The sequence below is a fragment of the Acinetobacter sp. yr461 genome, assembly GCF_900110445.1.
In the GTDB taxonomy this organism is placed as follows: domain Bacteria; phylum Pseudomonadota; class Gammaproteobacteria; order Pseudomonadales; family Moraxellaceae; genus Acinetobacter; species Acinetobacter calcoaceticus.
On sequence record NZ_FODU01000020.1, the window covers coordinates 1 to 48414 of the forward strand.

At 38.2% G+C, this 48414-nt stretch carries 47 protein-coding genes and 1 rRNA gene; 23 read left to right on the plus strand and 25 right to left on the minus strand.

Annotation, left to right across the window (positions count from 1 at the left end):
• Positions 1-188: 188 nt before the first annotated feature.
• Positions 189-303, plus strand: a 5S ribosomal RNA gene (gene rrf, locus BMW38_RS17435).
• 177 nt (positions 304-480) lie between these two features.
• Positions 481-792, plus strand: coding sequence for an ankyrin repeat domain-containing protein (locus BMW38_RS17440; RefSeq protein WP_092710414.1), 312 nt, complete (start codon positions 481-483; stop codon positions 790-792).
• A gap of 46 nt (positions 793-838) precedes the next feature.
• On the opposite strand, the gene BMW38_RS17445 is transcribed toward BMW38_RS17440, so the two are convergent.
• The 5 genes from BMW38_RS17445 to ribF form a co-directional block, all read right to left on the minus strand.
• Positions 839-1381, minus strand: a complete 543-nt coding sequence (locus BMW38_RS17445; RefSeq protein ID WP_004640308.1) for an NADPH-dependent FMN reductase — start codon at positions 1379-1381, stop codon at positions 839-841.
• 136 nt (positions 1382-1517) lie between these two features.
• Complete coding sequence (locus tag BMW38_RS17450; RefSeq protein ID WP_092710417.1) at positions 1518-2000, minus strand: FKBP-type peptidyl-prolyl cis-trans isomerase; 483 nt, start codon at positions 1998-2000, stop codon at positions 1518-1520.
• A 1-nt stretch (position 2001) separates the two neighbouring features.
• The gene (gene lspA / locus BMW38_RS17455) at positions 2002-2532 is read right to left on the minus strand and encodes a signal peptidase II (protein ID WP_005037701.1); all 531 of its coding nucleotides are present in this window, start codon (positions 2530-2532) and stop codon (positions 2002-2004) included.
• Positions 2525-5362 (minus strand): isoleucine--tRNA ligase, encoded by a 2838-nt coding sequence (gene ileS / locus BMW38_RS17460; RefSeq protein WP_092710420.1) that lies wholly within the window; start codon positions 5360-5362, stop codon positions 2525-2527. Before ileS ends, lspA begins: the two co-directional genes overlap by 8 nt.
• 61 nt (positions 5363-5423) lie before the next feature.
• The gene (gene ribF, locus BMW38_RS17465) at positions 5424-6425 is read right to left on the minus strand and encodes a bifunctional riboflavin kinase/FAD synthetase (RefSeq protein ID WP_092710424.1); all 1002 of its coding nucleotides are present in this window, start codon (positions 6423-6425) and stop codon (positions 5424-5426) included.
• A gap of 208 nt (positions 6426-6633) precedes the next feature.
• On the opposite strand from ribF, the gene BMW38_RS17470 reads away from it, so the two are divergent.
• Positions 6634-7767, plus strand: a complete 1134-nt coding sequence (locus BMW38_RS17470) for a TDT family transporter (protein ID WP_092710428.1) — start codon at positions 6634-6636, stop codon at positions 7765-7767.
• 81 nt (positions 7768-7848) lie between these two features.
• On the plus strand, positions 7849-8415 hold the full coding sequence (locus BMW38_RS17475; RefSeq protein WP_004640319.1) for a 5'-methylthioadenosine/S-adenosylhomocysteine nucleosidase family protein: 567 nt from the start codon (positions 7849-7851) through the stop codon (positions 8413-8415).
• Between the two features lie 36 nt (positions 8416-8451).
• Here BMW38_RS17475 and BMW38_RS17480 read toward each other — a convergent pair whose 3' ends face one another.
• The 12 genes from BMW38_RS17480 to ubiG form a co-directional block, all read right to left on the minus strand.
• Positions 8452-9072 carry a TetR family transcriptional regulator C-terminal domain-containing protein gene (locus tag BMW38_RS17480; protein ID WP_003655809.1) on the minus strand — a complete coding sequence of 207 codons (621 nt, stop codon included), beginning with the start codon at positions 9070-9072 and terminating at the stop codon, positions 8452-8454.
• Positions 9073-9331: 259 nt separating this feature from the next.
• Positions 9332-10132, minus strand: a complete 801-nt coding sequence (locus tag BMW38_RS17485; RefSeq protein WP_092710432.1) for an ABC transporter ATP-binding protein — start codon at positions 10130-10132, stop codon at positions 9332-9334.
• A 13-nt stretch (positions 10133-10145) separates the two neighbouring features.
• Positions 10146-10943, minus strand: a complete 798-nt coding sequence (gene ssuC, locus BMW38_RS17490; protein ID WP_003655804.1) for an aliphatic sulfonate ABC transporter permease SsuC — start codon at positions 10941-10943, stop codon at positions 10146-10148.
• Positions 10940-12115 (minus strand): FMNH2-dependent alkanesulfonate monooxygenase, encoded by a 1176-nt coding sequence (gene ssuD, locus BMW38_RS17495; protein ID WP_092710437.1) that lies wholly within the window; start codon positions 12113-12115, stop codon positions 10940-10942. Before ssuD ends, ssuC begins: the two co-directional genes overlap by 4 nt.
• Positions 12116-12141: 26 nt before the next feature.
• Positions 12142-13125: a sulfonate ABC transporter substrate-binding protein gene (locus BMW38_RS17500; RefSeq protein WP_092710442.1), complete on the minus strand. Its 984-nt coding sequence runs from the start codon at positions 13123-13125 to the stop codon at positions 12142-12144.
• A 72-nt stretch (positions 13126-13197) separates the two neighbouring features.
• Positions 13198-14166: a sulfonate ABC transporter substrate-binding protein gene (locus tag BMW38_RS17505; RefSeq protein WP_092710446.1), complete on the minus strand. Its 969-nt coding sequence runs from the start codon at positions 14164-14166 to the stop codon at positions 13198-13200.
• Between the two features lie 334 nt (positions 14167-14500).
• Complete coding sequence (gene argA / locus BMW38_RS17510) at positions 14501-15856, minus strand: amino-acid N-acetyltransferase (protein WP_003655795.1); 1356 nt, start codon at positions 15854-15856, stop codon at positions 14501-14503.
• A 121-nt stretch (positions 15857-15977) separates the two neighbouring features.
• Complete coding sequence (locus BMW38_RS17515; protein WP_092710451.1) at positions 15978-16307, minus strand: RcnB family protein; 330 nt, start codon at positions 16305-16307, stop codon at positions 15978-15980.
• A 239-nt stretch (positions 16308-16546) separates the two neighbouring features.
• Positions 16547-16960 (minus strand): RcnB family protein, encoded by a 414-nt coding sequence (locus tag BMW38_RS17520; protein WP_004795500.1) that lies wholly within the window; start codon positions 16958-16960, stop codon positions 16547-16549.
• A gap of 217 nt (positions 16961-17177) precedes the next feature.
• Positions 17178-17924, minus strand: a complete 747-nt coding sequence (locus BMW38_RS17525) for a YciK family oxidoreductase (RefSeq protein WP_092710455.1) — start codon at positions 17922-17924, stop codon at positions 17178-17180.
• Between the two features lie 68 nt (positions 17925-17992).
• Entirely contained in the window at positions 17993-18694 is a 702-nt protein-coding gene (locus tag BMW38_RS17530) for an HAD family hydrolase (protein ID WP_092710459.1), read from the minus strand.
• Positions 18691-19404, minus strand: coding sequence for a bifunctional 2-polyprenyl-6-hydroxyphenol methylase/3-demethylubiquinol 3-O-methyltransferase UbiG (gene ubiG / locus BMW38_RS17535; RefSeq protein WP_003655787.1), 714 nt, complete (start codon positions 19402-19404; stop codon positions 18691-18693). Before ubiG ends, BMW38_RS17530 begins: the two co-directional genes overlap by 4 nt.
• Before the next feature lie 180 nt (positions 19405-19584).
• Between ubiG and BMW38_RS17540 the strand changes: the two genes are divergently transcribed.
• Positions 19585-20202 carry a thiol:disulfide interchange protein DsbA/DsbL gene (locus tag BMW38_RS17540; RefSeq protein ID WP_002120747.1) on the plus strand — a complete coding sequence of 206 codons (618 nt, stop codon included), beginning with the start codon at positions 19585-19587 and terminating at the stop codon, positions 20200-20202.
• A 108-nt stretch (positions 20203-20310) separates the two neighbouring features.
• Here BMW38_RS17540 and BMW38_RS17545 read toward each other — a convergent pair whose 3' ends face one another.
• Both BMW38_RS17545 and BMW38_RS17550 read right to left on the minus strand, forming a co-directional pair.
• Complete coding sequence (locus BMW38_RS17545) at positions 20311-20958, minus strand: TetR/AcrR family transcriptional regulator (RefSeq protein ID WP_005037677.1); 648 nt, start codon at positions 20956-20958, stop codon at positions 20311-20313.
• Between the two features lie 137 nt (positions 20959-21095).
• Positions 21096-21734: a TetR family transcriptional regulator gene (locus BMW38_RS17550; RefSeq protein WP_003655781.1), complete on the minus strand. Its 639-nt coding sequence runs from the start codon at positions 21732-21734 to the stop codon at positions 21096-21098.
• 173 nt (positions 21735-21907) lie between these two features.
• Here BMW38_RS17550 and BMW38_RS17555 point away from each other — a divergent pair, with 173 nt between their 5' ends.
• The 5 genes from BMW38_RS17555 (at position 21908) to BMW38_RS17580 (ending at position 28094) form a co-directional block, all read left to right on the plus strand.
• Positions 21908-22933: a ferredoxin reductase gene (locus BMW38_RS17555; RefSeq protein WP_092710463.1), complete on the plus strand. Its 1026-nt coding sequence runs from the start codon at positions 21908-21910 to the stop codon at positions 22931-22933.
• Positions 22934-22966: 33 nt separating this feature from the next.
• A complete protein-coding gene (locus BMW38_RS17560; RefSeq protein ID WP_005037672.1) occupies positions 22967-24130 on the plus strand; it encodes a fatty acid desaturase family protein in 1164 nt (387 codons plus the stop codon).
• 174 nt (positions 24131-24304) lie between these two features.
• Positions 24305-25021 carry a ribonuclease PH gene (rph, locus tag BMW38_RS17565; protein ID WP_005037670.1) on the plus strand — a complete coding sequence of 239 codons (717 nt, stop codon included), beginning with the start codon at positions 24305-24307 and terminating at the stop codon, positions 25019-25021.
• A gap of 290 nt (positions 25022-25311) precedes the next feature.
• Positions 25312-27480, plus strand: a complete 2169-nt coding sequence (locus BMW38_RS17575; RefSeq protein WP_092710469.1) for a phosphocholine-specific phospholipase C — start codon at positions 25312-25314, stop codon at positions 27478-27480.
• 446 nt (positions 27481-27926) lie between these two features.
• Positions 27927-28094 carry an ABZJ_00068 family colistin stress protein gene (locus tag BMW38_RS17580; protein WP_004640355.1) on the plus strand — a complete coding sequence of 56 codons (168 nt, stop codon included), beginning with the start codon at positions 27927-27929 and terminating at the stop codon, positions 28092-28094.
• Here BMW38_RS17580 and nadC read toward each other — a convergent pair.
• Positions 28091-28936, minus strand: coding sequence for a carboxylating nicotinate-nucleotide diphosphorylase (gene nadC / locus BMW38_RS17585; protein ID WP_092710473.1), 846 nt, complete (start codon positions 28934-28936; stop codon positions 28091-28093). The two genes, BMW38_RS17580 and nadC, sit on opposite strands and share 4 nt — an antisense overlap.
• A gap of 171 nt (positions 28937-29107) precedes the next feature.
• Between nadC and ampD the strand changes: the two genes are divergently transcribed.
• Both ampD and murJ read left to right on the plus strand, forming a co-directional pair.
• The gene (ampD, locus tag BMW38_RS17590) at positions 29108-29677 is read left to right on the plus strand and encodes a 1,6-anhydro-N-acetylmuramyl-L-alanine amidase AmpD (RefSeq protein WP_092710477.1); all 570 of its coding nucleotides are present in this window, start codon (positions 29108-29110) and stop codon (positions 29675-29677) included.
• Positions 29678-29749: 72 nt separating this feature from the next.
• Entirely contained in the window at positions 29750-31300 is a 1551-nt protein-coding gene (gene murJ / locus BMW38_RS17595) for a murein biosynthesis integral membrane protein MurJ (protein ID WP_170834094.1), read from the plus strand.
• Between the two features lie 47 nt (positions 31301-31347).
• On the opposite strand, the gene BMW38_RS17600 is transcribed toward murJ, so the two are convergent.
• The 5 genes from BMW38_RS17600 to BMW38_RS17620 all read right to left on the minus strand — a co-directional run bounded on the left by BMW38_RS17600 (position 31348) and on the right by BMW38_RS17620 (position 36744).
• Positions 31348-32043 carry an FKBP-type peptidyl-prolyl cis-trans isomerase gene (locus BMW38_RS17600; protein WP_213031194.1) on the minus strand — a complete coding sequence of 232 codons (696 nt, stop codon included), beginning with the start codon at positions 32041-32043 and terminating at the stop codon, positions 31348-31350.
• Between the two features lie 50 nt (positions 32044-32093).
• Positions 32094-32819, minus strand: coding sequence for an FKBP-type peptidyl-prolyl cis-trans isomerase (locus BMW38_RS17605; RefSeq protein WP_092710488.1), 726 nt, complete (start codon positions 32817-32819; stop codon positions 32094-32096).
• 192 nt (positions 32820-33011) lie between these two features.
• Positions 33012-35195: a polysaccharide biosynthesis tyrosine autokinase gene (locus BMW38_RS17610; protein ID WP_092710492.1), complete on the minus strand. Its 2184-nt coding sequence runs from the start codon at positions 35193-35195 to the stop codon at positions 33012-33014.
• A gap of 18 nt (positions 35196-35213) precedes the next feature.
• Positions 35214-35642 carry a low molecular weight protein-tyrosine-phosphatase gene (locus tag BMW38_RS17615; RefSeq protein WP_092710496.1) on the minus strand — a complete coding sequence of 143 codons (429 nt, stop codon included), beginning with the start codon at positions 35640-35642 and terminating at the stop codon, positions 35214-35216.
• 4 nt (positions 35643-35646) lie between these two features.
• Entirely contained in the window at positions 35647-36744 is a 1098-nt protein-coding gene (locus BMW38_RS17620; protein ID WP_092710501.1) for a polysaccharide biosynthesis/export family protein, read from the minus strand.
• A gap of 353 nt (positions 36745-37097) precedes the next feature.
• Here BMW38_RS17620 and tviB point away from each other — a divergent pair, with 353 nt between their 5' ends.
• The 11 genes from tviB to BMW38_RS17675 form a co-directional block, all read left to right on the plus strand.
• Complete coding sequence (tviB, locus tag BMW38_RS17625) at positions 37098-38372, plus strand: Vi polysaccharide biosynthesis UDP-N-acetylglucosamine C-6 dehydrogenase TviB (protein ID WP_092710504.1); 1275 nt, start codon at positions 37098-37100, stop codon at positions 38370-38372.
• 13 nt (positions 38373-38385) lie between these two features.
• Positions 38386-39246: a polysaccharide pyruvyl transferase family protein gene (locus tag BMW38_RS17630; protein ID WP_092710508.1), complete on the plus strand. Its 861-nt coding sequence runs from the start codon at positions 38386-38388 to the stop codon at positions 39244-39246.
• Complete coding sequence (locus tag BMW38_RS17635; RefSeq protein ID WP_092710513.1) at positions 39247-40428, plus strand: lipopolysaccharide biosynthesis protein; 1182 nt, start codon at positions 39247-39249, stop codon at positions 40426-40428.
• Positions 40429-40444: 16 nt separating this feature from the next.
• Complete coding sequence (locus tag BMW38_RS17640) at positions 40445-41338, plus strand: glycosyltransferase (protein ID WP_092710518.1); 894 nt, start codon at positions 40445-40447, stop codon at positions 41336-41338.
• 3 nt (positions 41339-41341) lie between these two features.
• The gene (locus BMW38_RS17645; RefSeq protein ID WP_092710522.1) at positions 41342-42418 is read left to right on the plus strand and encodes a hypothetical protein; all 1077 of its coding nucleotides are present in this window, start codon (positions 41342-41344) and stop codon (positions 42416-42418) included.
• A 7-nt stretch (positions 42419-42425) separates the two neighbouring features.
• A complete protein-coding gene (locus BMW38_RS17650) occupies positions 42426-43562 on the plus strand; it encodes a glycosyltransferase family 4 protein (protein WP_092710526.1) in 1137 nt (378 codons plus the stop codon).
• A gap of 1 nt (position 43563) precedes the next feature.
• A complete protein-coding gene (locus BMW38_RS17655; RefSeq protein WP_092710530.1) occupies positions 43564-44172 on the plus strand; it encodes a sugar transferase in 609 nt (202 codons plus the stop codon).
• Entirely contained in the window at positions 44169-44828 is a 660-nt protein-coding gene (locus BMW38_RS17660) for an acetyltransferase (protein ID WP_092710533.1), read from the plus strand. Before BMW38_RS17655 ends, BMW38_RS17660 begins: the two co-directional genes overlap by 4 nt.
• Positions 44829-44854: 26 nt before the next feature.
• The gene (locus BMW38_RS17665; protein WP_092710536.1) at positions 44855-46030 is read left to right on the plus strand and encodes a DegT/DnrJ/EryC1/StrS family aminotransferase; all 1176 of its coding nucleotides are present in this window, start codon (positions 44855-44857) and stop codon (positions 46028-46030) included.
• Between the two features lie 141 nt (positions 46031-46171).
• On the plus strand, positions 46172-48046 hold the full coding sequence (locus BMW38_RS17670; protein WP_092710539.1) for a polysaccharide biosynthesis protein: 1875 nt from the start codon (positions 46172-46174) through the stop codon (positions 48044-48046).
• 43 nt (positions 48047-48089) lie between these two features.
• The coding region (locus tag BMW38_RS17675) for an SDR family NAD(P)-dependent oxidoreductase (RefSeq protein WP_139193550.1) at positions 48090-48414 on the plus strand (325 nt) is incomplete at its 3' end.

The window sequence follows — 48414 nt, forward strand, 5'->3', positions numbered from 1 at the left end:
GACTATACAACACCCAAGCAGTTGTATATAAAGCATCAATCGATTCATTAATATGCAAAGCAACTTGATTTAGTTATACGCTTAGCTAAAATGAACAAAATAAAGTAAGACTCAATCAGCCCATCTGTAAAGATTTGGAAAAAGCATCGGCAACCAATAAGACCAATGCAAGTATCCATACCAGTTGTGCTGGCGACCATAGCAAGAGTGAACCACCTGATCCCTTCCCGAACTCAGAAGTGAAACCTCTTAGCGCTGATGGTAGTGTGGGGTTTCCCATGTGAGAGTAAGTCATCGCCAGCTCATTATTCAAACACCCTCAACATCAGTTGGGGGTGTTTTTTTATGCCTGAATTAAACTAATAGATTTGAGCCAAAGAAATTAAAGGCAATGAAAATACTGATTCAAAATCAGATTTGTATACTAGCCGTGTTCTATGAATATAATAACGATGAAGTTTCTTATTTTTAGGTGTTTACGTGAAAATTAATTCCTTCTCTTCAATACCTGAAGACGATGAAGAACTCTCTCTCCCTGAATTAGTCTATTGGGCTTCTTTAGGCGATCTAGATGAAGTAGAGCAATTACTTTTAGAAGGACAAGATCCTAATCAGACAGATGATGAAGGCTATAGTGCTTTACAAGCAGCTGCCGAGAATGATCATCTAGAGGTGGTTAAACTATTAGTCGAAAAGGGAGCTCATGTCGATTATAAGAGTGAATACACAGCACTACGGCTTGCAGAAATGGCTAGTAATATAGATATAGTGCATTACTTAAAGAGTTTATGAAACTGTAAATAAAGGCCTCTTTTATTTAATTAGAGGCCTTTTGGTTTTAAGCTAAATGATATTTCTGTAGTTTCTCAACAATTGATTGAAGTCCTTTTACTTCAAATTCATTTGCTTCGAATTTTTCATCTTTATTACGTTTAAATATATCTCGTATCTCTATCACAGCATTCGGGTCAACAATACTTAAACTTGAGGTGACTTGACGTATTTGGCTAATAGAGCGAGAGCCATTAGTTGAACCATATCCAATAAATGCAGCAGGTTTATCGCTCCATTCTTTACCAACATAGTCGAGAGCATTTTTTAAGGCTGGACTGTAACCATGGTTGTATTCTGGGCTAATAAAGATAAAAGCATCTGCTTGAGCAATTTTGTTTGCCCATTCTTGTTGTTTAGGTTGATCATAAATTCCGGTAGCGGGTGGGTGAGAGCCTGAAAAAAGAGGTAAATCCCATTCTTTTAAATCGACGACTTCAGTTTGGAAATCGTTTAGACCCAATGTTGGAATTGTGGTTTCTAGCCAATTGGCAACTTTAATTGCTGTACGTCCTTCACGAACACTTCCTACGATAATATAGACCAGCATGTATGTTTCCTAAGAATTTTTATCTTTATAAGTTAATTCATTATATAGGTGGGAGAGAATATAGAATTTGTAAGGATTCTTATGTCATCAATAAAAAATTGAATAATAAAAAGCCCTCATTAAGAGGGCTTTTTATTTATATGAGCTTAATGCCCTGTTGGCCTTCGGGAGTTACCTTGAATATTTCTACTTCAAAGGTAATATTTTTCCCAGCTAACGGGTGATTAAAATCAATTTCTGTAATGTCATCATTTACCGACTTCACTATGCCGAATAAGGTTGTTTTTGCCTTATCTTCAAATTCAATCATATGGCCAGGAATAGGGCGTTGTTCAAACTTAACCGTATCGAAAGTTTGTATATTTTCCGGATTCCATGGGCCAAATGCATCTTCAGGTGGAAGATGCACCGTACGACGGTCGCCTGCACGTAAACCAAATAATGCTTTTTCAAAACCTGGTAAAAGATTTCCGTCACCAATAGTAAGAGTAACTGGTTCTTCACGGTTACGTGTATTATCGATTTCTACACCATTTTCAATAGCAACAGAAAAGTGTAGATCGACTTTAGAGCCGTCTGTAATACGAATTTCTTCGTTAGGTTGGATAATTTCGGTCATATTATGCATCCGAATTTTGGTTACGTTGCTTCTCAAGGAAGAATGTATCGATGAGTAGCAAGATGGTACCTAGGGTAATGGCACTGTCCGCAATATTAAAAGCTGGAAAGTGATGATTTTGGTAATAGACATGAATAAAATCGACAACATAGCCTAAAGTAATGCGGTCAATTAAATTGCCTAATGCTCCACCTAAAATTAAAGCGATGGCTACAGGTAGCACCACCATTTTTTTAGGCATACGAAGCAACCAAAATACAAAAAGAACTGAAACTAAGCCTGCTAAAGATGTGAAGAAATAGCGTTGCCATCCTCCTGCATCAGATAAAAAGCTAAAGGCTGCACCATAGTTATGTAATAGTGTCCAGTTTAAAAATGGAAGCACAGGTACTGGATCCGCGTAGTTCAGATGTGTACTTGCAATCCATTTTGTCCATTGATCCAACACAATGGCAAGGACAGAAAGTCCAAGCCAAATTAGGTTGTGTGGATAAAACTGGAATAAGCCTTTTTTAGCTTGTGAATTAGGCATATTTTCTCACTTCGCCACGACCAGTGACGTTCACAATACAACGACCACATAAACCAGGATGATCGGCATGTGTATTTACATCTGGAAGGACATGCCAGCAACGTGCGCATTTTTCACCTTCAGCAGCAGATATTTGTACACGTAAGCCTTCCATTTCAGTTGCTTCACCTTGTTCAGCAAATGGATGTACTACTACTTCTGAAGTAATAAGAACAAAACGGAGTTCATCAGCCAGTTGGTTTAAAACTGTTTGTAATGATTCATTTGCCCAAAGTTCAACTTTGGCTGAAAGATTACTGCCGACAAGTTTAGCGTTACGCGCTGCTTCAATCTGTTTATTTACTGCAGATTTTACGCTAATCAATGTTTGCCAATCTTCTTCAGAAAGCAAGTTTGCTTTTGATGAAACCGGTAGGTCATACCATTCTGAAGTAAATACATACTTTTCAGTTTGTTCTGGAATCAATGGCCATGCTTCTTGAGCGGTAAAGCTTAAGATTGGGCTCATCCAACGGATAAATGCTTGGACAATATGATAAAGCGCTGTTTGTGCAGAACGACGTGCCTGAGAATCCGCTTTAGTGGTGTACTGACGATCTTTGATAATGTCTAGGTAGAAACCACCTAAGTCATTAATACAGAAGCTTGTTAACGCACTACACACCACATGGAAGTTCATTTCTTCATAGGCAGTGATAATCGTTTGTTGTACTTCATTCGCACGCTGCAAGATGTATTGGTCGAGAGCGATGAGGTCATCTACTGCCAAAGCATCTGTGCTTGGTTTGAAACCATTTAAGTTAGCAAGCAAGAAACGTAATGTATTACGAATACGACGGTAGCTATCACTTACACGGCTAAAGATTTCTTTGGATGCTGCGATTTCATAGCGATAGTCACTAGAAGCTACATACAAACGTAAACCATCAGCACCAAGTTGTTTGATGATTTCTTCTAGCGGAATATAGTTGCCTAAAGATTTCGACAACTTACGACCATTTTCATCAACCGTAAAGCCATGTGTTAACAATGCTTTGTATGGTGCACGATTGTGAATTGCCATAGAAGTTAATAAAGAAGACTGGAACCAACCACGGTGCTGGTCTGAACCTTCTAAATATAAATCGGCAGGACTTTCTAGATCTTCACGTTGTTCAAGTACAGCGTAATGCGTTGTACCGGAATCGAACCATACATCGAGGGTATCGCGAATAGCGTTATATTGTTCAGCATCTTCACCAATGAAGTCTTTCGCGTCACGTTTGAACCATGCTTCAATACCTTCTTGTTCGATAAGTTTAGCAACTTCTTCGATGAGTTCAGGTGTACGCGGGTGTAATTCGTTCGTATCTTTATGAACGAAGAATGGGATTGGCACACCCCAAGTACGTTGACGTGAGATACACCAATCTGGACGTCCTTCAATCATTGATTCAATACGGTTTTTACCCCAGTTCGGTACAAACTCGATATCGTTTTCAATTGCATTAATGGCGCCTTCGCGTAAACCTTTTTGATCCATGCTAATAAACCATTGTGGGGTTGCACGGAAAATAATAGGGGTTTTATGACGCCAGCAGTGCGGATAACTGTGTTTGATTGGTTGATGCGCCCATAAACGGCCTACAGCACCCAAAGCTTCGATAATCTTTGGATTGGCTTTATAGATGTGCTCACCAGCATAGATAGGGGCAGTTGGTAAATAAACACCATTACCACCCACTGGGTTATCTACTGTAAGGTTATATTGAAGACCAACTTTATAGTCGTCTGCGCCATGGCCAGGAGCGGTATGTACTGCACCTGTACCGCTTGTTGCGATAACGTGTTCACCTAAAATCACTGGAACTTGACGATCAGTGAGTAGCGGGTGTTGTAATGTAAGGTTTTCAAGTTTGCTACCAGTAAAGTCTGCTAAAACTACTGGATTTTCAAGTTTATAGCGTTCAATCGCTGAAGCAACAAGGTCTTTAGCAAGAATGAAGTTTTGCTTACCACGCTCAGTAGTCACTTGTACCAATTGATATTCAATTTCGGCGTGCAAAGCAACGGCTTGGTTCGCAGGTAATGTCCATGGTGTAGTGGTCCAGATCACAATATCAGTTGTATCTTGAACGTCTACGCTTAAACGAGCACTTAAATCTTTTAGATCGACAACGCCAAAACCAACATCAATTGCATCAGATTTTTTATCTTCGTATTCAACTTCAGCTTCAGCAAGCGCCGAACCACAGTCCATACACCAGTTCACTGGCTTTAAGCCCGGCTGGATATGACCATTTTTTTGAATTAAACCTAAAGCACGGACGATATCAGCTTCTTGTTTATAGTTCATGGTGAGATAAGGATTATCCCAGTCACCTAAAATACCTAGACGCTTAAAGTCATTACGCTGTAAATCAATTTGTTTTAGCGCGTATTCACGACAAAGTTTACGGAAAGTAGCCGCGTCAACTTTTTCACCTACTTTACCTACTTTTTCTTCAACTTTTAGCTCGATTGGCAAACCATGACAGTCCCAGCCCGGTACATAAGGCGCATCGAAACCTGACAGAGTACGGCTTTTTACAATAACGTCTTTGAGTACTTTGTTGACCGCATGGCCTAAGTGAATTGTACCGTTCGCATATGGAGGGCCATCATGCAAAATATATTTTTTCTTGCCAATACGCGATGCACGAATCTGCTGATAAATGTTGTCGGTATACCACTCTTCTAACCATTTCACTTCACGTACTGCCAAATTTGCTTTCATTGCAAATTGAGTATCCGGCAGGTTTAGCGTGGCTTTGTAGTCCACTGCATTCTCAGGAGTTTGCTTATCGCTCATGCAAGTTTTCATCCAGTTTAATCAGCTTGGGAGCCGACATGTTTTACAATCAAAATTCGAATTAAAAAGGAAATTGTGTCGTGTCGTTACGATATTGTCGTAACTGATGCACGTCATTATCAATTCCTGCCTTAAGTGCTTCAAGCGAAGGGTAGTTCAATTCACCATGAAGATAGTGAAGAAAAGTCACCCGCATAAATAAGCCATACAGATTAGCAGAAACATCAGGGAAATGTACTTCTAATCTCCACTCTGGATGTTCTTGCTGAATGGCTGGACGTGTACCGACATGACCCGCGCCATATAGGCTGTTTTCATGATATCCGGCAATTCCTGATTTTTCAGGTGTGTCCTGAAGTACTTTTTGAGTTAATGACGTTGTTTCGCAAATGACTTCAACCCCATAAATGCCATTTAAACAAGGTTTATGGCGGTTGAGGCGAACGTTAATGGTTGGAAAATCGAGAGTTCGTCCAATCTGGTCGCCATATTGAACACGTCCAGTAATACTGTATGGACGGCCTAATAATTTAGCGGCTAAGGCAAGATTTCCTGCCTGAAGTACCTGACGAATACGAGTTGAACTTACACGTTCACCTTCGAGTTCAATAGTATGTAAGTTGGTGACCCCAAATCCGTAATCTTTTAAAAATTCGCTATTGCCTTGGCGGTCTTTGCCAAAATGGAAATCATCACCTAAAACCAAAGCCTGTGCGTTTAATTTGTCTTTTAATAAATCTGCAAATTCAGTAGCACTCATGCTACGGAAGTGTTGATCAAATTTAGCAACCGCAATGTAATCTACTCCAAGTTCGGCTAGGTATTCGACTTTTTCCCGTAATGAATTAATACGAGGAGGGGCATCGTAACCTTGAAAGAACTCAAGAGGTTGTGGCTCAAAAATCATGACCAATGTTTTTAAGCCTTGTGCTGCAGCAATTTTTTTGAGTTGAGCAATCATCGCTTGGTGACCTAAATGGACACCATCAAAATTACCAATAGTTACCGCTGTTGGTGGTAACTGAAAATTGGGCGATAACGCATTAAGACGAAGCAGTTTCATGAACTTAAAATATGGCTATTTTTGCAAGGGCTATATATTGCCATAATCTCACAGATTCGTCTTGTTGTTGTGTTTTTACTCAGTTATTTTTCAATATGAATATTCTTTATATTTAAAATACTGATGAATTAAATAAAAATAAATCAGTTTTTCTTATTAATTATTTGCTCTACTATATTTTCATCCACTCTTTGATTAGAGAATTAAGATGAAAAAACCCTTTTACCAATTAAATCAAAGCAAAGATGTTATACGACATTTTACCCCAAATTGGTTTACAGCGACTATGGGTACTGGTGTGGTAAGTATGATTTTAATTCAGCTGCCATTTGCTCAATCATTTTTATTCATGCTAGCCACTTTGTTATGGCAAGTTAATATTGTCCTATTTAGTGTTTTTTCAGGTCTCTATTTATTACGGTGGTTGCTTTTCCCTCATGAAGCGAAGCAAATATTTAAGCATCCAAACATGAGCTTGTTTTTAGGTGCTATTCCGATGGGGTTAGCTACCATACTAAATGGATTCTTAAGCTTTGGTATTGGGCTTTACGGTGAAGTTGCAATCCATATTGCTCAAGTTTTATGGTACATCGATGTCTTTTTAGCTCTAGCAATTGCGTGGATTGTGCCGTTTTGCATGTTTAGCCGTCAGAACCATCAGTTACATACCATGACTGCAATCTGGCTTTTACCTGTGGTTGCATGTGAAGTAGCAGCAAGTTCTGCGGGGATGTTAGTAGCTCATTTACCAGCAAATCTGCATAGCTTTCATTTATTACTGGCTGGTTATGTGCTTTGGGGAATCTCTGTTTTACCGGCATTCGCTATTTTGACAATTTTAATGTTGCGTATGGCTTTACATCAGTTACCTGAAAAAGAAGTTGCTATTTCTAGCTGGCTCTCTTTAGGCCCAATTGGAACAGGTGCATTAGGATTATTGTTGCTAGGGGAGCAGGCACAAAGAGTGGCGCCAAATGTAGGATTTGACCAATTCGCGAATGTCTTTCCAGCTTTAGGAATCGTGGGTAGTCTGGTGCTTTTAGGTTTCGGGTTATGGTGGCTTGGTCTAGCAATCTTAACAACGCTTCGTCATGCAAAGACAGGTATTCCATTCAACTTAGGTTGGTGGGGCTTAACTTTTCCATTAGGCGTATTTATTCTGGCGCTATTTAATTTAGGACATCAGGTTGAAATTGTATTTTTACAATGCGTTGCTGTGGCATTGAGTATTCTGTTATTGACGATGTGGGGCGTTGTAATGAAGAAAACGCTAGCAGGAGCATATAGTGGTCAACTGTTCTTTTCTCCATGCTTAATCGCTTTACAACAAAAAATGCAGTGATCATGAAAAGGTGCAAAAAGCTTTTGCACCTGATTTATACTTATTTTCTAATTTTATTTAATTTTGATTTGAGCTTTTTGAATGAACACTGATATTGCTTTAATTATGGCACTTCCTAATGAATCTAAAGGTTTATTTGAACAGGCAGGTGTTGAAGTCCATTACAGTGGTATTGGCAAGATTAATGCTGCCTTTAAAGCATTTGAGGTTATTCAAAAAACGGGGTGTAAAACTTTAATAAACCTAGGTACAGCTGGTAGTTCTGCATTTAATCGACATGATTTGGTCGAGGTGAAGACTTTTGTGCAACGTGATATGGACGTTTCACCTTTAGGGTTTGAAGTAGGTGTAACGCCGTTAGATGATCACTTACCAGCTGAAATTCACCTTCAACCACATTTTGCTGATTTGCCAAAGGGGATTTGTGGTACTGGCGATTCATTTGAAACAGGCCAGCCAAAGGTAGCTTGCGATGTGGTGGATATGGAGGGTTATGCTTTAGCCAAAGTCTGCCATAAGTTAGGGGTTCGCTTGATTTCTGTGAAGTATATTACTGATGGAGCAGATGACACAGCACATCTAGATTGGGAAGAAAATTTATTATTAGGCGCCCAAAAACTTTTAGCTCTTTATCAAAATCATTTCTAAAAAAAGATCGGCAAGTTTGCCGATCTTTTTTGGGTTTTAACGAGGCAATACGCCGTAGAGCATCAGGTGTACTGTGTGCTCAATTGAGCGTTGGAACATGCTTCGGTTACGAAGAGTTTTTCCAGTCACCATTTCCATTTGAGTTGCAAAATCTGCATAGTTTTGCGTAAGGCCCCAAATGTTTAAAATTAATAATTCTGGGTCGATATCTGGTGAAATCTTCCCTTCTTCTTGCCAAGTCTGAATGACTTTAGCTTTACGCTTAAATAGTTTTTTTAATGGTCCTTTGAGAATAGGTAAAATATGCGGAGCGCCTTGAATTATTTCTAATGCAAACAATCTAGATGCTTTCGGTTGGCTACGAGACAGTTCGATTTTTTGTATTAAATAGTGAGATAAGGCTTCGGCTGGTTCTAATTCAGATTCTAAAGTTTGTAAGGGAGCCAACCATTTTTGTAAAACAGTTGTGAGCACTTCTACGTATAAAGACTCTTTATTTTCGTAGTAATAGAAAATATTCGACTTATGCATGTCGGCGAGTTGGGCAATTTCATCCAGACTTGCGCCAGTGAACCCATAGACCGAAAATACGTCAAGGGCGGCAGCAAGAAGCTGATTGCGCTTTTGGGTACTCTTTTTTTGTTCCATCTGCTGCATAATTAAAAAAATAATATTCCCATTGTAAGGGAAATTGTTTGATTTGTGCACAGGTGTCTTGCTTTTTTAATCAAAAAACGGCTAGTTATTTGCGTAATAGATATACTATTGTGCAAAAAATAAAGAATTTAACTAGTTTATTGTTATTCTTAAAAATATTTTTAAAATTTCGCCCTAAAAAAGAGCAATAAAACAGCAGCTTTATTGCTCGTAAATTGGGCATTTTTCGGTTGAACGGTTCTTATTACTCATTGCAAACTTAAGTTGCCAAAACAGCATCGAGTACTTGTTGCTCAAGTTGGGCAAAACTAATGCTCTTTTTACGTGGGCGTGGCAAATTAACTTGGAAACTTTGAGCAATCTGACCTTTATCTAATAAGATAATACGGTCAGCTAATTGCACTGCTTCACTTACATCATGTGTCACTAAAATGGCAGTAAAACCTTGTTCTTTCCACAAGTGCTCAATCAAGCTTTGCATTTCAAGACGGGTTAGGGCATCTAATGCACCCAAAGGCTCATCTAACAACAAAATGCGTGGCGTATGTGACAATGCGCGTGCTAAAGCTGTACGTTGTCGCTGGCCGCCAGAGAGTTGTGAAGGCCATTGTCCCGATTTTTCTTTTAAACCAACTTTTTCTAGTAACTCTTCAGCTAAAGCATGTTGCGATTTTGGTAGTCCAAGTTGAACATTTTGAAGAATATTTCTCCAAGGAAGTAAACGAGGATCTTGGAACATGACTCGAATATCATCATTGGTAATGCCTTCACGCAAATGGCGAGCAGACTTAAATTTAATTTCTCCAAAACTGGCTTTTTCAAGTTGAGCAATTAAACGTAGTAACGTACTTTTACCACAACCACTTCGACCAACAATTGCTAAAAATTCACCAGGTTGGATGTGTAGGTCAAGATCTTCAAGAACCTTAACCTCGCCATAAAATTTATACAGCTGCTCAATCAGAATCTCTGCGCCTAATGTTGGTTCTTGTGATTCTATTGGCTCTTCAGGAATGAGCTGCACGTCATTCTGATTAATATTTAAATTCAGATTTGTCATGTTTTAAGCTCCCTTATTTCTGATATCCAGAGTGCCAACGTAGTAAATAGCGTTCTAAAATCTGTGCTAAGACATCTGCCAGTTTGCCTAATAAGGCGTAAAGAAGAATACCGACCAGTACCACATCTGTTTGTAAAAACTCGCGTGCATTCATGGTCATATAGCCAATACCAGCTTGAGCAGAAATGGTTTCAGCAACAATCAGCAATACCCAAACTAAACCTAAAGCAAAGCGTAAACCGACTAAAATAGAAGGCATCGCACCTGGAAGAATAATTTCTTTGTAAAGTTGCCAGCGAGAAAGTCCGTAGCTTTTACCCATCTCAATCAATTGAGGGTCGACTGACCGAATCCCGTGATAGGTATTGATATAAATTGGGAAAAAAACACCTACTGCGACTAAAAATAATTTTGCTGTTTCATCAATACCGAACCACAAGATAACGAGTGGAATAAGTGCTAATGCTGGGATGTTACGAATCATTTGCAAGGTTGTATCGAGTAGGGTAGATGCAAATCGAGAAGAGCCATTAAGTAAACCCAATAGCAAACCCAATCCGCCCCCAATTAAAAGCCCAAGCAAAGCGCGACCTGCACTGACCTTAACGTGATGCCATAATTCTCCGCTAACGAGTAAGTGCCAAAAAGCGGAAATGACTGCCGTGGGTGCCGGCAAAATACGGCTTTCTAAAAGACCAGAACTCGATGCAATTTGCCAGACAATCAATAGGATGATCGGGAAAATCCAAGGCAGCAAATGCTGCCCGATTTGTTTTGTTCCACGTGAAACAATACTTTCATCTTTACTCATGCAGGCTCCTTGACGGAACTATTTTGCTTCTTCTCGTCGGGAACATAGTTGTTAGCAATAATTTCACCGAATGGACCGGTTAAATTTGGCTGAGCAAGTTTCGCTCGGGTTTCGATTGGTAATAGAGGGAATACTAATTCTGCAAAACGGATTGACTCTTCAAGATGTGGATAGCCTGAGAAAATAAAGGTATCGATACCTAGGTCAGAATATTCCTGAATACGAGCAGCGACTGTTTCAGGGTCACCTACAAGTGCTGTACCCGCACCGCCACGGACTAAGCCAATACCCGCCCAGAGATTTGGAGATACTTCAAGCTTGTCGCGGTTGCCGCCGTGGAGAGCTGCCATACGTTGTTGGCCGACAGAGTCCATTTGTGCAAATTTTTTCTGTGCGGCAGCAATGGTCGCATCATCAAGATATTGGATAAGTTCGTTAGCTGCTGCCCATGCTTGTTCATTGGTTTCGCGAACAATGACATGCAAGCGAATGCCATAAGTCAATTTACGGCCTTTAGCCTCAGCTTTGGCACGAACATGTTCGATCTTTTGTTTGACTGCTGCTGGTGGCTCACCCCAAGTGAGGTATGTATCGACTTGCTCAGCGGCCAAGTCGACAGCGACGTCTGAAGAACCGCCAAACCAAAGCGGTGGATACGGTTTTTGCACAGGTGGGTAAAGCAGTTTTGCATCATCAACTTGTAAACGCTCGCCGTGAAAGGTAAATGCTTCACCTGTATGCGAGCGTGTCAAAATTTCACGCCAGATTTTTACATATTCATTGGCAGTTTGATAACGCGTTGAGTGATCTTCATATAAACCATCGCCGCGTAGTTCAGCCTCATCACCACCAGTGACTAAGTTGAGTAGCACACGACCATTCGACAAGCGGTCAAATGTTGCAGCCATACGTGCGGCTAAAGCTGGTGTGGTTACACCCGGACGTAACGCCACTAAAAATTTAAGGTGTTGTGTTGCATCAATTAGGCTAGCGGCCGTAATCCATGGGTCTTCACATGAACGACCCGTTGGAATAAGTACACCTTCATAACCCAAATTATCTACCGCCACAGCAATTTGCTTCATATAGGCATGGTCAACCTGACGAGCGCCTTTACTTGTACCTAAATAGCGACTATCACCGTGGGTAGGAATAAACCAGAAAATTTTCATGTGCATTACCTATATGTCTATTGAAATTACTTGGCAATCCAAACAGCTTGTTTGATGCTGATGGGTTTTGGAATGATGCCTTGTTGGGTAAAAATGTCTGCGAGCTGTTGTTGCTCGGCAATAACTTTGCTGTTGAGTGGCGCTGCCGATGATGGGCGTGGACGACGCTTAATGAATAAGTCACTGGTCGCAGGCTTAAGGCCTGTGCTTTGCCCAATGGCACTTGCCGTTTCTGCTTGATGGCTTTGAACCCATTTGTCGGCTTGATTGATTTGTTTTATGAGTCCTGAAACAGCCTTAGGATGTTGTTTAACAAAATCTGGAGCTGCTAAGTAAAAGGTATAATTCGGGCTTAAGCCTTTACCTGATGCAAGAACACGGGCTTGATCTTCTAGTTGTGCTGAAGCGAAGTAAGGGTCCCAAATTGCCCATGCATCAACGGCACCTTTTTGGAATGCAGCACGAGCATCGGCAGGAGTAAGCCAAATTGGAGTAATGTCGCTCCAGTTTAGGCCTGCTTTACGTACGGCTTGTACAAGCAAGTAATGAGAGCTGGAACCTTTTTGCAGCGCAATACGTTTGCCTTTCAGGTCTTTAAGCTGTTTCAGTTGCGAGTTTTTAGGAACTAAAATTGCCGATGCTAACGGTTTAGCTGCTTCATAAGCAATGTAATATAAAGGCTTGCCAGCTGCTTGTGCGTAGACTGGTGGGGTGTCTCCAGTGACTCCAACATCAAGTGAACCGACAGCTAAAGCTTCTAAAATTTGTGGGCCAGCAGGGAACTCATTCCAAGTAATTTTGGCATTTGGAAATTCTTGTTCAAATAATTTTTGCTGTTTGGCAATCGCAAAGTTAATCGAGCTTTTTTGAAAACCAATACGAAGTTCTTTCACAGTTGGATCAATTGCCCAAGCTGGCGCTGCAATTGTTAAACCTAATACAGTGACTGCGCTAATACGTTTAGCTAACTGGACCCACTGACTTTTATTGAAAAATGACTGATGTTGCATATTGATATCCTTGTTCCCCTTGAGGCAAGGCGCAGCATTTATATGGTTATTTAAGCCGTGCCTAAGCTGGGTTTATTTCAGTTTTAAAATGGCGTCTTGAATGGTGAGTTTGTTTGGAATGAGCTTTTGCGCATAAAAGGCATCAGCTACTTGTTGTTGTTCTTGTGCTACCTTGTCTGATATTGGCTGAACTCCAAAACCCATACGTGAAATGGAGGTTTTGAGTACATCAAACTCAAGTGCTGTAGGTTTTTCGAGTAGCTTGGCAGCTTCATCCTGATGTGTGCTGACCCATTCAGTTGTCTGATTAAGTGTCTGTACAACTGTGTTGAGAACTTTTGGATTATTTTCTGCAAATTTACGGTCAGCTAAATAGAACTGATGATTGCTTACCAAATTTTCACCTGTTGCTAAAACTCGTGCCTGAATTTGATGTTCAGCCGCTGCAAAGAACGGGTCCCAAATCACCCATGCATCTACTGCACCTTTTTCAAATGCAGCACGCGCGTCTGATGGCGGTAAATAAACAGGTTGAATATCGCTTAAGCTTAAGTTGTTGGCTTCTAGAACTTTCAATAATAGGTAATGAACATTCGAGCCTTTATTAAGAGCAACACGTTTGCCTTTTAAATCTTGAATAGAGTGGATTGGAGAATCTTTTTGTACCAATAGCGCTTCTGCTTTTGGCGCAGCGGGTTGGTTTGCGACATAGACTAAATTTGGATTAGCAGCTTGAGCAAAAATAGGTGGTGCTTCACCTGCTTCACCGAGTGAAACGCTCCCTACATTTAAGCCTTCAAGCAATTGAGGACCAGCAGGAAACTCGACCCATTTTACTTGCACGCCTTGTTCTTTTAGTACTTTTTCTAGGTCACCACGGGCCTTTAAAATAGGAAGGATGCCATATTTTTGATAGCCAATATTTAAAGTTGTGGTGGCTTGTTCCTCTTTTTTGGCACAACCACTTAGCATCATCACTCCTGCTAGGCTGGCCGCGATGACTGAATATTTTGCCCATGAAGTGGTGTTGAAAAGTGCCATGAGATTTCGTGCTCCCCGAAAGAGAAAAAGAAAAAATAATTGGATGAGCAGATACCCTAAATGGATTTTTATTTCAGAAAAAATAAGTATTCGGTCTTTATTTATGCAAAAAAAAGCTAAACACAATAGGCTATAAACTTATGCAAAAAAATGATTTATCTAAAAGAAATATGTTTGATGAGTTGCGAGTAAGTTGATGTAAATAAAATAAAAAATATTAAAACATTAAAAATAGAGATTTAAAAAAAAGTACAACCATAAATTAATAGCGTTTATGGATGTACTTTTTTAACTAAGCTTATCTGAAATAAGAATATCTTAAAAAGAGCAAAGGCTAAGGGAGCAGCTTTTTAAACACTAAAGAATTCCTTTGGTAGTTATAGAGCGCTTGACGAGCATTAGGTAACTCATCAACACTGACTTGATGGAAACCATGTTCTAAAAACCAGTGAGCTGTACGCGTTGTTAAAACGAATAATTGACGAATACCTTGTTCTTTGGCTTTTTCTTCAAGGAATTGCAGAATTTGGCTACCACGGTTTGATTTACGATAACTTGGATGTACGGCAACACAGGCAATTTCTGCAGAACGAGTTTCGTTAAATTCAGTCGGAATTGGATAAAGTGCAGCACACGCTAGAATCATACCGTCGCGTTCAATGACAGCAAACTGGCTGATTTCTTGTTCCAGACGTTCACGTGAACGATAAACCAAGATGCCTTCTTCTTCTAAAGGGCGTAATAAATTCATTAAACCACCCACATCTTGAATATGGGCTGTGCGAACTTCTTCATAATGTGCATCGGTAATCATGGTCCCTATACCATCTCGAGTAAATAACTCTTGAAGAAGGGCGCCATCATAGGCATATGAAATAAGATGTACGCGATGTACGCCAGATAAAGACGCTTTTTTGGCTTGTTGCAAATGTAAAGTGAGTGTCGGACTAATAGTTTGGTATTGTTGAATATAGTAGTCGAGTTGATGTGGGCTTAACTCACGTAATATTTGTTCATCCTCATTAAGAAGCCCTTGTTGTTCCCCAAGAAAAATGAGTTTATCTGCTTTTAAATAAGTTGCAGTTTTGGTCGCAACTTCTTCTGCTCTTAAGTTAAATACTTCGCCTGTAGTGGAATAACCTGTTGGTCCCAGTAGCACAATATTATGATTATCGAGGTGTCGATCAATCGCATCGGTATCAATAGAACGAACTTCACCTGTGAGCTGGAAATCCATTCCATCACGAATGCCATAAGGTTTAGCAGTCACAAAATTACCCGATATCACATCTATTCGAGCGCCGTACATTGGAGAGTTCGCTAAGCCCATAGAAAGCAATGCTTCAATTTCTAGGCGAATGGAACCTACGGCACTCATGACACAGCTTAAAGATTCACGTGTAGTAATGCGGCAGTTGTCATAAAAAGGGGTTTCAATTCCTTTCTCTTTAAGATTTTGATTAATTTGTGGACGTGCGCCATGAACTAAGATTAAACGGATACCAAGAGAGTGTAATAAAGCAATATCATGAATGATATGTTCGAAATTAGGATGACGGACTGCTTCACCACCAAACATCAATACGAATGTTTTATCGCGGTGAGCATTAATGTAGGGCGCTGAGTGTCGAAACCAGTGTACATAATGCTGGGTGTTATTATGCGACTTTTCTAAAGACTTGCTTGGCATACCGATCTCGAATCAACAGCAAAAAGATATAGAGATGATTCTAAACAAAAAAGATTAAAGTCGCATGTTTTAGATAAAAAAACACCCAAATCAGAGTTTGGGTGTTTAAAGAATTTTAGAATTAATGAACAACTCTAATGATTTTGTGGCTTTGTTCATTCACAAGAACATAATTTCCGTTCACTTTGTACCATTTCTGGTAGCGACCTGGTTTAGTTAATTTTTGATGTTGACGGTAGTCAATCACGTAACGTGAGTGTTGATATTCACGGGGTACAACCTGACCTGCACGCCATACATTGCGATGGTCATCTTTTTTAATCACTTTAATTGTTTTTACTTCATGGTTTTGGTAGTTGCCATGATGATTATGATCGTTAGGTGCTGCCATTGCTGTTGTTGCAACTAAACCACTGAGTGAAAGAACAATTGCTGTTGTTAGTTTTTTCATTGTAAACCTCGAATCATGAATTAAATTTCAATAACTAAAGATTAGTGAACAATTACAGATAAATCGTGGAGGCTACGAAGAATAAATGTGAAAACTAACGATGAAATAAGAAGAAATTAAGAAAATACGAAGTGTAAGAATATAAAAAATTTTTTATTTTTTAAATATATAAGTAATAAAAAAGGATAAAACCATACGGCTTTATCCTTGTTGCTCAGCGATAGCGAGGTTCTATCGCGTTAAAAACCACGAATACTAACAATACTATTAGAATCAGTGTCGACTAAAATATAGTCATTATTGATTTTGTACCATTGCTGGTTTCGGTCTGGTTTCGGCAAGTTACTGTCTTTATAGTCGACTTTGTAGCCATTACCACGATAGTGCTGTGGCATGACATAGCCAGGCTGCCAGCGATGCTGTTTAAGCCGCTCAAAACCACGTTCTTCGCGCATACGGCGTTCGTCACGGACACGATCTTCATCATGATCACGTCCAAATCCTGGCCCACGATCGTTCCATTCACCGCGTGGTCCTCCACCTTTAGGACCTTTGGGGCCATGGCCTCGGTCAAAAGGAGGATCAGCAAAGCTCGCCATACTTGTGGTGAGTACGGCTATGGAAAGGGTTAAGATTGTGAACAACTTTTTCATGATGCATCCTCGTTTACATCTGATGTCTCTCATGTTGAATACTCTACGCGCAAAATGCAGAGAAACTGTGAAGATCATTTAATGGTTCAATTAAAATTACGGATAGATCAAGAGTTTTTATCAATAATAAAAAAGGCTTGTATATATCTTTTCAGGTATAGGCAAGCCAGATTTGATGATCGGCTGTAATTTTATTTAGCTTTTCATCTTTAACTTTTTAATCCTGTGCATCGATACTTTGACCATTGAGCGCCAAACTGTCTTCACCCATTAAATAGAGATAAGCAGGCAAAATCGACTCTGGTGTAGGTAAGGATTTCGGATCTTCTTGTGGGTAGGCTTTAGCACGCATTGCGGTACGTGTCGCGCCTGGGTTAATGCAGTTAAAGCGGATATTTGGATAAATATTTTCCGCTGCAAAAATTTTGCTCACCGCTTCAATTGCAATTTTTGAGACAGAATATGCACCCCATAAAGCACGTGCTTCACGGCCTACACCAGAACTGGTAAAGACGACAGAGGCATTTTCTGATTTCTGCAAAAGTGGTAATAGCGCTTGAGTCAAAGCAAAAGGCGCGCGCAAATTAACCGCCATGACATCATCCCAAGTTTCAGTTGGATAATGTGCTAGCTCTACGCGCTCACCTAAAATACCCGCATTATGCAAAATACCGTCTAGGCGTCCAAACTGCTTTTCGAGCGTATCGACTAAAAAGTCATAATCACGGTCAGAAGCACTCGAAAGCTGTAAGGGTAAAATTGCAGGTTGCGGTGCGCCTAGACTTTCAATTTCATCATAAATAACTTCAAGTTTATTTAAGGTTCTACCATGCAGTACAACCGTTGCGCCATGTAGGGCATAAGTCAGAGCAGCAGCTCGCCCAATTCCATCGCCAGCGCCGGTAATTAAAATAATTCGATCTTTAAGTAGATCTGGACGAGGTTGGTATTCTGAATATTTCATTGGTAAACCTCCTTCTTTTTATATTGATAAAACGAATAACTGTTAAAAAAGCCTATAAAACTCTTATGTTAACTTATCATACGCTGATTTTCCTGTAGAGCAGGAAGCTTTTGACGTAACATATCGTGTAATTCTGTCACCGTATTTACAATCGAATCGGCCTGCCATGCAGCGAGATCATCACGATGTTCGATTGGTAAATAGCCATATGCAGCCAAAATAGTATACATATTGGCATATCGACCAGCATCAATATCACGTGGATGGTCACCCACATAAATAATTTCATTTGCTGGGATATTTAACTGTTTAGCCGCCAAATACATTGGTTCTGGATCTGGCTTGGTTTTACTAACATCTTCAGGACACACTAAAACTGCACAACGTTTGGTCAGATTTAACTTTTCTAAGAGAGACTCGCTTAAACCACGAGGTTTATTGGTCACAATACCCCACGGAATTTCTTTAGCTTCTAACGCTTCTAAAAGTGGATACATACCTTCAAATAGATCTGTATCAACCACAATATTATTGCCGTAAAGGTCTAAAAAGTTTTGTCGATGTGCCAAGAAAATTGGATTGGTCACATCCAGCTCTGGATAGACCAATTTAACCATCGCACGCGCACCTTCAGAAACCTGAGTACGAATGAGGTCAGCATCGACAATCGGACGTCTTTCATCACGGCACATTTGCTGAATAATACGAATGAAGTCGGCAGCTGTATCGATAAGAGTACCGTCTAAATCAAATAAAACAGCTTTCATCATGCACCTGTGTTTATTGTGTGAACCATATAATTAACGTCGACATTTGGCGCTAACCAGTAATGCTTGGTAAGGGGGTTGTAGTGTAATCCAGTCATTTCTTTTAAAGTAAGGCCCGCATTGCGAATGTCATGTGCCATTTCAGAAGGGCGAATAAATTTATGATAATCATGTGTACCTTTTGGCAACATGCGTAGTACGTATTCTGCACCAATAATGGCAAATAAATAAGATTTTGGGTTACGGTTAATGGTTGAAAAGAACACATGGCCACCCGGTTTAACCAAAGCCTGACAAGCTCTTACAATAGATGCAGGATCTGGAACGTGTTCCATCATTTCCATGCAAGTCACCACATCATATTGACCTGCTTGTTCTTGTGCTAATTCTTCTACAGGAATTTGGCGATATTCAATATTTTGAACATTGTCTTGTTGAGCATGCAAACGGCCTACAGCTAGCGGTGCTTCACCCATATCAATGCCTAATACATCTGCTCCACGACGTGCCATGCTCTCGGCCAAAATACCGCCACCACAGCCGACATCAAGTACTTTTTTTCCAGCAAGACCGCCTACACGTTCATCAATCCAGTTTAAACGTAGTGGATTAATTTGATGAAGTGGGCGAAATTCAGAATGTTGATCCCACCATTTGGCAGCAAGTGCTTCAAACTTTGCGATTTCTTGTAAATCAACATTCAATTGCGACATGGTGCTACCTCTAAACTTGGGTTATCTTTTTGGATATAGTTCGCCGTTAGTGTAGCGATTATTGGGAAAAAAGCGATAAACCCAATAAAAAACTTCACAGAAGCAAAACGAATTTAGCATATTTGTTTTATATTTAGAGCATAAGCTAATGCATAACAACTTAGAGGAAAAGCTGTAGCAATGAAAAAATTGGTTTTGGGTGGTTTAAGCGCAGCAATTATGGCCGTATCGGGTAGTGCAATGGCAGCAGATTTTGTTGCTGGTAAAGACTACACCGTGATTGCCAATCCAGGCAAAGTGGAAGTTCCGGGGAAAATCGAAGTTCGAGAGTTCTTTTGGTATGGATGTCCACACTGTTTTAAACTTGAACCGCATATGCAAACGTGGTTAAAACAGATTCCTAAAGATGTGCGTTTTGTACGTACACCAGCTGCAATGAATAAAATGTGGGAACAAGGAGCACGTACGTATTATACATCTGAAGCATTAGGTGTACGTAAGCGCACGCATTTACCATTGTTCCATGCGATTCAAGTGAACGGTCAACAAATTTTTGATCAGGCGTCTGCGGCGAAGTTCTTTACTCGTTATGGCGTGCCTGAACAGAAATTTAATAGCACTTACAACTCATTTGCTGTGACTGCAAAAGTTGCTGAGTCAAATAAACTTGCTCAACAGTACCAATTAACAGGCGTACCTGCGGTTGTAGTTAATGGTAAATATGTTGTGCAGGGTGAAGATGGTAAAGTCACTCAAGTTCTTAATTATTTAATTGAGAAAGAACGTAAAGCAAAATAAGTTGTTTAGGCTTTACTTCAAAAATGGGCTTCATCTGAAGCCCATTTTTATTCAATTAAAATATAGATCGATGTTCAATTTTTTGTTAATTATCACGAAATATTTCAATTAATTTTTTGGGTTTTCATCTTCAATTTGAAAATTTAAAACATCAAAATTAACTGTTTGTGTTGGTAGCGATAAGGCCTGATTAATATATAAATTAATTAACTTTTGGCGAGAACCAATAGAACGCTGGTAATACGTAGAATTTAAAAGCAATGATGCGCCATAAGTCAGTGACCAGATGTAAGACAAATAATCACGAATCGACATATCATAATTCAATGATTTTAAATAATTTTCCGTAATATCTTTAATAGCTAAAATACGCTGTTGGCGGATTTCATAAAGTTCTTCGAAAAGATGCTTCAACTTAGACTCAGTCATCGTCAGATTTTCTTCAAGTTGATGCAATAAAATTGTTTTTCCAGGCGTAAGCAAATGGTGAAGCATGTAATGAGGAGCATACTCTTTGAAATCTGTATTATATTTTTTAGAAATTTCTAAAATTTGCTTTTCATTTTGAATAATTAACTCAAGTAGAAGCTCATTTTTGCTTCTAAAATGCTTATAAAGTGTGCCTTTAGCAATATCCAGCTCGGCCACTAACTCATCTAGAGTAATTTCCTGATTGTTTTCTAGTAACAATTTTTCTGCCACGCTTAGAATTTTTTCTTTGCGCATCAAAAACTGTGTATGACGATCAAGATTCATAGGTATTCCCACACCAGTTTGGCCTAACTAATAATTTACTTCCTGTAAAAAGAAAAAGACTTTTCTCGAAATTTTTAGCCTTTTTCTTTCTCTCTTTACGTATTACCACATAACCTGTTTTTTGTCATTTGCCGCTTCTATCGTTCCCAGTTTGCAATCCCTCTAAAGAGTAAGCGAACTTGTGTAGAGGCATTTTCGATAAAGGCGGTTTGTTGCTGTTTGAGCTGCTCGTCTTGATATTGTTTAGATAGGTTGAGCCACGTCATTGCCCACGTAAATGACATGTTGGTCAAAATAGTAGACAAGACATTTAAGTCTTGAGGTTGTTGAATATGTTTGAAATTTTCGAGTTTCGTAAGATCGGTTGTTAAATCTTCAATCAGAAATTCGATTTCTCGGGCAATTGCTGCACGAACCGTTTCTGAACCGCCCCAACGCTCGGAAATCATAAATTGCCACTGCTTAGGGCTATGATTTACCGCCTGAACAAATAGCTCAATGCTGGTCTGAGTTTTGGTCGATTTATGTTGTAAATAACTTTGACCCAATTGATGTAAAACACTTTTTAAATGTAACGCAACTTGGTCGACCAGTTCCTTACCAAGTTCATCCATATCTTGAAAATGACGATAGAACGCTGTCGGTACCAAACCAACTTCACGTGCAACTTCACGCAAACTGATACTACTGAACGAACGCCCAGACGTGCTTAGATGCAAGGCTGCATCGAGGAGTGCCTGACGACTTTGCTGTTTTCGTTCATCCCGTATCGACATTAAAAGAGCCTATTTAAACCGTGAGCCAGAGTCTAACAAAAAAGAGCAAACTTTCATAAAAAAAATAGTGAACAAGTGTTGACTGAGTGAACAGTTATAAATATAGTGTACATATGTTCACTATACGAACATGTGTTCACTCAAATAAATAGCCAGATACAAAAGAGGAACGTATGAACGCAACACTTAGTTATCAGCCACATTTGGTTCGAGAAGATTTCGTTGATTTTGTTTTGCAGAAAATTAACGTGACTTGGGCTTGGAAACGCGTACTTGCAGAAGTTACCGCAGTTCAGTCTCTTCATACCGATATGGTACTCATTAAGCTCAAACCGAATCGTAATTTCAAATTCGATCAGGTATGTGCTGGACAAAGTATTTTATTGACCCTACTTATAGATGGGGTTTACCACCAGCGTAGTTATTCAATTATTGAAGTAAAGAATGAAGGTGAAATCTCTTTAGGTATTAAAGTACAGGGCTTAGTGTCTAGTGCAGCTCAACTATTACATGTTGGAGAGTGCATTGAGATTTCACAGCCACAAGGTGATTTTACTTTGCACCAAGGCCAGCAACCTGCGATTTTAATTGCGTCAGGTAGTGGCATTACTGCAATTTATTCACTTTTGCAGCAAGCATTGAAACAGCAGCTTGAACAGATTCATGTCATTTATTTCAACCGTGCTGAAATTTTTCATGCTGAATTAAAAGCTTTGGCAGAACAGCATCCAGAGCTTCAATATCATTTTTTTAATACCACTGAGCAAAAGCAGCATTTAGATGCGAAATTGTTGACGAAACTGGTCCCAAACTTTAAAGACCTACAAATGTATGCATGTGGTCATCACGGCATGATGCGTCAGGCACAAGATATTTATAAGCAACATGATGTGTTGGAAAACTTCCATCAAGAGTTTTTCATGCCTGTTCAAATCGAACAGTCTAATGAAGCACAACCCATCATATTCCGTCGTTCGCAACAAAACTTTCTTGCCACGACAACGTTATTAAGCAGTGCAGAGCAAGCTGGCTTACGTCCACAGCATGGTTGTCGTATGGGTGTATGCAACCAATGTACGTGTACCAAAGTCAGTGGTGTCACCCAGAATATATTAACAGGTGAAATTGACGATCAACCAAATCGTGCAATTAAGTTATGCGTGAACCAAGCCCTTAGCCCAGTCACGATTGATCTATAAAAACAAACATAAAAGAGATTTGAGGATACCCTTATGAATATGGCAGTAGAACTTAAAGCAACATCAAAATCGGCACATTTAACCCCAGAGCAAACAGAAGCTTTTGGTCGCCGTATTGAAGAAATTCGTCTTGAAGTGATGAAAGATCTCGGTGAAAAAGATTCAAAATATATTTACAAAGTACGTAATTTTGTACGCTACACCGAAATTGCATCACGTGGCATGTTGATGTTTGGTGGTTGGATTCCACCAGTATGGTTGTTGGGTACGGCTATGCTAGGTGTATCTAAAATCGTTGAAAACATGGAGCTCGGTCATAATGTGATGCATGGTCAGTTTGACTGGTTAAATGATCCAACGCTTAACGGTGCAACCTATGACTGGGATACAGTATGTACTGGTGAAGACTGGAAATATACCCATAACTATAAGCATCATACCTATACCAATGTGTTTGGCATGGATCATGATATTAGTGGTTATGGTGTGATGCGCATGAGCCGTGAACAAAAGTGGGAACCTCGTTTTTTATTCAACGTGCCAATGGGTTTTGTATTGTCAACGGGTTTTGAATGGCTACTGGCTTTGCAACGTCTAGAGATGGAAAAAGTGTTGTTTGATGGCACCAAAACTTGGAAAGAAGTGTATGTAGAATCTAAAAATCTACGTAAAAAAATGGTACGTCAGTTTGGTAAAGATTATGTGCTGTTCCCACTAATTGCAGGACCAATGTTCTTGCCAGTATTGGCTGGTAACTTTTTTGCTAACTTGATTCGGAACTACTGGGCATCGACCGTGATTTATTGTGGTCATTTCACAGAAGACTCTGAAATTATCACTGACAATATTGATAATGAAACCAAAGCAGAGTGGTACTTGCGTCAGATTCGTGGTTCAGCAAACTTTACTGGCGGTAAAATCATGCATTTCTTGAGTGGTAACTTGAGTCATCAAATCGAACATCACTTGTTTCCTGATGTACCTGCCAACCGTTATCAAGAGATGGCACCTAAAGTACGTGAAGTCTGTGCAGAGTTCGGTCAACAGTACAATACCGCGCCCTTTGGATCTCAAATTTTAAGTGTGTATAAACGTCTGGCTGTTCACTCTTTGCCTGACAATGTAGTTGATCGTTTAGTGGCGACCAAGCGGACCTTTGTTGAGGCGGTGAAAGGCATGTTTGGCAAAGTTGCTTAATAAAGGCAGTGCATTGTTTAAGGTATTCCAAATAGCTCCTTTTAAGGGGCTATTTTTATTTTTGAGTCATTAAAAGTGCAGACTTACATTTGAAAGTAGGGAATAAACTCAACCTGTCAAAATCCTTTGCTATACTATGCCCAGATTTGTATTTAAGAGAAGTTAGGAAGGATTATGCGTATTGACCAACGTGAATTAGACCAGTTACGTGAAGTAAAAATCACACGTAACTATACCCGTTACGCAGAAGGTTCAGTTCTGGTTGAGTTTGGTCACACCAAAGTCCTTTGTACTGCAAGTATCGATAATTCGGTTCCACGGTTTTTAAAAGGAAAAGGACAGGGCTGGGTCACTGCTGAATATGGCATGTTACCGCGTTCAACACACTCACGTTGTGACCGTGAAGCAGCGCGTGGTAAACAGTCGGGTCGGACACAGGAAATCCAGCGCCTGATTGGTCGTAGCTTGCGTGCTATGGTCGATTTGAAAAAGCTTGGCGAAAACACGATTACCATCGACTGTGATGTGATTCAGGCAGATGGTGGTACGCGTACTGCATCAATTACTGGTGCGGCTGTAGCATTGGTTGATGCTATGAATGTTTTATTATCTCAAAAGAAAATTAAGCATGATCCGCTTAAAGGATTAGTTGCTGCAATTTCTGTGGGTATGTATCAAGACGAAGTATTGCTTGATCTTTGTTATGAAGAAGATTCGAACTGTCAAACTGACTTAAATGTAGTAATGACACAAGCTGGCGAATTTATTGAAATTCAAGGCACAGCCGAAGATAAACCATTTACCCGTGCACAAAGCAATGCCATGTTAGAAATGGCTGAAAAAGGAATTGCCGAGCTCGTTAAAAAGCAACAAGAAGCTTTAGGCTGGTAATTTTACACTTTCTAAAAAAGCGCATCTTCGGATGCGTTTTTTTATGCCTTCATCAAATCGACATCAAAACATCACTTGGCTGTCACTTTTACACGTTATTAGTAGTTCGCATTTAAACCGTTTGGAAAAAAATGATGCGAAAATTTTCACTTCTATTAATTACATCTTTAGCACTTATGCTTAGTGCTTGTAACGATGATAACGACTCAGACAATTCATCGCCAACAACACCGCCGACCAGTAATTGCAAAATGCACTGTGCACCATAATAAGAACTCAGGATAGAACTAATGAATCGTCGCGAATTTCTTTTAAATTCTACAAAAACCATGTTTGGGACAGCTGCTTTAGCGAGTTTCCCGCTTAGTATCCAAAAAGCCTTAGCTATTGATGCCAAAGTTGAAAGTGGAACTATTCAAGATGTTAAACACATCGTGATTTTGACTCAAGAAAACCGCTCTTTTGATAATTATTTTGGAACACTAAAAGGCGTGCGTGGTTTTGGAGACCGCTTTACCATTCCAATGACCGAAGGCCGAAAGGTTTGGGAACAATATGATGCTAAGAAAAATAAAATATTGCCTTACCATTTAGATAGCCGTTTAGGAAATGCACAGCGCGTCTCAGGTACCCCTCATTCATGGTCTGATGGCCAAGCCGCTTGGGACAATGGTCGCATGAGTGATTGGGTCGCTTATAAAAAGCCGCAATCGATGGGGTACTACAAAAAACAGGAAGTGGAATATCAGTTTGCCTTAGCGAATGCTTTTACCATTTGTGACGCTTACCACTGTGCTATGCATGCCGGTACCAATCCGAACCGTAAATTTATCTGGACTGGAACGAATGGCCCTACAGGTGCAGGTGTTGCCAGTGTTGTAAATGAGTTTGATGGTATTGGTCCTTCAAATGAGGGTTATGAATGGACGACTTATCCTGAGCGCTTACAACAGGCTGGTGTCACATGGAAAATCTACCAGAATATGCCAGATAACTTTACCGACAATCCTCTAGCAGGTTTCAAACAATATCGCCGTGCGAATGAGCAGTCGGGGCAACCTGTAAGTAACGATGCTCTCGTTTGCCCTGCATACGATGAAAAAATCGATGCAACACAGCCGCTTTATAAGGGTATTGCTAACACCATGCCGGACGGTGGTTTTTTAGGTAGTTTTAAAGCAGATATCGCTCAAGGTAAATTACCGCAAGTAAGCTGGTTGGTTGCTCCTGCGACCTATAGCGAACATCCGGGGCCATCTAGCCCTGTACAGGGTGCTTGGTATATTCAGGAAGTATTAAATGCCTTAACTGAAAACCCTCAGGTTTGGAGTCAGACGGTTTTATTAGTGAACTTTGATGAGAATGATGGTTTCTTTGATCATATTCCTTCACCAAGTGCACCTTCTAAAGATGAAAAAGGTGTAGTTCAGGGGAAAACGACTCTAAGTGACCAACAAGTGTCTTATGAGTACTTTAATCATCCAGCAGTCGCTACAGCAAAATCTCAACCCGCAACAGATGGACGTGTGTATGGACCAGGTGTGCGTGTTCCAATGTATGTGATTTCACCATGGAGTCGTGGGGGATGGGTGAATTCACAAGTCTTTGACCATACTTCTATTTTACAGTTCTTAGAAAAGCGTTTTGGTGTGCAAGAAACAAATATTAGTCCATACCGCCGTGCCGTGTGTGGCGATTTAACGACAGCTTTTGATTTTAAAACCCCAAACCTTTTGCCTGTAAATGAGTTAGTAGGTAAGAAAACAAAAGCAGAAGCAGATGCTATTCGTGTTGCTCAAGCTTTATTGCCCCAAGTTCCTGTTCCAAGCCAGCAACAATTTGCACAGCAGGAAATGGGCATTAGACCTTCACGTGCTTTGCCTTATATTTTGCATACCAGTGCTAAAGTTGATGCAGCACAAAAGACAGTCAAGCTGATGTTTTCAAATACAGGTAAACAGGCAGCGGTTTTCCATGTGTATAACCGATTAGATCTTACAGCGATTCCACGCCGTTATATGGTTGAAGCGGGTAAACAGTTAGATGATGTCTGGAATGCTACAAATGGGCAGTACGATTTATGGGTACTTGGGCCAAATGGTTTCCATCGTGCGTTTAAAGGTAATTTAAGCCAAGCTAACCAGACTCAAGCATTGCCAGAAATTAGAGTGTGTGTAGAAGAGTGTGATGCGAATTTATATTTAAAAGTTCGTCATGATGGTAGTAAGTCAGTCAAGCTCACAGTCAAGGCAAATGCGTATCTTGCAAACAAGACATGGAATATAGAAACAGATCGTTCTGAAAAAGAACTGGTTTGGGATATGTCTGAATTTGGTGGCTGGTATGACTTCACTGTGACCTTAGCTGATGATGCTACTTTCAACCGCCGTTTTGCGGGTCGTATAGAAACTCAAGAAGATTCAATTTCTGATCCGTATATGGGTTATTTAGAGTCTTAAGTTGGTAAGTTATTTTCCTTAATGAGGGTATTGGAATTTATTCCTCATTAGCTGGTGCTAAAAGTCATCTGCAACCTGTCTATAATCTATAAGGATCTTATTTTTGCAACAAAATAGGATAGAGGATGAAAGTGGGCAGGTTTTGCAGATGACAATGCCTTTGGTTACTTTGGGCAAAACCAAAGTAACAGAATTAGCTGTTGGCAAAAAATTCTAGACGGTAAGACTCCGTCGCGTAGGTTGATAGAGAGAAACAAGATATCCCTGTCACAATAGTAAATACAGGGTTTAGGCTGTTGATATAAAATTGTATTTGGGGGGAGAGACTGTTGTACAGATGAATAATAAAAATAAAGACTTACCTTTTGTAACAGAATCTCCTAAGCCTCCTCATATTTATCTTTTACCTTGAAACCCTGATTTTTTAAAAGTAATGGGGAAAATTTATGCTACAAGGTTTTATTGTATTATTAGCAGTAGTTACATTTGTTTTAATGGCTGCCGACCCACGTGATAATGGGGCGCAAGCGACTCAGTCAGCATGGCAAAAAACACAAGCAGCAGACATGACCAAGTCGCAAAAAAATACTAATAACGATGTGGACTTTATTTAAGCATTAAAACGCATTGATAAATCAACAGCTCTAACGTCTTTAGTCAGCACACCCATAGAAATGTAGTCAACACCTGTGGTGGCAACTTCGCGTAAGTTTTCAATGGTGATATTGCCTGATGCCTCTAACTTACAACGACCAGCAACGTGTTTTACTGCATCAATCATTTGTTGTTGGCTGAAGTTATCAAGCATGACAATATCTGCCCCTGCTTCGAGTGCTTGATTTAGCTCATCCCAAGTTTCAACTTCGACTTCAATAGGTTTACCTGGTGCAATTTGATGTGCTTTTGCAATTGCTTGAGCAATGCCACCAGCCGCCATAATATGATTTTCTTTAATTAAGAATGCATCAAATAAACCGAGACGATGGTTCTGTCCGCCACCAATAGCCACAGCATATTTCTGGGCAATACGTAAGCCTGGTACGGTTTTACGCGTATCGAGAAGTTTTGTATTTAAACCTTCAATATGCTGTACATATTCGGCTGTTTTTGTCGCAACCGCAGATAAAGTTTGAATAAAGTTTAAAGCAGGGCGCTCTACAGTAAGTAAGCTACGTGCAGAACCAGCAAGCTTTAAAAAGGCTTCATTTGCAGCAACACGCTCACCTTCTTGTTTTAACCAAGTCACCTGAACCGTATTATCATAGGCTGAGATGAGTGCATTAACCCAAGGTTGGCCAGCTAAGACCATATCTTCACGGCTAATAATGGTCGCAGTAGCTTGCTCATCTTCTGGTGTGAGCATAGCGGTAATATCACCGTCCCCAATATCTTCTTGTAATGCTTGTTGAATATTGATTTGAATTGATTGTTCAAGCAAAGACTGAGGTATGCTCATACGGTTTCCATTTTGTAGATGACCCTAAAACTTGCGATATATTAGCACCGTCGAATTTAAAAATAAGCTGTTTTATCAGATTAATCGCGATAAACAATCGCATTTACTACTTTGAAAAGTAGATAACTGTTTTAAACTAAAACAATTGGCAAGCAATTTATTGGCATCTCAATGAAGCAAATCACACCGTATGAAGTTATAGATGGACAATTAAAAGGGGCGAGACAAATCCCTTCTCCAAATTTTAACCAGCGTCCGACTGGTACCGAAATTCAAATGATTGTAGTTCATAATATTAGCTTGCCACCATCTCAATTTGGAGGTGGGTATATTGAGCAGTTTTTTCAAAATAACTTAGATTGGTCAGTTCATCCTTATTTTCAGACCATTGAGGGGATGCAGGTTTCTACGCATTTGCTGATTTTACGTAGTGGGGAAGTACTACAGTTCGTTAATTTTAATGATCGGGCATGGCATGCAGGGCGTTCGAGTTATTTAGCCAAAGTAGAATGCAATGATTATTCAATTGGGATAGAGCTTGAAGGAAGTGATGATTTGCCCTTTGAAGAAGTACAATACGATGTATTAACCGACGTCGCTACAGCCATTCGTCAGGCTTATCCTGAAATTAAAAATCATATTGCAGGACATTCAGATGTTGCGCCCGGCCGAAAAACTGATCCGGGACCTTATTTTAAATGGCAGCACTTTAGACAATTGTTGGGTCAGAAAAAAACTTGAGTTTGTTCATCATTTCACAACGAAAAGATTTTCTAGTTTCATTACAATAGCGTCTTTCGAATATAGCTGTAGGTGAGTACGATGGCATTGTGGCGATCGACTTTTATTGTCAGTGCAATGACGATGTTGTCACGAGTGTTAGGGTTAGTGCGTGACGTCGTTTTGCTCAACGTGTTTGGTGCGGGTAAAGATTTCGATACCTTCGTCGTCGCATTTCGTATTCCCAACTTCTTTCGACGACTATTTGCTGAAGGTGCCTTTTCTCAGGCCTTTATTCCAGTATTAACTGAATATAAAACAGGCCGAGCACACGCTGAAGTGCAGATCTTGATTAGTCGGGTATTTGGCTGCTTGTTAACAGTCATGACCTTACTTACTTTTGTGGCTATGGTCTTAGCGCCTGCTATCATTTATATGTACGCACCTGGCTTCCATAGCGATCCTGAAAAGTTCGATTTAGCCGTCAGTATGTTCCGGCTGACCATCCCTTATTTATTGTTTATGTCGCTGACTGCTTTTGCCAGCAGTATTTTAAATAGCTATGGTTCGTTTGCTTCACCCGCTTTTTCACCAGTTTTGCTGAATGTCGCGATGATTGCAGGCGCATGGTGGCTTACGCCGTATATGGCTGAACCGATCAAAGCATTAGGTTGGTCAGTGGTTGTGGCAGGGGTGTTGCAGTTAGCTTTGCAGATTCCAGAATTATGGCGTAAAAATCTGCTGATTCCACCTAAAGTTGATTTTAAACATGAAGGTGTAGAGCGTATTTTAAAGTTAATGCTTCCAGCATTATTTGGGGTATCTGTTACCCAGATTAACCTGTTATTAAATACGATTTGGGCCTCTTTCATGCAAGATGGTTCAGTATCTTGGCTCTACAGTGCAGAGCGTATGACTGAATTGCCATTAGGTTTAATTGGCGTTGCGATTGGTACAGTGATTTTACCTTCACTTTCTGCCCGTCATGCAGAACAAGATCAAGCAAAGTTCCGCGGTATGATCGACTGGGCTGCAAAAATTATTGTATTAGTTGGCTTACCAGCAAGTATTGCCTTATTTATGCTTTCTACACCGATTATTCAGGCATTATTCCAGCGTGGCGAGTTTGACCTACGTGATACACAAATGACAGCTCTAGCACTGCAATGTATGAGTGCAGGCGTGATTTCTTTTATGCTGATTAAAGTCTTTGCACCTGGTTTTTATGCACAGCAAGATACCAAAACACCAGTGCGTGTTGGTTTAATGTCAGTCGCAGCGAATGCTATTTTAAACGTTATATTTATTGGTTTCTTTAAGCTGATTGATTGGCATGCAGAGCATATGGCACTTGCATTGGCATCTTCAGGCTCGGCTTTAGTGAATGCGGGTTTACTCTACTTCTATTTACATAAACGTAATATTTTCCGATTTGGTTCACATTGGAAGAAATTAGGACTTCAATATGGTTTGGCAAACCTTGCCATGATTGCAGCACTTTGGTTTGGTTTGACTTGGTATAACGGTGAACTTTCACAATGGTTACGCGTTGCCGAAGTGGTTGGATTGTGTGTAGTCGGCGTAGTCGCTTATCTGGTTGCTCTCGTCGTTACAGGTTTTCGTCCTAGAGACTTAAAACACTAAAAATAAAAAAGCGATCTTAACTGATCGCTTTTTTATATCTAATGAATTTATTTTGGTAAAACCTGTAGCAACTCAATATCAAAAATTAAAGTGCTATTTGGGCCAATACTGTCGCCAGCACCGACCTCACCATAAGCAAGATTAGCAGGAATAAAGAAGCGAGTTTTACCGCCTTCTTTCATAGTTTGTAGACCTTCAGTCCAGCCTGCAATGACTTGACTGAGCTGAAACTCAACTGGATGATTACGGGCAATAGAACTATCAAATACGGTCCCGTCGAGTAAACGACCTTCATAATTTACTTTAACACGAGATGTGGCTTTCGGCTTTTGACCATTACCTTCTTTTAATACTTGGTATTGAAGACCAGATTTAGTCGTGATTACACCTGATTTTTTTGCATTGTCAGCAAGAAATGCTGTACCTGCTTGGGCATTCTGTTGACCTGTTTTTTGAAATTCGACGAGTTGTTTGGCTTCTAAGGTTTTCTTATAGTCATTAATCGCTTTTGCCATTTCTTCATCAGTTAGGCGTGCTGTTTTACTTTGTGCGCCTTCTTGAAGACCTTGGTAAAAAGTATCAAGATTTAGATCTGTTAATGCATCAGTATTATTACGACCCATCAAATAGCCATAACTATAGCTAAATTGTTCTTTTGCTGGGCTTTTATTCGTTATAGGAGTTGCAGCAAGAACAGATAAACTCATTGTTGATGTTGCAATAATTAGACCAATTTTTTTCATGCCGTTTTCCAAAAAAAAAGGAGAGTAGTGTTCTACTCTCCTGAATGTTTTTATTTCACTGAAATGAGTTCTACATCAAAAATCAGTGTACTGTTTGCTGGAATGCCAGGAACTTCCTGAGGGCCATAGGCAAGATTTGATGGAATAAAGAACGTTGCTTTACCGCCTTCTTTCATCAATTGAAGTCCTTCAGTCCAGCCAGGAATAACCTGATTGAGTGGGAACTCAACTGGCTCACCACGTTTGTAGGAACTATCAAAAACCTGACCATTAATTAAACGGCCTTCGTAATGTACTTTAACCATAGACTGCGCAGTGGGTTGTTTACCTGTGCCTTCTTTAGTAATGATATATTGCAAGCCAGACGCCGTAGTTTTTACGCTAGCTTTTGTTTTGTTTTCTGCAAGGAATTGAGCATCTGCAGACTCAGGAGCAGTACCAGCAGCTTGTTCTGGTTTATTTTGTTGCTGCATTTTTTGCTGCAATTCTTTTTCATAAGCGGCTACAGCAGCTTTTAACTCTTCTTGAGTATAAGCACTTGGCTGTTTGCTGCGAGCATCATGAATCCCTTTCACAAATGATTTTGTATCTAGTTCAGGCGGAGTTTGCTGAGCAACTTCATATCCAAGAACATAACTAATTTTTTCAATTGGGGTGGCATTTTTATTTGCCTTGCTTCCGACTTCTGCGGTCGGATGTTGGCTTGCATAATATACTGGTACAAGTGCAGCACCGCCTAAAACTACAGCGACAGCAATGGGTAAGGCTTTACTCATAAAAGGTTCCAAAAATAATCATTTGAGTCTAAAAAGGCTGCTTTTGATCTTAGCATGCTTAAGCATAGAATGTTTAAGAAAAAAAACGAGTGGTTTTTTATATATTTTAGTTAGTTTTAGTAGGGATATACTTAAAAAAAACTTAAATAAAAAAACCGGATCACTTGATCCGGTTTTTTTATGATTTTACGTTTAATCTTCTTTTTGTGCTTTATATGCGTAAGCGTAGTTATAGCCGTAACCATAACCCGCGCTAGCACGTTGAATGTCATTGAGAATAAAGCCGTTGACTTTGACACCCGCTTGTTCAAAGCGATTAAGTGTTAATTCAAGCTCTTTCATTTGTGACTTAGCATAACGAGCTACAATTAAGTTCACACCAGTGTATTGCGAAATAATAATACCATCGGTTACTGCAAGTACTGGTGGAGTATCAATAATAATGTGGTCATATTGACTTTGTAGCTGTTCAAGTAATTCTTTAAATTGGTTTGAGCTTAAAATTTCTGAAGGATTTGTTGGGCTCTTACCACGTGTAATCACATCAAGGTTAGCAACTTGAGTCTTGTGCAAAACTTTTTGTAGGTCAGCTTGACCACTTAGCAATTCAGAAAGTCCAGGTTTTACATCGACATCAAAATATTTGTGCATATAACCACGACGCATATCGGCATCGATCAGTAATACACGTTTATCACCTTGTGCAAAAATTGTTGCAAGGTTAGTCGAAATAAAGGATTTACCTACTTCTGGTGACGGGCCAGCAATCATAATGATATTATTTTTCGCACTCGCTAATGCAAAGTGAATGGCCGTACGGATACTACGTAAGCTTTCAATTGCAATATCATCACTATTTTTAACAGCAAGTATAGGAATACTCTTCTTCTTCTTTAAAATCTTGATGCGACTTTCTTGAATTGGAGAGCGGGGTACCGTTGCATAAACTGGTAAATCTAAGTCATTTTCAATTTGACTAGAATCTTTAATACCTGTACGTAAAATATTGCGTAGTAAGGCTAGTAATATCCCAATAAATGCACCAACAAATATTGATAAAATAAGGATAAGAGGTTTCTGTGGTTTAATTGGGGCAACAGGTTCAACAGCAGTGTCCACAATACGAACATTACCAATTTCACCGGCTTTTGCAATACGGAGTTGTTGGTAAGAGTTGAGTAGGGCTGTATAAAGCTGAGTTTTAACTTCAACTTCGCGATAAAGCTGTAAATATTGACGTTGTACATCTGGTAATTGTTTTAAAGTACTGTTGAGTTCACCAATTTGTTTATTAATAGCAGTAATCTGTCCATTAATTTCACGCATTACGGGATGTTCAGCAGTATATTTTGCCGCCATTTCGGCTTGCTTTTGCTCAAGTTCAGATTTTTTAGTTTCTAAAGTAATACTTTGAGTTAAATATAACTCTGATTCTTTAGTCACATCAACAGTATTATATTGTTGACGGAACTTATTAAATTGACGCTCAGCATCATCTAATTGTTTTTTCAAATCAGGTAGTTGTTCATCCAGAAACTTTAAAGTTTGTGCAGATTCGGCTGAACGACGTTCAATATTCTGCGCACTATAAGTTGCTAAAATTGCATTGAGCACTTTAGTAATATGTTCTTTATCCTGGCCTTGATAGCTTAAGCCTAGAACGCCTGTAAGTTTGCCTCGCTCACCAACTGAGTAGTTTGTACTAATGGCATTTACAGAGGCTGGTAAAGAAAGATTTCTGATATTATAAGTTGCGTCAAATTGATCTTTAGTAAAAATGGCAACTTTCCAAGTACCATGTGGACCTGTAACTTGGTTTAACTGGTTAAGGGGTAGTGTTAAAACAGTTTGCTCATTACTAGGGTCAGTCAAGCGTAAAGATTGTTTATCAAAATTAAGAAGTAAATTTTTATCTAAATAATACGCAGGTACTTCAAATTGGCGAATTTCAAAACTTTTTAAGCCGTCTTTAAAGATAACAGATTTTGTATTGTATTCAGTTTTATATTCAGTATCGCTTAGTAAGCGATGAGTTAGGGTGTTCTCTGTACTAGAAATTTGTATATTTAAATGTAAATTTTTAATGACCGAACCTAAAACCAAGCGAGATTTCAAAATTTCAATTTCAGCTTGAGCAGGAGATTTTTGCTCAATCATTTGTGATAAATCACCTAAAAGTGCAGCAGAGGCTCCTTTGCTGTCTTCAACTTGAACCAAAGCATCAACCGAATAGGTGTCAGGTGTTACACGTAAATAGAGCAGTGCACATACAAGGCTTAAAATAACGCAGAGAGCGATAAGTTTCCACTGAGCAATCAGTGAAAAGAATAATTCCTTTAGATCAATTGTATCTTCGGTATTCGTATTTTGGTTCATAAGCTTAAAATCTTGGCGTTAAATATAAGGTTTCCAGTCATCAATACATTGCTGTATGAGTTGGCAAGTTTCATCAAAAATAGTTTGATCATGCTGATAAGGATCTGGCACATTTTTGTTTTGCCAATGGCCTAAGCGATAGGTTTTTCCCTTTGCAAAAGGCCAAGTTTGCTCAATATGTTTTTGCTGGTTTTGACTCATCACTAAAATCAGGTCAGCTCTCTTGATATGCTCCGCACTAAGTTTACGTGCAACATGCGGTTGCATATCAATACCTAATCGTTGCATACAAAGTCGGGCTTTTTCATCAGCCTGATGACCAATAAGCCCTGAAATACCGGCTGACTCAATATTTAACTGGGGATATTGCTGTTTTAAAAAATACTCAGCCATAGGGCTACGACAGATATTTCCAATACAGACGACTAAAATATTTTTAAACTGCATAATATTACTGTCCCAGTCGATCTATGTTGTATAACGCACTTGAGAAAGGAATAATTTGGTTGACAACACGCTGCCAGCGAGTCAAGCCAGTCGCATCAACATAGACTATATCATTACTACGTAGTCTAAACTGATTAGCTAATCCGAAATCCCCAATACTCATTAAGTTTAAATGATAGAGTTCAGTTGTTCGGTCATTTGGATTGGTACGTAACACATAAATTCGACTCGCACTAGCAGATAAAGGGTTTAAGCCTAGACTTTCACCTAATGCATCACTTAGAGTCATACCTTGGTCACGCATAGGTAAAGCTTGGTTTTTACCAGACTCACCCATAACGTAAATCTTTTGATTTTCGCGGGTGCTGACATAAATGGTATCGTTTGGTTGAACTAATAATTTATGTAATGAAAAACCTGCTTTTTCTAAGTCTATAGTATTTAGATTATAGGTTTGGCCATTTCGAATGAGTTGAATATAAGTATTATCACCTTTATCACTGACACCGCCAGCAAGACCCAGAGCTGCATAGACACTAACAGGTTGGTCACTTAAGTAGAACTGACCACCCTTTATGACGCTGCCCTGAACAGAAAAGCGCTGACCCTCATAGGATAATACACGCACAACCACGTCAGGATTTTTTAAGAAGCGGGCAAGTTGGCTATGTAACTCACGGTTCACTTGAGCAAGAGTTTTACCAGCTGCTTTATAGCGACCAACTAGAGGAAACTGAATATAGCCATTTTGGTCAATAGGGTATCCACTCGCTTGAACAGACTGTTCATTACTAACACTAATCGGAGGTGTAATTTCAGGGTAGGCCCAAAGTTGGATAGAAAGCACATCACCCGAGCTTAAGCGGTATATGGGTTGTTGATTTTTAAATAAAGCTGCATAGCTACGTTGATAGTCAACTTGAGCAGGTTGAATTGCAGGTAGTGTTTCTTGAGAGATTTTAACAACATTAACAGTAGTTCCAAGGTCAGTTTTATAAACGCCTTCATTTGGAATATCGTAAGTTTGTAAACCGGAAGTAACCGCACAGCTGGCAGCACTCAAACTTAAGGCAAGAACAGAAAAAAACTGGCAATACTTCACACGCAACCCTTTGTGTATTTATCTTTAATTGATATTGTCCACTGCATAGTAACAAGTGTCTATTAAACGCAGGATGAATGGATTTTAGCTGAAAAGAAATGAAAAAACACCGAAAAATCGTATAGCTTTGTATGTTTAGTTTATCTACAAGCTAAATTTCACAAAGTAATAAGGGGGAAATATTAAACCTATAGGCTTTCAATTTTCTTCCAATACGGTAGATAGAATGCTTGTAAACACATTTATACAATTAGCTTACGGGTGTCTTGAAAAATCTGCTATAGTACGCTCCGTCATATATGCTCAAAGCATTGCTATATATAGATACAAACTTTAGAAAAGGCTTTCTTAATATGCAAATTGCCAATTTGAAAATAGCAATCATTGGTTTAGGTTATGTAGGCTTGCCATTGGCAGTTGAATTTGGGAAGAAAGTACCGGTAGTTGGTTTCGATATTTATCAGAAACGTATAGATGAACTTAAAAGTGGGCATGACCATACATTAGAAGTTTCTTCAGAAGAATTAAAAGATGCAACTCAATTGAACTATACAACAGATTTAGAGGATTTAAAAAACTGTAACTTTTTTATAGTAACCGTACCAACACCAATTGATGATTTTAAACAGCCAAACTTAACTCCTTTAATTAAGGCATCGACTAGTATTGGTCAGGTACTAAAAAAAGGCGATGTTGTGGTTTATGAGTCGACCGTATATCCAGGTGCTACAGAAGAAGTTTGTATACCAGTTTTGGAAAAAGTGTCAGGTTTAAAATTTAATCAAGACTTTTTCGCAGGCTATAGTCCAGAGCGTATTAACCCAGGTGATAAGTTGCATCGTGTAACTAATATTTTAAAAATCACCTCAGGGTCGACTCCTGAAGTGGCTGATTATGTTGATGAAGTTTATAACTTAATTATTGAGGCAGGAACTCATAAGGCACCTAACATTAAGGTTGCAGAAGCAGCCAAAGTCATTGAGAACACGCAGCGTGATGTTAATATTGCTCTCATTAATGAGTTAGCCCTTATTTTTAATAAATTGGGTATAGATACAGAAGATGTACTTAAGGCTGCAGGGACAAAGTGGAACTTCTTACCTTTTCGACCGGGCCTAGTTGGTGGACATTGTATTGGAGTAGATCCTTATTACTTAACTCACAAGGCTGAGTCTATTGGGTTACACCCTGAAATTATTCTGGCTGCTCGACGTTTAAATGACCGAATGGGTGAATACGTTGCAACTCAGCTTATTAAAGAGATGGTAAAACAACGTATACAAGTTGTTGGCGCACGCATTTTGGTGATGGGATTGAGTTTTAAAGAAAACTGCCCAGATATTCGTAATACAAAAATTGTTGATTTTATACAAGCATTAAAAGAATATGATTTAGATCTAGATATCTACGATCCGTGGGTAGATGATACAGAAGTTCAACAGGAATATGGATTAGCGCCAGTTAAAGAATTAAACCAAGGTGTGTATGATGCAATCGTTATTGCGGTTGCACATAATCAATTTCAAGCAATGTCTGCGGAAGCATTTCATGCTTTAGGTAAAGATAAGCATGTACTTTATGATTTGAAATACGTATTAGCACAGAATCAAGTAAACATAAGATTGTAAAATAGGGTTTATAATGTCAGATTTAATTAATTTATTTAAAGAGTTTTCTGAAAAGAAACAAGGTAATATTTATTATTATGCGAATAATGGTAATGCTGGTGATGCATTAATTAATATGGGATTTTATGCACTAGCAAAAAAATATAATTTAAATTTTAAACCAATATCATTTGATGAGGTTGCCAAGGTAAAACAAGGTGATACCGTTATGATTGCTGGTGGTGGGGCTTTGGTACCAGAATGGGGCGCTACAACTGACTTTTTAACACAATTGAATAACCAAAAGGTAAAAGTTGTGATTTTACCCCATTCAATTAGGGAGGTAGATGACGTAATTTCAAATCTCACCGAAGGTAGTATTATATTCTGCCGTGAAAAATATAGTTATGATTATTGTATAAAAAATTCAAATGCGTCAAAAATTTTTTTAGAAGATGATATAGCTTTTTTCTGTGATATTTCTGAAATAAAATCATCTAAAAATGAAATGCAGGTTTTTTCGAGTAAAAATATAATTCGGAAGTTCATATTCGCATATCATAATGTTATTTCAAAATTTAAGAAAACAATATATGCAACAAGAGTGGACAAGGAACAGAGTGCCACAGTAGATGTTCCTAGAGTGCTTGTTAATGATTTATCGATAGTGGCTAGTTTTGGCTCATCTAATTATGATCAATCGTTATATAGCGCTAGAAAATTCCTGGAATTAATCGATTTGTATGATGAGGTTTATACCGATAGACTTCATGTTTCTATTGGTGCAGCCTTGTTAAATAAAAAAGTTAAAATTTATAATAATGGATATTATAAATGTAAGGGCGTTTACGAGCAAAGCATGAAGCAAATGGAAAATGTGAGTTTCATCGAGTAAATGAAAAAATCAATTTTTCTATTTGGTTTAAAAATTATAGGGGCCATTCTGTCATTGGTTTTGGGAATGGTCATCTCTAGAGTTTATGGTGTAGAAATATTTGGTTTGTTTGGATTGATATTAACTTGGTCTAATATCTTCTCAATAATTGGGTGTTGGGGCGGAAATGTAAAAATAATAGAAAAGAGATATAAAATTATACCTCAAGAACAAATTTTATTTTTTATTTTTGGTGCTTTTCTTGCTACTTTAATTGGTTGTATATTTTTTGATTATAAATATAACTTGTGGTATGTAGGATTAATAGTATTTCCACTCTCTTTTTTTATATTCAAATCATCTATTTTAATGCTGCATAATAGGCAATATGCAAATTCTGTGATAGATGATTTTTTGAAGTACTTTTTACCTTTAATTTTTGTACTCTTTTTTTATTTTCTTGTTAATTATAATGAGTTTTTTTTAGTTTATATTTCTTCTATATTTTTTCTTTTTATATCTTCTTTGTTTATTGTTTTTTCTAGTTTTAAGTTATATAAGGATGAAAAAAAAGAAAGTTTATTTAGTTACGTAAAATATGGGTGGGTTCCCACTTGTTCAGCATTGTTAATTCTATTAAATGCACAGTTTGATCGGATCATTTTATCTAATATTGTGAGTGATAAATCATTAGGTTATTATACTATCGCACAAAGTTTTACTGCTCTAATAACTTATATAAGTGTATCTGTAATGGTTGTTATTACTCCTAATTTAGTTAAATTTTATCAGGAAAAAGAATTTATAGCGTTACATCATTTATCAAGGAAGTATTCTCTTTTTCTCTTTGCTGTTAGTGCAGTAATATTCATATTAACAGTAGTGTTTGGTAAATTATTTTTTTCCCTATATGGGGTTGCTAGTCAGGATGGCTATTTGTCATTGTTAATACTTTTATTTGGTGTTGTTTTATCACAGATTTTTGGTTTTGGTATGACAATTGCTGCATATACTGAAGATAAAAGTAAATTATTATCCTTTCAAATTATAGTTTTTTTAACGATTTCGATTTGTTGCTATTTTATGTCCGTAAAATGGGGGATATTGGGCGCAGCAATTTCAACTGCTAGCGGCTATATTTTAATGAAATTTATATTATGGCTGTATTACAAGCGCAAAAGTATTAACGTTGGTTTAATTTAGTTTAAAGGAGCCATTAGTGAAGATTGGTATTTCATTAAAACAAAATGCATACACTCCTGAAGCTTATGCTTATCAAGAATATCTTATTGCGAGAGGGCATAGTATACAATTAGATTATGAGCATTTGTTAGATAATAATAATGATATCAATATATATTTTATGGGCGTTAGACCTTTTTGGAAAAAAAAACGAATTAAAGCCATAGAAGTTCATGAATATCAAAGTTTATCTACTCCTCCTTATGCTATCTTAAAAGATATAGTTAAAAAGACTATTAATAGCAAGCCATCAGGTAGAATTTTCCTTAATGAAGAGGTTGAGAATACTCTACAATTTAAAGATAGTATTCCTTCTATTAGGAGAGATATGGGGGTGGATGAAGCTTTATATCAACAAAAATCTGATAACCCCATTTATGATATAGTATATTGTGGTTCTATTTTGGGTCGCCAAGGCTTAGTTGAAGCAATAATTCAACTTGCTAATTTGGATTTAAAAATATTGATTATTGGTACAGTTACTTCTGAGATAGAACAAATTTTCAAATTATCTCAGAAAAATATAACCTTACTAGGGCGTGTTGAAAGAAGTGAGTTACCAAAGCTTTATAGAGAGTGTCGCTTTGGACTTAACTTTACACCTGATATATATCCATTCAATATTCAGACCAGTACAAAAACTTTAGAATATTTAGCTTCAGGCTTAAGTGTTATTTCTAATAAATATCAATGGATTGAAGAGTTTGCACTTAATCATGATTATCAACCAATCTGGTTGGAGTCTATTTCTTCTAAAGATGATCTTATTTCTAATATAAATAACGATGTGCAAGTTGATATGCATATCTATAAATGGGGTAATATATTAGAAAACTCTGGTTTTGAAAATTTTCTCTTAAAGTTGGTTTGATACATGAATAAACTAAAAGTTAGTAATCAAGCTATATTTATTTCGATTTTTATTGTACTTTTTACAAAGATACTTTTATTTTTATTGTTTGAAACTGATTATTTAATACTTCCTGTTGGTGGAGGGAGTGATGCTGATTATTATGATGCTTTTGCTAAAGGATATGAAGATTATACAACCTCTTTATGGCCTATTTTTTTAAAATTTCTTTCTGATTCTGGTTTTTACTCTAGATCTATAATATCTTATGTAATATTTGGTATCCATCTATTTTTACTTCCTTTTTTGACTACAGTCGTTGCAAATTTAAAGTTTAATAAAAACCAAAAAGAATATTTTTATTGTATATTATTAATGCTCATATATCCTACTTTGTTTTTCTATTCTATGGATATATATCGTGATACTGTTATGTTATTAATATTCCTTTTGGGTTGTTTAACGGTTAGAAAATATATAAATACGAATGAAGTTATAATAAAAATATTCTTTTTTATTTTGTCTATAGTTTTTTTATTTTTGCTTTATGGTTTTAGACCATATTTAGGTTTCGGGTTTTTGATGGCTTTAATTTTTTGGAGAATTAAATTAAATGCTAAGAAAACCATATTTCTTGGATTTTTTTATTTATTAATTTTGTTTATTTTAAATTTTTATGGATATCTTGATCCACTAACAAAATATAGAGAAGGTTTTACTGAAAATGCTGATGTTAGTTCAGGCTCTACTTTGGGAATTGACTTCTCTGATCCTGTAATGTTTGTACCTAACTTTATTTTAAGTATTCTAGGCCAATTATTTGGATTGTTTTTTGTAAATCCTTTGTCTGTACTATTATGGATTATCGAGAGTTTGCCTTTTATTTTTATGTTTTTCTATATTATTAAAAATATTAGATATGCTAATGCTTTTATACGGTTTTTATTAGTTTTCTTTGTGGCTTATGGCAGCGTCTGGTTAATTGGTAACGATAATCTTGGCACAGCCGTTAGATTGAGAATGTTTAATTATATTGTTGTCTATATATGTTTTTTCTTATTACTGGGTGAGAAACATAAGCAATTATTCTCGAAAAAATGAGGTTGGTATGAAAAAAATAGCATTAATAGGAACAGTCGCTTCAAGCTTTTATGGTTTCCGTGCCGACCTTATAAAGAGTTTAATAGACAATAAATATCAGGTGTATGCTTTTGCTACAGATTATGATGATATCTCTTCACAACGAATCCAAAGCTTGGGCGCTATCCCTGTTCCTTATGAGCTAAATAGAGGTGGCTTAAATCCACTAGCTGATTTAATAGCTACCTATCGCTTAGCTAAGAAAATACGTGAAGTCTCGCCAGAAATCGTTTTTTCATATTTTACGAAGCCTGTTATTTTTGGAACTTTAGCAGCTAAATTAGCAAAAGTGCCGCGTCGTATTGGTATGTTAGAAGGTTTAGGGTATACCTTTACTGACCAACCCGAAGGGCTTGCCCCTAAAACTAAACTGATACGAAATATTCAGATTTTTTTATATAAAATAGCTTTTCCACATTTAGACCATTTAATCTTTTTAAACCCGGATGATCCAATAGATTTATTGAAAAATCATTCTTTATCAGTAAAGAATGTCAGTGTTTTAGGCGGAATAGGTTTAGATTTAAAAGCATATCCATATAAGCCAGTAGCCAATCTAGATGCTATAAAAACTAGGTTTTTATTTATAGGCCGATTGCTGAAAGAAAAAGGTATCCATGAATTTGTAGCTGCGGCTAAATTAGTAAAAGAAAAGTATCCTAAGACTATATTTACAGTATTAGGAGCAGTTGATAAAAGTAATTTAGGTGCATTATCCGAAGATGAACTACACAATCTTATAAAATCAGGAGTTATAGAGCACCCTGGGCATGTAGATAATATTCAGGAATGGATCGCGAATAGTGACGTTTTTGTTTTGCCTTCCTATCGGGAGGGAGTACCAAGAAGTACGCAAGAAGCTATGGCAATTGGTCGGGCGGTAATTACTACAGATGTTCCAGGCTGCCGTGAGACGGTGATAAATGGAGTTAATGGTTTTATCGTACCGCGATGGGACCCTGAAAAGTTAGCTGAGAAAATGATTTACTTTATTGAGCATCCTGAAAAGATTCAAATAATGGGTAAAGCTAGTTATGAAATAGCAATCGAAAAATTTGATGCTAATAAAGTAAATCAAAAACTGATAGATATTTTAGGGCTGTAAAATGTTGAAACGTTTATTTGATATCATTATTGCTTCTATAGCATTAATTTTGCTCTCACCATTATATTTCTATGTTGCATATAAGGTGAAAAAAAACTTAGGCTCGCCAGTATTGTTTCGCCAAGTTCGGCCAGGTTTACATGGGAAGCCGTTTGAAATGATTAAATTTCGAACCATGAAAGATGCAACAGACGCGCAAGGTAATCCTTTGCCTGATAATGAACGTTTAACCCCATTTGGCAAAATGCTTCGTTCTACCAGTCTTGATGAAATGCCTGAGCTTTGGAACGTGATTAAAGGCGATATGAGTATTGTTGGTCCACGACCTTTACTGATGGAGTACTTGCCGCTTTATAATAAAGAACAGGCAAAGCGTCATGATGTACGTCCAGGAATGACTGGTCATGCTCAGGTTAATGGACGTAATGCAATTGGCTGGGAAGAAAAATTTAAACTGGATACGTGGTACGTTGAAAATAGATCGCTTTGGTTAGACTTTAAAATTATGCTACATACCGTTAAAAAAGTAATCGCTAAAGATGATATTAATGAAGCTGGTGAAGCGACGATGACCAAGTTTACAGGTTCAAAGTCGGAAGCACAGAAATGAGTAACCAGATCTATGCGATTTATGGTGCTTCAGGCTGTGGTCGCAGTCTGATGCCTGTTGCAAGACAACAGCTCCAACGTCAAAGTATTGCAGCAGAAATTTATTTTATTGATGATAGTTTACAAGAAGAAAAGATAGTAAACGGGCATAGAGCTGTTAACTATCAAACTTTTAAATCAATAGAATGTTCTAATAAGTATGTATTAATTGCTATTGCGAATAGTCAAATTCGTGAAAAAATTGCCAATCAGTTGATTGCTGATGGTATTAAACTTTGGTCCGTACAAGCTGATAATTCAGTAATTATGGATAACGTTGAAATCAGTGAAGGGGCAGCCTTAAGTCCTTTCGTTTCAATTACATCAAATATAAAAATCGGTAAATGTTTTCATGCTAATTTATACAGTTATGTTGAGCATGACTGTGTGATTGGTGACTACGTTACATTTGCTCCAGGCGTTAAATGTAATGGTAACATTCATATTGAAGATCATGCCTATATAGGTGCTGGAGCCGTCATTAAACAAGGTACACCAGAAAAACCTTTATTGATTGGTAAAGGTGCTATTGTTGGTATGGGTGCTGTAGTGACTAAAAGTGTACCAGCTGGTGTAACAGTTGTCGGCAACCCAGCCAGAATTTTAGAAAGAAAGTAAGAAGTATTTTTTATTAGGAAATCATAATGTTAAACACTGCATTTGAACCATGGCCAAGTTTTACTACAGAAGAAGCTGACGCAGTCAAAAATGTATTACTATCAAATAAAGTAAACTATTGGACTGGCCAAGAATGTAGAATTTTTGAAAAAGAATTTGCCGAGTTTTCTGGTACAAAATATGCGGTCGCTTTGGCAAATGGAACTGTTGCGTTGGATGTTGCATTAAAAGCTTTAGATATTGGTGCAGGTGATGATGTTATTGTGACGTCTCGTACTTTTCTTGCTTCAGCAAGTTCCATTGTAACGGCGGGCGCTAATCCTGTTTTCGCTGATGTAGAGTTGGATTCTCAGAATATTTCACGACGTACGATTGAAGCCGTAATTACACCCAATACTAAAGCGATTATTTGTGTACATTTGGCCGGTTGGATGTGCGATATGGATCCGATTATGCAACTTGCTGCTGAGCGCGGCATCTATGTTATTGAAGATTGCGCACAGGCTCATGGTGCAAAATATAAAGGAAAAGCTGCTGGGTCAATCGGTCATATCTCTGCTTGGTCTTTTTGCCAAGATAAAATTATGACAACTGGTGGTGAGGGCGGTATGGTCACCACAAATGATGAAGAGCTTTGGAAAAAAATGTGGTCTTATAAAGATCATGGTAAAAGCTATGACAGTATTTATAACAAACAACACCCTCCAGGTTTTCGCTGGTTGCATGACTCATTTGGTACTAACTGGCGCATGATGGAAATGCAAGCAGTTATTGGTCGAATTCAGTTAACACGTATGACTGAATGGACACAAAAGCGTACTGAAAATGCAGAAAAGATTTTAAAAGCGTTTGAAAATTCTCCTTACTTTAACGTTCATATCCCTTCAGATGATTATGTCCATGCGCATTATAAATGTTATGTGCAAGTAAATTTAGAGGCGTTACCAGATGGCTGGTCACGTGACCGTATAATGCAAGAAATTAATGCGCAAGGCGTACCTTGCTTCAGTGGCTCTTGTTCAGAAGTTTATTTAGAGCATGCATTTGATGGTACCCCATGGCGTCCAGAAAAACGTTTGGAAAATGCGCAGCAATTAGGTGAAACAAGCTTAATGTTTTTGGTGCATCCGACTTTGAGTCCAGACAGTATAGAAAAAACAATTCTTGCAATTAATGCTGTTAGTAGAGCTATACAATCATAAAAATGTGAAGCTATTCACATAGCTTTCTTTTGAATTATGATCTGATTTAAAGTTATGTAACCGCTGCGTAAATTTTATTTCTAGTTATATGAGAAATGAGTATAAATATCGCACGGTTACTAGAACGATTAGAAGAGTATTGTGAAAAAGATTATTTATCAGTTTGCGTCTGCCCCAAGACTCACCAAACAATGTTTTTTGGTTCTTGTAGACCTTTTTGCGTTTCCTGTTATTTTGTGGCTATGTTATGCCATTCGACTGTTTGATTTAGGTGCTGAAGTTATCCCAGGTATTAACTATGGAGTAGCGATCGTTACTATCGTTGCTATTTTAAGTTTAATGGTAACTGGGGTATATCGCTTTATTGTTCGTACTTTTAACGAAGCCTTTATTGCAAAATTAGCGCTTGCTGTTGCACTGATGGTAGTTGTTTTATATGGCCTAAATGCATTCTCGGCAGCTTTTGTTCCAACATCAATTCCATTGATGTTTGGTTTCTTAATGTTTAGTTGGGTTTGGTGTAGCCGTGCATTTATCCGATTTATTGTAAAGTCTGCATTACTCACAGGGGAAGAGAGAAAGCGTATCGCAATTTATGGTGCAGGTGATGCTGGTCAGCAAATTGCAGCTGTGCTTTATCGCTCAGGCAACCATTTACCTGTCTTCTTCATTGATGATAATAGTTCTTTGCAAGACCATATGGTTGGTGGTTTAAAAGTACTGTCTTTAGAAAAAGCTTTACAACGGTTTGAAAAATATAAAACTAATGAAATTTTATTAGCATTACCTTCAGTAGGTCGCGTACGCAAAAGTGAAATTATTCAACAGTTAGAACCTGCACATCTTAAAATTACGGAACTTCCAGGCCTTACTCAGTTGGTTGATGGTGAATTAAAAGTTGCTGATATTCGTGAAGTAGACATTGTTGATTTATTGGGACGTGACCCAGTACCACCTGTAGATCATTTACTTGCAAAAAATATTCATAATAAAATCGTAATGGTAACAGGTGCCGGTGGTTCTATTGGCTCGGAGTTATGTCGACAAATTATTAAAAATCAACCTAAAATGTTGATCATTTATGAAATTACGGAATTTGCTCTTTACAGCATAGATAGAGAATTACGTTTAAGCGCTCAATGTGAAATTGTTCCAATTTTAGGTACTGTTCAGGATCAACAAAAATTAGAGCGTATTATTGAGCAGTATAGTGTACAGACTGTTTATCATGCCGCTGCCTATAAACATGTACCTTTAGTAGAATGTAACCCTATTGCTGGTCTGAAGAACAATGCGATTGGAACAGCGAATAGTTTAAATGCAGCTGTGAAAAAGGGTGTTGAGACATTCGTTCTAATTTCGACTGATAAAGCAGTACGTCCAACCAATGTTATGGGTGCATCAAAGCGCATGGCTGAGCTTTATTGTCAGGCAATGGCTGAAGCTCAAAAGCAAACTCAAATTAGTATTGTACGTTTTGGTAATGTATTGGGGTCTTCAGGCTCTGTAGTTCCCTTATTTAAAAATCAGATTGCAAAAGGTGGTCCTATTACTGTGACCCATCCAGATGTAACACGCTACTTCATGACGATTCCTGAAGCATCTCAGTTAGTTATTCAAGCTGGTGCTCTAGGTAAAGGTGGAGATGTCTTTTTACTTGATATGGGTGAACCTGTCCGTATTCAGGATTTAGCTCGACAAATGATTTCTTTAAGTGGTCTAACTGTGCGTGAACAAGACTCAGAGCAAGGGGATATCGCAATTCACTACAGCGGATTACGCCCAGGTGAAAAACTTTATGAAGAATTATTAATTGATCAAGAAAATACTGAATATACCGAGCACAGTAGAATTCTTCGATCGTTTGAAAAGTTTTATCCTCTTACAGAGATTCAAGAAATTTTTGAGCGTGTTAATAATATGACTGCTGTTCAAAAAGATATTGATTGGGCTCTTTGTCAACTCGAGCACTATGTCGATGGTTATAAACGTAGCAAAGATATTATGGTTAATTAGATTATAAATATCAGTTATTATCTAAATGGTTTGAGAGGCACATATGGCTAAAATTCTAGTCACTGGTGGTGCAGGTTATATTGGTTCACACACATGTGTTGAGCTTTTGCAGGCTGGTCATGAAGTTATCGTTTTTGATAACCTTTCGAATAGTTCAGAAGAATCTTTAAATAGAGTTCAAGATATCGCTCAAAAAAGTTTAACTTTTGTGCAGGGCGATATTCGTAATGCAGATGAACTTGATCGTGTTTTTCAGACTCATTCAATTGACGCTGTGATCCACTTCGCGGGTTTAAAAGCCGTAGGTGAAAGCCAAGAAAAACCGCTTATTTATTTTGATAATAATATTGCGGGTAGCATTCAACTGG

Excerpts from the sequence above, each read along its gene's own strand:
- BMW38_RS17445 (WP_004640308.1), bottom strand. The coding sequence starts at position 1,381 with ATGCTGGTCTATATTATCGTAGGAAGTGTTCGTGAAGGACGTACAGCA.
- BMW38_RS17450 (WP_092710417.1), bottom strand. The coding sequence starts at position 2,000 with ATGACCGAAATTATCCAACCTAACGAAGAAATTCGTATTACAGACGGC.
- lspA (WP_005037701.1), bottom strand. The coding sequence starts at position 2,532 with ATGCCTAATTCACAAGCTAAAAAAGGCTTATTCCAGTTTTATCCACAC.
- ileS (WP_092710420.1), bottom strand. The coding sequence starts at position 5,362 with ATGAGCGATAAGCAAACTCCTGAGAATGCAGTGGACTACAAAGCCACG.
- ribF (WP_092710424.1), bottom strand. The coding sequence starts at position 6,425 with ATGAAACTGCTTCGTCTTAATGCGTTATCGCCCAATTTTCAGTTACCA.
- BMW38_RS17470 (WP_092710428.1), top strand. The coding sequence starts at position 6,634 with ATGAAAAAACCCTTTTACCAATTAAATCAAAGCAAAGATGTTATACGA.
- BMW38_RS17475 (WP_004640319.1), top strand. The coding sequence starts at position 7,849 with ATGAACACTGATATTGCTTTAATTATGGCACTTCCTAATGAATCTAAA.
- BMW38_RS17480 (WP_003655809.1), bottom strand. The coding sequence starts at position 9,072 with ATGCAGCAGATGGAACAAAAAAAGAGTACCCAAAAGCGCAATCAGCTT.
- BMW38_RS17485 (WP_092710432.1), bottom strand. The coding sequence starts at position 10,132 with ATGACAAATCTGAATTTAAATATTAATCAGAATGACGTGCAGCTCATT.
- ssuC (WP_003655804.1), bottom strand. The coding sequence starts at position 10,943 with ATGAGTAAAGATGAAAGTATTGTTTCACGTGGAACAAAACAAATCGGG.
- ssuD (WP_092710437.1), bottom strand. The coding sequence starts at position 12,115 with ATGAAAATTTTCTGGTTTATTCCTACCCACGGTGATAGTCGCTATTTA.
- BMW38_RS17500 (WP_092710442.1), bottom strand. The coding sequence starts at position 13,125 with ATGCAACATCAGTCATTTTTCAATAAAAGTCAGTGGGTCCAGTTAGCT.
- BMW38_RS17505 (WP_092710446.1), bottom strand. The coding sequence starts at position 14,166 with ATGGCACTTTTCAACACCACTTCATGGGCAAAATATTCAGTCATCGCG.
- argA (WP_003655795.1), bottom strand. The coding sequence starts at position 15,856 with ATGCCAAGCAAGTCTTTAGAAAAGTCGCATAATAACACCCAGCATTAT.
- BMW38_RS17515 (WP_092710451.1), bottom strand. The coding sequence starts at position 16,307 with ATGAAAAAACTAACAACAGCAATTGTTCTTTCACTCAGTGGTTTAGTT.
- BMW38_RS17520 (WP_004795500.1), bottom strand. The coding sequence starts at position 16,960 with ATGAAAAAGTTGTTCACAATCTTAACCCTTTCCATAGCCGTACTCACC.
- BMW38_RS17525 (WP_092710455.1), bottom strand. The coding sequence starts at position 17,924 with ATGAAATATTCAGAATACCAACCTCGTCCAGATCTACTTAAAGATCGA.
- BMW38_RS17530 (WP_092710459.1), bottom strand. The coding sequence starts at position 18,694 with ATGATGAAAGCTGTTTTATTTGATTTAGACGGTACTCTTATCGATACA.
- ubiG (WP_003655787.1), bottom strand. The coding sequence starts at position 19,404 with ATGTCGCAATTGAATGTTGATTTACAAGAAATCGCAAAGTTTGAAGCA.
- BMW38_RS17540 (WP_002120747.1), top strand. The coding sequence starts at position 19,585 with ATGAAAAAATTGGTTTTGGGTGGTTTAAGCGCAGCAATTATGGCCGTA.
- BMW38_RS17545 (WP_005037677.1), bottom strand. The coding sequence starts at position 20,958 with ATGAATCTTGATCGTCATACACAGTTTTTGATGCGCAAAGAAAAAATT.
- BMW38_RS17550 (WP_003655781.1), bottom strand. The coding sequence starts at position 21,734 with ATGTCGATACGGGATGAACGAAAACAGCAAAGTCGTCAGGCACTCCTC.
- BMW38_RS17555 (WP_092710463.1), top strand. The coding sequence starts at position 21,908 with ATGAACGCAACACTTAGTTATCAGCCACATTTGGTTCGAGAAGATTTC.
- BMW38_RS17560 (WP_005037672.1), top strand. The coding sequence starts at position 22,967 with ATGAATATGGCAGTAGAACTTAAAGCAACATCAAAATCGGCACATTTA.
- rph (WP_005037670.1), top strand. The coding sequence starts at position 24,305 with ATGCGTATTGACCAACGTGAATTAGACCAGTTACGTGAAGTAAAAATC.
- BMW38_RS17575 (WP_092710469.1), top strand. The coding sequence starts at position 25,312 with ATGAATCGTCGCGAATTTCTTTTAAATTCTACAAAAACCATGTTTGGG.
- BMW38_RS17580 (WP_004640355.1), top strand. The coding sequence starts at position 27,927 with ATGCTACAAGGTTTTATTGTATTATTAGCAGTAGTTACATTTGTTTTA.
- nadC (WP_092710473.1), bottom strand. The coding sequence starts at position 28,936 with ATGAGCATACCTCAGTCTTTGCTTGAACAATCAATTCAAATCAATATT.
- ampD (WP_092710477.1), top strand. The coding sequence starts at position 29,108 with ATGAAGCAAATCACACCGTATGAAGTTATAGATGGACAATTAAAAGGG.
- BMW38_RS17600 (WP_213031194.1), bottom strand. The coding sequence starts at position 32,043 with ATGAAAAAAATTGGTCTAATTATTGCAACATCAACAATGAGTTTATCT.
- BMW38_RS17605 (WP_092710488.1), bottom strand. The coding sequence starts at position 32,819 with ATGAGTAAAGCCTTACCCATTGCTGTCGCTGTAGTTTTAGGCGGTGCT.
- BMW38_RS17610 (WP_092710492.1), bottom strand. The coding sequence starts at position 35,195 with ATGAACCAAAATACGAATACCGAAGATACAATTGATCTAAAGGAATTA.
- BMW38_RS17615 (WP_092710496.1), bottom strand. The coding sequence starts at position 35,642 with ATGCAGTTTAAAAATATTTTAGTCGTCTGTATTGGAAATATCTGTCGT.
- tviB (WP_092710504.1), top strand. The coding sequence starts at position 37,098 with ATGCAAATTGCCAATTTGAAAATAGCAATCATTGGTTTAGGTTATGTA.
- BMW38_RS17630 (WP_092710508.1), top strand. The coding sequence starts at position 38,386 with ATGTCAGATTTAATTAATTTATTTAAAGAGTTTTCTGAAAAGAAACAA.
- BMW38_RS17635 (WP_092710513.1), top strand. The coding sequence starts at position 39,247 with ATGAAAAAATCAATTTTTCTATTTGGTTTAAAAATTATAGGGGCCATT.
- BMW38_RS17645 (WP_092710522.1), top strand. The coding sequence starts at position 41,342 with ATGAATAAACTAAAAGTTAGTAATCAAGCTATATTTATTTCGATTTTT.
- BMW38_RS17650 (WP_092710526.1), top strand. The coding sequence starts at position 42,426 with ATGAAAAAAATAGCATTAATAGGAACAGTCGCTTCAAGCTTTTATGGT.
- BMW38_RS17655 (WP_092710530.1), top strand. The coding sequence starts at position 43,564 with ATGTTGAAACGTTTATTTGATATCATTATTGCTTCTATAGCATTAATT.
- BMW38_RS17660 (WP_092710533.1), top strand. The coding sequence starts at position 44,169 with ATGAGTAACCAGATCTATGCGATTTATGGTGCTTCAGGCTGTGGTCGC.
- BMW38_RS17665 (WP_092710536.1), top strand. The coding sequence starts at position 44,855 with ATGTTAAACACTGCATTTGAACCATGGCCAAGTTTTACTACAGAAGAA.